This window comes from Jannaschia faecimaris (assembly GCF_900107415.1).
GTDB classification, from domain to species: Bacteria; Pseudomonadota; Alphaproteobacteria; order Rhodobacterales; family Rhodobacteraceae; genus Jannaschia; species Jannaschia faecimaris.
In genome coordinates this window covers 55,889-111,512 of the sequence record NZ_FNPX01000005.1, presented here as the reverse complement: position 1 = coordinate 111,512, position 55,624 = coordinate 55,889, and the positions used below count along the sequence as shown (strand labels likewise).

The following is a 55,624-nucleotide window of genomic DNA, read 5'->3' as shown; positions in this document are numbered from 1 at the left end:
TCAGGGCGGATGTCGAAGTGAAACCGGTAGCCGCCTTCGACCGGCTGGAAGGGGGAAACATGCATCAATTTGCGTGCGGCAAGCTCAGTTCTTGCGGTGATAGGGGACAGATCGTCGCCATGGCACAGGTAGGAGTGGCGATCACCGTAGGTATTCGTCACCTCGGCGATGACGGCGACGAGGTCATCCATGTCATCATGGATCAGCCAGAAACTGACCGGATTGAACACGTGGCCCAACACGCGGGGTTGGGCCAGCAACAGGATGCGACCAGGCGTAAAAGACGGCAGTGCTTCGGCCAGAACGTCGTGAACCCAAGCGACGCCCCGTCCCTGATCAGCCGGGCCGCCGTGGTCGCGATCCCGGACTTGCGCAAACCCACGCCGATTGCGCGCGAACAGGGCGGGAAGGGGGCCATCGTCCGCTGGATCCAGAAGAACGTAATCCACGCCATAGCTGAACCGGTTCGATACGCCTTCGGCTGTTCGCCCGTGGAACGTCGTCCCCGGGATATGATCCAGAACCCGGCTCACTCCGCAGCGACGGCCAAGGCTTGTCGTCGAGCCATGCCGTCCACCACGTCAAGTGCGCTGGCAAAGCCGTCTTCGTGGAAGCCGTTCTTCATCCAGGCCCCGCAGAACCAAGTATTGTCCGTGCCATTGCGTTCCTTGATCCCGTTGACCGCAGCCATCATCGCCAGATCATAGACCGGATGGCGGAAGGTCTTTTGATCGTAGATCAGTTCTTCACGAATGGGCTGCTGGGCGTTGAGGGTCGAGAACAGGGGGTCGTCCTGCGGAATCGGCTGCAGGCGGTTCATCCAGTAGGTCAGGCCGATACGGTCGGGGCGGGCCGCCTGTTCCGCATAGTTCCACGACGCCCAGACCTTCTTCAGCTTGGGCATGACCGAGGCATCCGCATGGAGAACCGCATCATTATCCTGATAGCGGACGTTGGACAAAAGCGCGGTCTCCGCCTCGGTCGCGTCGGACAGAAGCCGCAGGGAAACGTCGGAATGGGTGGCCAGCACCACATCGTCGAAGGCCTCCCATTCGTCGCCGTTGATGCGGATATCGGCTCCGAATTCGGTGCGGCGCACACCTTGCACGGGCGCGCCAAGGCGCAGATCGACGCCCAGCCTCGTCATGTGTCCCTGAAGGCGGCGAACGTATTCGACCGATCCACCCTGCACGGTGAACCAATCGTGTTGGCCAGTATGGCCGAGCAGCGCGTGGTTCTCGAAGAACCGCACCATCGCCTGCGCCGGGAAATCCATCACGTTTTGGCTGGGCGTGGACCAGATCGCGCCCGAGATGGGCCCAAGGTACCAGTCACAGAAGGCCTGACCCAAGCCCATCTGTGAAAGGAAATCACGCAGGGGCAGATCCGGGTCGTGGGCGGCATCGGCGGCGCGGGCGTTAAAGCGGAATATGTCGCGCACCATCCGCAGGAACCGCGGGGAGACAAGATTGCGACGCTGCGCGAACATCGTGTCGGCGGTTTGCAGCGAGTATTCCACGCGCCCCCCGTCCAGCGATGCGGCGAAGGACATGTCGCTGTCGGCGATCGGAACGTCCAGATCGGTGAACATCTGCAACAGATTGGGATAGTTCACCTTGTTGAAGACGATGAACCCGGTATCGACCGGCTGATCTCCCCGTTTGCCCGCAAGCACGGTGCGTGCGTGGCCGCCCAAGCGGGGCTCGGCCTCGATCAGAGTGACCTGGTTGTCGGTGGCCAGCGCCTGAGCGGCGGCCATGCCGCTGATCCCTCCACCGATGACTGCAATACGGCGGGGCGGGGTCGAAGGTATCGAATGAAGCAACCTGTATCCTGTTCGTTTCTTGTCGTTAGGTCGTTTACGCACCCCAAGGGTTTTGGGATCAGTCGCGCATCCAAACATTATGGGTGACATGGCATGAAATGTGATCCGGGCAAATACGATGATCGTAGACAGGACAGAACTTGCATGCACGGGACCAGATCCCGATAACGGGACCACTGCGAAAGGCTCATATGAACCAGCTCGGTTATCATATCGCCCCCAAACCGGAGATTCCCGTGGCGATCACGGCGTCCGATGACGGCCATCACTGGGCCAGATTGCTGGTCGCGGTCGGTGCCGAGCGCGACACCGACGCTTTCGAAGCGCTGTTTCGCTATTATGCGCCGCGCGTGAAGGCCTACTTGATGCGCACGGGGCTCACGGCGGCGATGGCCGAAGATTGCATGCAGGACGTCATGGTCACCCTTTGGCGCAAGGCTCACCTCTACGATCCGACGCGCGCGGCGGTGTCGACATGGCTTTTCACGATCGCGCGCAACCGGAAGATCGACCTGATCCGCCGCGCCCAACGGTCCGAACCCGAAGACCTGCCTTGGGGCCCCGAACCAGAGCCGGATCAGGCAGACGCGCTTGGTATGCTTCAGGAGTCGGATCGCTTGGCGATGGCCGTCGCCGAATTGCCACCCAAGCAGCGGGACTTGGTGGAGAGGGCCTATTTCGGTGACGCGACACATTCTGAAATCGCGGCCGCCACTGGTTTGCCGCTCGGCACGATTAAATCCCGGATCCGGCTGGCGATAGATCGGCTACGCCACAGCCTTCAAGCAGATGTCTCCGGGGCATCGGGCTTTGCCGACGGTCGGAACAAGAAAATGGGAAGGGACTGATATGACGATCCGACATCCGATACCCGACGACCTCTTGATGGGGTACGCGGCGGGCCATCTTCCACCGACGCACGACTTGATGGTGGCGACGACGGTGTCGTTGGACGACGACGCGCGCGCGCGACTCGCCGGATTCGAAGCTCTGGGTGGTGCTCTTTTGGACAAGGGCGATGAAACGACGGTCTCGGATGGGTCGCTCGACGCGGTCATGGCGCGGATTCGTGGGGCCAAGCCCGTCGCGGTGGACGCACCCGTCGGAACGACGGCGACATTTCCGGCCCCACTGCGCGATGCGGTCGGCGGCGATCTGAACGCGGTGCGCTGGAAATCGGCTGGAATGGGCGTGAAGCAGGCCATCCTGGGCAGCGATGAAGGCGGCACGGTACGCCTGTTGTCGATCCCGGCGGGGCAGACGATGCCGGACCACGGGCATCATGGTGCGGAGTTCACGCTGGTCCTGAAGGGGGCCTTCGTCGACGGGGGGCAGCGGTTCGCGCGCGGCGACCTGGAAGTCGCCGATGCTTCGACCGAGCATCAGCCCATCGCGGATGACGGTGAGGATTGCATCTGTCTGGTCGTCACCGATGCGCCGCTGAAATTCTCGGGCCTGCTGCCACGGATCGCACAACGGTTCCTGAAAATCTGACGTGACCTTTTTCGAATGGCTGGTTTTTGCGGGGTTTTGGACGGTGTTCGTCACCTCGCCGGGACCGAACGCTGTGAATTGCATCCTGACGGCGTGGAGCGCGGGGTATTTTCGGGCTCTGTGGTGCGTTGCGGCGATCCTGTGTCAGGCGATGCTATTCTTGGGTTTGGCTGCATCTGGCGTCACGGCGTTGCTGGTCTCGGCACCCGGTGCTTTTGGCGCGCTCAGGGTTGCGGGTGCCCTTGTGCTGATTGCGCTGGGCGCGCGGGCTTGGCTGACTGCGGGTAAACCGGTCAAGACCACGGCCCCGCCCGCCTCGGGGATATTCCTGCGGGCCTTTGCCATCGCCACCCTGAACGCCAAGTCCGTGGCGGGATACCTCGCAGCATTTACGCAGTTCGTTGCCACCGATGTGCCCATCTCGACGCAGATGTGGATCATCGTACCGACGGCGCTGACGCTCACTACCCTCAGCTATTCCGGTTGGTGTGCGCTGGGCGCGTGGCTGGGCGGTCGCGCATTGGGCGTGGTCGCCAGCACGGCTTTGCGACGCGTGCTGGCGGGGTGTTTCGTGATTTACGGGGTGGCGCTTCTGATGCTTTAGTCGGCCATGGTTGCGCCATAGAGCGGTACGGTCGATATCGACATCTTGGCCGATCCTTCAGTCAGTTCCTGCGCGTGGGCCAGATAAATCAGGGTCTGGTTCGCCTCGTCGAAGATGCGCTTGATCCGAAGGCTTTTCAGGATGATCGACCGGCTTTCGCGGAACACCTGCTCCCCGTCCTGTGACCTATCGATATCGCCCACCTTGATCGGCCCGGTCTGGCGACAGGCGATGGACGCGTTCGACGGATCTTCGAACCAGTTGCCCTGCGACAGCCGGTCGATCAGCGATCGGTCGAAATACGCGATATGGCAGGTCACGCCCTCGACCTTCGGGTCGGAGATGGCGTCGATGACGATGTCGTTGCCGACCCAGTCCACACCCACTTCGCCGACTTGTTCGGCGGCGATGGAAAAAGGTGCGGTCAGCAGGAAGGCGAGAAGTGCGATGTGTTTCATGTTTCCAAACGCGATCTTTGATTGCGAAGTTACCTGACGTCGGTCGCAATCGGTCTATTATTCTTCCATGTTACAACAGGGATGAATGACATGACACGCATGACTGCCAAGGACTTCGATCAGGAACTTCTGGATCTTTACGACTACTACGCCCACGGGAAGATCACAAAGCGGGAGTTCCTGGACCGCGCGGGCAAATGGGCCGTCGGCGGGTTGACCGCTGCCGCGATCCTGTCGTCGATGTCGCCGAACTATGCGCTGGCGCAGCAGGTGGCCGAGGACGATGCCGACATCGTGGGCGAGGATATCGCCTACGACAGCCCGAACGGCCACGGGTCGGTCAACGGATATCTTGTGCGTCCCGCTGCGAGTGAAAATCCGCCTGCCGCTGTCTTGGTCGTGCATGAAAACCGCGGCCTGAACCCCTATATCCGCGACGTGGCGCGTCGTGTGGCCAAGGCCGGGTTCATCGCCCTGGCCCCGGACGGGCTCACTTCCGTTGGCGGATATCCCGGGAACGACGACGAGGGGCGCGAATTGCAGCGCAGCGTCGATGGCGAAAAGCTGATGAACGATTTTTTCGCCGGCTATGAGTATCTTGCCGCACTTGAGGGCACGAACGGCAAGGTCGGCGCGACCGGGTTTTGCTATGGCGGGGGCGTGGTGAACGCGCTGGCCGTGGCCTATCCGGAACTTTCGGCCGGAGTCCCGTTCTACGGCCGGCAGGCCGCCGCGGCGGATGTCCTGAAGATCGAGGCCCCCTTGCTGTTCCAGTATGCCGCGCTCGACACCCGTATCAACGCGGGCTGGGCTGATATGCAGAAGGCACTGGAGGCGAACGACAAGATCTATGAGGCATTGATCTGGCCAGACGTGAACCACGGCTTTCACAACGACACGACCCCACGGTACGATGCCGAGACGGCGGAAGCCGCTTGGGAGAAGACAATCGGCTGGTTCCGCGTCTATCTTGCATAATTCGAACCTGCGCCTTGATCCGGGAGCGGGTCCATGCTGACTTGCTCCCCATGATGTTGGTCGTATTTCTTGCCGTGCAGGCGCTGATCTTTGCGGCTTGGGCGATTGTATCACTCAGTATCCTGCTGGGGATATTCGGACGTGCTGTGTCCAGCGATCCGGATCTGCAGGAGGTAGATGCGCAGGCGGGTGCAGTCCGAAATTACCTGTCTGACCCTGTTAACCAGTTCCGGCGGCGGGTCTGGCTTGGCCTGACACCGGCCCTGCTGATCTGCGCCGCCATCTCAGGCATTGTCTTCACCCGGCTGTGACACTGGCGTTGGAGCGCGCAGCGCGCTAGGGCGCGTGCCATGACCGGACCGTCCACTCCTTATAACCCGCCGACCCGGCCGATCCCCGTTATTTATCGCGACGATCACCTGCTGGTGGTGGACAAGCCGGAGGGATTGCTGTCGGTGCCCGGACGCGGGGATCATCTGGCCGATTGCGTCTTGTCGCGGCTGGCTGTGAAATACCCGGAGGTGCTGCTGTGTCACCGGCTGGACCGCGATACGTCGGGTATCATGATCTTTGCATTGACCAAGGAGGGGCAGCGCAAGATCGGGCGCATGTTCGAGGTGAAGCGCATCAAGAAGCGCTATATCGCACGTGTTTGGGGCGAGGTGGTCGAAGAGAAGGGTACCATCGACCTGCCCCTGATTGTGGATTGGCCGAACCGGCCCTTGCAGCATGTGAACCATGAGACGGGAAAGCCCGCCGTCACCGATTGGCAGCGGATGGCGCGCGAGGACGGGACGACTCGCATGAAGCTGATGCCGCGCACGGGGCGCAGCCACCAGTTGCGCGTGCACATGCAACAACTAGGGCATCCAATCTTGGGCGACCCGTTTTACGCCGATGGAGCCGCACAGGATTTTCCACGCATGATGTTGCACGCCGAGGGGCTGAAGTTCGAACACCCGATCACCGGCCAGGTCATGCGTCTGGAGGCACCCTGTCCGTTCTGAAGATTGGGCGGTTCTGACGGTCAGACCTCCGTTTCCGCCGCAATCCGTCGCTCGGCAAGCGCCTTGGCGGCGGGGCGGCGCGTCATGGTGAAACGACCCGTGTTCGCGGGCATGTCCTCGAAGCTCCAGCATCCGGTGATGCGCCGCGCATCGGCGTCGACCCGCCCGACGTATTCGGGATCGGCGACCTGATCAAAGGTATAGGTCTTTGTCAGACGCACTTCCGAACCCACGATCCAGCCGGTTAGAAATCCGCGCAATTCCTTCATGGCACCGGGATGGAACGTATTGGGCTCGACCGTCTGCGCCCGCAGAGTCATGCCGCTCTGGATCATATCGGCCTCGAACGGGACGGAGGCCTCGCCGTCATCGTAATCAAAGCGGCCGATCCATTGGCCCGTCAGCGATTTGTTCACGTCTTCGCCCATCCCGTCTGGTACCGCGCCCTCCGCGACATTAGGTTACGTCAAGCAAAAGCAAGGAGACCCGACATGAGCCTGCGCATCAACCAGGTCGTTCCCGATTTCAAGGCGGAGACGAGCGAGGGACCGATCAGCTTCCATGACTGGATCGGCGACAGCTGGACGATCCTGTTCAGCCACCCCAAGGATTTCACCCCAGTTTGCACCACCGAGTTCGGTGCCGTCGCGCAGCTGGCCGACGAATGGGCCAAGCGTGGCGTGAAGGTCATCGGCATCTCGGTCGACGGCGTCGAGGATCATCGCAAGTGGAAAGGTGATATCGGCAAATTCGCCGGGGCCGAGGCGACCTTTCCGATCATCGCGGACGAAAGCCTGGAGATTTCCAAGGCCTATGACATGCTGCCCGCCGATGCCTACCTGCCCGACGGGCGCACGCCGAACGATACGGCGACCGTACGTTCGGTCTACATTATCGGGCCGGACAAGCAGCTGAAGCTGTCGATGACTTACCCGATGAATGTCGGTCGCAACTTCGCCGAGATTCTGCGCGCGACGGACGCGTTGCAGGCCGCCGCCAAGCACGGCATAGCGATGCCCGCCAATTGGGAAAAGGGCCGCGATGTGGTCATACCGGCGACCGTGTCGAACGAGGATGCCAAGGCCAAGTTCGGGGAGTTCACGACCCATTTCCCCTATCTGCGCACCACGAAGGACCCGTCCTCGGCCTGATTTCAGGAGAGGCGATCAAGGAGGGTTCGGGCGACGCGGGCAAACGCGGCCCTATCTTCCTTGGGAATGTCTGCAAACAAACTGGAGAGACCGTCCGTGCGCGCAGCGCGGGCGGCCTTAACGTTTTCGCGTGCGTGATCGTTCAGACGGATCACCGTCTTGCGCCGGTCGGTCGGGTGTCTCTCGCGCGCCAGAAGTCCCTCGGCCTCCAACTGGTCGACGAGGCCGGTGACGGCCTGTGGCGAGACGTGAAGATGTGACGCCAGATCGCGCATCGTCGCGGGGCCGTTGTCGGATAATTCGGCCATGAGCGCCACGCGGGGGCCCCGATCCGCACCGCTGCCTTGGGTGCGGCGCAGGGCGGGCGCAAGACGGTCGATAAGATCAGCCAGCGCCTTGGGCGAAGAGGGTTTTGCCATGACCGCAGGCTGAAGCTGCGGCGACGAGACGTCAAGTGATTGAGAACCGGTCGCGCAGGGAAATGAACAATGGTGTGCGCTGACCGTTTCGGCTTGCATCCGTTCCGTCCGCGTCAACCACTCCGGCGCGTTTGAAAGGTCAGTCCTTGGTGAACTCCATTCGGTATATGACATTCTCTCCTGTGGCGGGATCGACGCCCGGAGCGCCACTGATGACCAATCGATCACCTTCGAGGGTGAACGGGCGCTGCAGCGCGCCCTGCCAACTCGGGTTCCAGGATCCGTCGACCTCGTGGATGACCCGATTCCCCTCGATACGGTAGGAGGCGACATACGCGAGCATGTCATCGAACAGCCTGGCTTTCTCCTCCATCGTCCAAGCCTGGTCCTTGGGCGGGAAACGATCGCGGCGGAAGACCGATGCCATCATCCGACCGCATCGATGGTAGGCGATAAAGCCAATCGGAGAGGGGCCCAAGGCGTCGGTGGTCTCGCCCGTCGCCACCGATGTGCGGGTCCACGCCTTCATCCGCCACGACCCGATCAATGCCTCGACGTCCGCCATTGGTGCCTCCTGCGGCTGAATGCTTGTCAGGATCCTGTATTGCTTTTCTTTCAATGACGAGTGCGAAGAACTGGAAATGAGGTGTCCTAGACAGTCCTTGATCTCCTCCATGAAAGTCGAACGCGGCTTTCTGGCGTGATAAGCAGGGACCCCGACATGAAAAAAGCCGCCCCCGGAGGAGCGGCCTTTCTATGCTTGACGCGGTGTCGGCCCCCGAAGAGGGTCCGGTGCCTCAGCCCTGACGGGCCTTGAAGCGGCGCTGCGTCTTGTTGATCACGTAGACCCGGCCCTTGCGGCGCACGACGCGGCAGTCGCGATGGCGGTTCTTCAGCGACCGGAGGGAATTGCGAACCTTCATGGTAAGCGCTCCTGATGCCTGCGGGGGTGACGCCCCGGGTTGGTGTATGCCCCCGACGGGGGCGGTGAATGGTGGGCGATACTGGGATCGAACCAGTGACCCCTTCGATGTCAACGAAGTGCTCTACCGCTGAGCTAATCACCCGTCACAACAAGCCTGAACAAGTCCGACCCGCCGATTGGTGCGCGGTGGATAGTGTCTTTCACAATGGCGCGCAAGGGGGCTTTCGGCAGTTTCCGCAAAGCACTATCGTGTTCTTGGAGGAGCACTTGTCGCCCATGTCCAGGCAGCCATTCCAGTTGACGATGCCCAAGCACGTCACCACGCCCGTCGTGGTGGCGTCACCGCACTCGGGCCGCGGTTACGACGCGGCGTTCCTGGATACGACCGTGCTGGACGAGGAGCGTATCCGGTCGTCGGAGGATGCCTATGTTGATCTTCTGATCGAGCGCGTGCCGCAACTGGGGGTGCCGCTCCTGACGGCGGGGATGCCAAGGGCGTTTCTTGACCTCAACCGAGCCGCCGAAGAGCTGGACCCCGCCGTTGTTCAGGACGTACCGCGCGGCGCGATGAATCCGCGGATCAGTTCCGGCCTTGGCGTGATTCCCCGTGTCGTCGCGCAAGGCCGCGCGATCTACCGTGGCAAGATCACGCAAGAAGAGGCACAACACCGGATCGAAACATACTGGCGGCCCTATCACGACCAATTGCACGCGCTTCTGTCGTCGGCCCATCAGCAATTCGGGCAGGCGATCCTGCTGGATTGCCATTCCATGCCGCACGAGGCGATTGCCACGACTGGCGGGAAGGGGCGTCACGCCGAGGTCGTGCTCGGGGACCGATTCGGGTCTTCGGCGGCGACAGATCTCGTCGACACGCTAGAAGCGGTATTCGAGGGGCTCGGCTTGCGCGTGGCACGCAATGCTCCCTTCGCAGGAGCCTATGTCACTCAGGCCTATGGTCAGCCGGATCGCGGGCGTCATGCGATCCAGATCGAGATCGACCGCGCGCTATACCTCAACGAAGACCTGATCGAGCGGACGACGAACTTCGACGCGATCCGCGATCTGATGACCGAGGCCGTGGCGCAGTTCTGTCTGCATATTGGCCAGCCGCGTAGTCTGGCAGCCGAATAGGCGTTACCGCAAGGCGCGGCCCTTTCGAATCGCATCAACACCGAACCTGGCGCGGATTGCATCGGTAGCGCGCTCTGCCTCGCGTCGCTTTTCGGCATTGGGATCAAGCAGGTCATTTCCCCTGTCCGCCTCCTCGGCGCGCACAAGGTCGGCGATGCCGACCCCGATCAGCCGCGCCGGTCCGCGTTCGCCCGTTGCATCAAGCAAGGCGCGCGCCTCCCGATAGATGCGGTCGGCCAGTTGCGTTGGGTCGGACAGCGCGTGTCGCCGCGTGATGGTCGAGAAATCGGCGCGCTTGAACTTCAGCGTGACAACGCGCCCAGCGACGTCCTTGGCCTTGGCCCGCGCCGAGACCTGTTCCGACAGCCGCCACAAATGCCCGTCCAACGCATCGGCGTCGGCGGTGTTTTCGTGGAACGTCGTTTCCTTGGAGATGGATTTGACCGGGCGGCGGGCGTTGACCGCGCGCCGATCTTCGCCCCGCGCAAGATGCCAGAGCCGATCCCCCATCGACCCGAAGCGCCGGGACAGGTCGGCCCGGTCCCATCGCTTGAGGTCGCCAATGGTGTTGATGCCTGCCTTCTTGAGCGATTCTTGTCCCACAACGCCAACGCCCCAGATGATGCTCACCGGTTGTGGGGTGAGGAAGGCTTCGGTCTCGGCCCTTCCGATAACGGCGAACCCGCGCGGTTTGTCCAGGTCGGAGGCGATCTTGGCGAGGAACTTGTTATGGCTCAGACCGATGGAACCGGTGATACCGATTTCTTCGCGCATCCGTTTTGTCAGCCGCGCCAACATGACCGCCGGTGGCGCACCGTGCAGTCGGGCCGTGCCGGTCAGGTCGAGAAACGCTTCGTCCAGCGAGAGCGGCTCGATCGCGGGGGTCAGCTCCTCCATCAGGGCGCGGACCTGCTTCGATACCTCGACGTAGAGATCCATACGGCCCTTGAGCACGACCGCATCGGGGCAAAGTTCCAGAGCCTTGAACATCGGCATGGCCGACCGCACGCCCCGTATGCGTGCCACGTAGCAGCAGGTCGAGACGACGCCCCTTCGGCCGCCGCCGATGATGACCGGTTTGTCGGCCAGCTCCGGTCGGTCGCGCTTTTCGACGCTGGCATAGAAGGCATCGCAGTCCATGTGTGCGATCGACAGGTCAAACAGCTCGGGATGCGCGGTCACGCGCGGACTGCGGCACGACGGGCACCGCGTGCCTTTCTCGAAGGTTGTAAGACAGTGGCGGCACATGGCGGGCATGCTTTGGTGTAAGCCGCCCGGCCCGCCGTGGAAATGCCCCACTCTGCGACCCGGCGGACACAGGTCGTGGTCTTTGGTACGACAGACCATGCCGTAAGGGCCGTCCAGATCCTATAACGGTCTGTAATCACACGGCTGGAGCGACAATGATGAACCTGGAACAAGACCTGCTGAATTTCGCTGGCGAGAACGCGGTGCTGATCGGCATTTCGGTTTTCGTCATCGTCTGCATCCTGCTGGGCGTCCGCATCGTGCCACAGTCCGAAAAATTCGTAGTCGAACGCTTTGGGCGACTGCGCAGCGTTCTGGGGCCGGGCATCAACCTGATCGTCCCATTCTTGGACAAGGTGGCGCACAAAATCTCCATTCTGGAGCGTCAGTTGCCCAACGCGAACCAGGATGCAATCACGCGCGACAACGTGCTGGTGCAGATCGAGACCAGCGTTTTCTATCGCATTCTGCACCCCGAGAAGACGGTCTACCGCATTCGGGATGTGGATGCCGCCATTTCGACCACTGTCGCGGGTATCGTACGGGCCGAGATCGGCATGATGGAGTTGGACGAGGTGCAGTCCAATCGGTCCGAGGTGATTGCCAAGATCAAGTCGCAGGTGGCCGACGCCGTCGATGACTGGGGGATCGAAGTGACGCGCGCCGAAATCCTGGACGTCGATCTGGATGCGCAGACGCGCGAAGCGATGATGCAGCAACTCAACGCAGAACGGGCCCGCCGTGCGCAGGTCACCGAGGCCGAAGGAAGCCGCCGTGCCGTTGAGCTGGCTGCGGATGCAGAGCTGTACGCGGCTGAACAGACCGCCAAGGCGCGCCGTATCGCCGCCGACGCAGAAGCATATGCCACCGGCGTGGTGGCGCAGGCGATCGCCGATAATGGCCTTGAGGCGGCGCAGTACCAAGTCGCCCTCAAGCAAGTTGAGGCGTTGGTCGCATTGGGCGGTAAGGGTGGTTCGCAGACGATCGTCGTTCCGGCGTCCGCGATGGATGCCTTTGGCGAGGCGTTCAAGATGCTGAAAGGGCGTGGCTGATGTTTGCGACTTGGTGGGTCTGGGCGCTGGCAGCAGTGGTTCTCGGAATTCTGGAGGTCGTCGCGCCAACGTACATCCTGCTTGGCTTTGCCATCGGGGCCGGGCTTGTCTCTCTAGGCCTGATTGTCGGCCTTCTGGATGGTTTGGTCGCGACGACCTACGGGATCGCGTGGCTGGGGATCATCTTCGCGCTTCTGTCGCTCGTGGCGTGGCTGGCCCTGCGCGCCTTGTTCGGCAAACAGGGCGGTGGCGTCACGACTTTCGACAAAGATGTTAACGACTGACGGCTTCTCGCCGGACGGGTATCGACGCAGGCACTGCTGTCGCAGTACTGAATTCGGGCCGGGGCGGATCGCGCCCCCGTCGAATGATGTCAGACCATTCCCGCGTGGTTTCAGTCGTACGATCGCGCGCCGGAGACCTCCACCACCAAGGCTCGGGTGCTGATGGGCTATCAGCAGATGTCTCCCGACTGTGCTAGATCAACTCGGACAATATCGCCTGGGCCGCCGCACGCGGGTCGGCGGCGGCATGGATCGGACGGCCAACAACAATGTGATCCGCGCCAGCTGCCACGGCTTCGCGCGGTGTCATGACGCGCTTCTGATCTCCGAGGGCGGCCCCGGCAGGGCGCACGCCCGGCGTAACGATCAGCTTGCCCGCCGCCTCGGGCAGAGCACGTATCAAGGCGGCTTCTTGGGGGGATGCGATGACGCCATCAGCTCCCGCTTCCAGCGCCCGGGCGGCCCGTGTCTGCACCAGGTCCTTGATATCGCCCGGAACCATAAGCCCGGCATCCAGATCTGCCCTGTCCAAGGACGTCAGGATCGTCACGGCCAGGATCTTCATGTCACGCTTTGCCTGCGCGGCGGCGCGGACCACATGAGGGTCGCCGTGCACTGTCAGGAAATCCAGATCAAATTGCGAAAGGCCGCCGACCGCTGCCTCAATGGTCGCGCCGATGTCGAACAGTTTCATGTCGAGAAAGATACGCTTGCCGTGGTCGCTCTTCAATTCGTTGGCAAGAGCAAGGCCGCCACCCGTAAGCATACCCAGTCCGATCTTGTAGAACGATACGGCGTCGCCCAGCCGCTCGGCCATTTGCAGCCCTTCAAGTGCATTCGGCACGTCAAGTGCGACGATCAGGCGGTCATCTGCGGGGGCTGACATGGCGGTCTCCTGGGAACTGACGGTGGCGTCGCCTATGCCGCCGGTGCCTGTTTTGTCCAGCCAGTTGGACATCGGTTTCTGGAAGTGTGTTCGTGCCCGGGCTGTCAGCGCGGGCGGTTCGTCAGGAAAATATTGCTGGCAACCTGTCGCAACGCGGACGACGCCGTCTCATGGCACCAGTAGGGGTCGGCTTGAATGGAAAGTCGTCGGCGGTCTACCTTGCCGTCGGCTCCGCAGCACACTGCGATGCCCTCGACGAAGGATTGAAGATAATCGAACCTGACGTTCTCAATTCGAAGGACTCTCAAGTTGGACATCGCAAACCCCTTTAGACCTTACGTCAACGGGGGGCTTTCGGTTCCAAACTTTTTTAAACTTCGACCCCGCCCAGCTGGCAGATCACCTGCCACTCCGACGCGCTGACCGGTTGGACGGACAGTCGGGGGCTACGCACGAGTGGCATGTCCGCAAGTTCCGGTCGTGCCTTGATCGTGGCCAGCGTGACCGGTGAGGCCAGTGGCTCGACGGCCCGGATGTCGACGCACTCCCAGCGGTCGTCGTCGGTGGTGGAGTCGGGGTGAGCCTTTGCGCAGACCTCCACAATGCCGACGACCGCCTTTTCGGATTGCGAGTGGTAGAAGAAGCCCCGGTCGCCCAAGGCCATTTCGCGCATGAAGTTCCGCGCTTGGTAGTTTCGCACACCGTCCCATTCCTCGCCCGCGTTGCCCTTTGCGACCTGATCGTCCCACGACCAGGTGGAGGGTTCGGATTTGAACAGCCAGTATTTCACCCGCCGATCACCCGGTTCCAGGTTTCGATCCGTACATTCTCGAACAGGCCGGCAACTGCATAGGGGTCGGCGACGGCAAATGCCTCGACGTGGGCGCGGTCATCGGTGCCAAAAATGATGAGCGATCCTGACATTTCGCCCGCGGCGTTCACGAACGGTCCTGCCTGTATGACATGCGGATCGGCCTTCAGGTGAGCCAGGTGGGCATCGCGGTTGGATTTGCGCACCTCAAGGTGGCCGGGCTTGTCGGTGCAAATCAGGGCATGAAGCATTGGAATTCCTTGTGCGTTTGGTTTGTCATTCTTCAGTCAGGTCGCGATCCAGCAGGTGTCTCACCGCATCTTCGACGCTTGCTTGACCGCCGACAAGGGCGGCAACGACCTCGGTGATGGGCATTTCGACCCCGTGGCGTGCCGCCAGACGGAGCGCCGCTTCGGCGGTTGCCGCCCCTTCGGTGGTGGCGGTGGGGCGGGGGGTGTTCCCGCCGATGGCGAGCCCGAGCGCGAAATTGCGCGACTGCGTCGATGCACAGGTCAGCGCCAGATCGCCCAGCCCCGACAGCCCCATCAGCGTTTCAGGACGCGCGCCCAAAGCGGGGGCCAAACGCAACATCTCGGCCATGCCCCGTGTCATCAACGCCGCGCGGGCCGACTCGCCCAAACCCGCTCCGATGGCTGCCCCACAGGCTATGGCAATCACGTTCTTCAATGCGCCGCCCAATTCCACACCGACCACGTCGGTCGTCCGATAAAGCCGCAGCGTCGGCGTCGACAAGGCAGACTGTAAGTGCTGACCCGCCGCATCATCAGCACAACCGAGCGACAGCGCCGTCGGCAGACCCCGCGCGATGTCGGCGGCGAAACTGGGACCGGAGATTATGGCAGGGATACTGTCAGGCAGGGCACCGGCGACCACCTCGGTCGGGCCGCGCAATGTGCTCAGATCGACCCCCTTGCAGGCTGCAACCGCGCAGCGCGGGTGGAGCGGCAGGCTAGAGAGCAGGGTGTTCAGCTGTTGCATCGGAACGGCGAGGATAAGGACGTCGCACCGCGTCAGATCCCCGACATCGGCCGTTGGCATGATCGACGCGGGCAGCATGACATCGGGAAGACGTGGTAGCCGTCGGATATCGTGTGCCCGCGCCATTGTTGCTACATCGCGCCCCCAGAGAACAACCGAGTGCCCGGCCTTTGCGAAGCAAACGGCCAAAGCAGTGCCGAATGCCCCGGCCCCAAGGACGCCGATCATGCCTTGGCCCCGCGCTTACCCGACCCGAGCATCGGCACCGCACGCGCGTCCAGCGGCCAGCGGGGGCGCGCGGCCAGAGTCAGATCGTCTGCCTGACCGGTGGCCAACCGCTCCCCCCCGGCCCAGGCGATCATTGCCGCGTTGTCCGTGCAAAGTGCCAGCGGCGGGGCGACGAAGGGCATCCCGGCCTCCGTTGCCACGGCTTCCAGGGCGGTTCGCAGCGTGCGGTTGGCGGCGACGCCCCCGGCGACGGCAAAGGCGGTCACGGGTGCTGCCGCCAGCGCGCGGCGCGACTTTTCAGCAAGAACATCGCGGGTCGCCGCCTGGAAGCTGGCGCAAAGGTCAGCGCGCAGCGCGACAGGCAGGCCGCCATGTTCGGCGACAATGGCATCGCGTGCCCGCAGAACCGCGGTCTTCAGGCCAGAAAATGACATATCGAAGCCCGGCCGGTCCAGAAGCGGGCGGGGCAGGCTGATGGTCCCGACCACCCTGTTGGCGCAGGCTTCCACCGCCGGACCGCCCGGTTGCGGCAGGCCCAGAAGCCGCGCGACCTTGTCGAAGGCCTCTCCGGGGGCGTCGTCGATGGTGCCTCCGAGCCGGGTGAAGTCCTCCGCACCCTCAACCCGCAGGAAGAGGCAATGGCCACCTGACACCAGCAGCATCAGATAAGGAAAGCGTAGTCCATGGGTAAGGCGCGGGGTCAGGGCGTGACCTGCCAGATGGTTCACGCCGACCAAGGGTTTTCCTGTCGCCGCCGCAAGCCCCTTGGCGCACATCACCCCAGCCAGGACTCCTCCGATCAGGCCGGGGCCGGCAGTCACTGCTATGGCATCGACATCGGTCAATGCGACATCCGCCTGGTCCAGGGCGGCCTCCACCGCCAGGTCAATCTTCTCGGCGTGGGCGCGGGCGGCGATTTCGGGGACCACACCGCCAAAGGCCGAGTGCAACTCGTCCTGACCGATGACCACGTTCGACAGGATTGTACCCCTGTCACCCGATCGGCGGACCACGGCAGCAGCTGTGTCATCGCAGGAGCTTTCCAGCCCCAGTATCGTCAGCTCTTGTGCCATGGTGTCCGCCGGTCCAATCCTTGACTCACATCTACGCACTGCAACCCGGGGGAACAATGCACGCGCTGCCCGTCCTCTTGACCCGCCCCGCCGAGGATTCGCTCCGGCTGGCGACACAACTTCGCCGGTTTGGGGCGCAGGAGGTGGTCATCGCCCCCTTGATGCGCCTGGAGGTGGACGCTGCACTGCCGCCGATAGCCGGTGGCGTATTGCTGACCTCACGAAATGCAGTCGCGGCCTTTGTTGCCGGGCAGGGGGCACCGGGCCTGCCCGCTTGGGTGGTTGGGCCCGGCACCGCCGCAGAGGCGGTCAAAGCCGGGTTTCATGTGCGAGCCGTTGCGCCGAACGTCGAAGCGCTCGTGGATATGGTGCCGGAAGATGCGCCTGCGCTGGTCCATCTGCGTGGGGTCGTAACGCGGGGCGATCTGGCGGCGCGCCTGTCAGCGCGTGGTTTGCGGGTGACGGAAGCGGTGACGTATCGCCAAGCGCCGCAACCCCTGACGCCCGCGGCGATTTCGCTGCTGCGGCGCGGTCCCGTCCTCGTTCCGCTTTACTCCCCGCGCAGCGCAAGCCTTTTTGCGGATGCCTGCCCCACCGAGGCGCTTGATCATCTGCGCCTCCTCGCACTCAGCCCCGCGGTCGCCAAAGCTTGCCCCGTTTGCCCGCTTGCAATCAGTGAAACACCTGACGGTGAAGGGATGTTGGCCCTGATCCGGGACAGCCTGCCCGCGATCGGCGGTTGAGGGAGACGGGTCTACGGTCTAGGTGTAATCAGAATCTGCTGGGAGGGCACGCCTTGGCGCGCACAACTAAGACCAACACGAAGGCTTCCAGGTCACCGAGCGGTGCGAAGACGCCCGCGCCGAAGGCTGCGAAGGCTGTCGCGCCCAAAGACGCACGACCGGCCGATCCGACCGGGGCCAGCATCGTCACGCCCGGCGCGCCGCGCCCGACTGCGCCTGCCGCCAAGGACGCGTCGGCACCAAAAGCCGCCCCTGCGTCCGAAGCGCCTGCAATAAAGAGAGCCGCGCCCACGTCTTCGGCAGCTATGGACGGCGCGCTGTCTTCCGCGGCTCAGTCGCGGGTTGAAGAGGGGAGCGGCAAGGGGCCGGCGTTCCTTCCTTTACTGCTGGGAGGTGTCGCTGCCGGTGGGATCGGGTTTGCGATCGCCTTTTTCGGCGCGTCCACACCGGAAACACCGACCATGGATATGTCGCGGGTGGATGCGCTGGCCGCTGAATTGGATGCGTTGAAGGCGTCGGATGCGCCCGTCGTCGATTTTTCGGGCGTTGAAGCGGTTCAGGCTGACTTGGCCATGCGGATCGACGCTTTGACGACTCGCGTCGATGCGCTTGAAACTGGGCAAGGCGGTGGCACAGCCGCAGTCGCAGAAACGCCCACAGCAGGGGCGACAGATGCGCTGCGCGCCGATATTCAAACTTTGAGCGATGATATCGGAACCCTGCGCGACGATCTGACCCCACGGGTGTCCGCGTTGGAGACTGACCTGGCGCAGGCCAACACCTTGGCCGCATCCGTCGAGTCGGAAGCCGAGGCGCGTGCCCTGGAGGCGGCGCGCAATCAGGTTCGCATGGCGCTTCAATCTGGCGCTCCCTATGCCGAAGCCCTGTCAGTTCTGGGCGATGATGCGCCCGAGGCGCTTGCGTCCCATGCACAGACGGGCGTGGCCCCGCAGGCAAGCCTGATTTCGGCGTTCCCAGACCTGTCGCGCGAGGCTCTCCGCGCAGCGCGTGCCGCGGCTCCGGCGGCGGGTGTCGGTTCGCTGTTCACGAACGCTTTCAACCCCAGAAGTCTTGAGCCGCGCGAGGGTGATGACCCGGACGCCGTGCTCAGCCGGGCGGAAGCCGCCGTGCGCGAAGGGGATCTGGCGATGGCACTGACCGAGATCGACGGCCTGCCGGACGAGGCGAAGGTGGTTCTCGACCCTTGGATCGCGCGGGCAAACGCCCGCGCCGCGGCTTTGTTGGCCGCCGATAACTACCTTCAGGACGGGTGAGGATTTAAATGCTCTGGTCGCTTTTCAAGATCCTCCTTTTCGTCGCGCTTGTCGCGGCACTCGCCTTCGGCGTTCAGTGGTTGATGGACGTATCGGGCCAAGTGCTTGTTACCTTCAATGGTGCCGAGTACGTGCTCCCGCCGCTGGTCGTGGTCCTCGGTGCCCTGGTACTGATGCTTTTGCTTTGGGTGGTGTTCAAATTGACCGGTCTGCTGATCGCGACGCTGAAGTTCATCAACGGCGACGATACCGCACTGGGCGCATATTTTGACCGCAACCGTGAACGCAAAGGCTACGCCGCGCTGTCCGACAGTCTGATTGCGCTTGCCTCCGGGGAGGCACGTGACGCGGCTGCAAAGGCCCAGAAGGCAGAGAAATATCTCCAAAAACCTGAAGTTACGACCCTGATTGTCGCGCAGGCCTCCGAGGCCGCCGGAGAGACGGAGCGCGCCAAGGAGGCATGGAAGACGCTGGTCACCCACGACAAGACCCGATTTGTCGGCATTCGCGGCCTGATGCGCCAAAAGCTGGAGCAGGGCGATACCGCGATGGCAATGAAGCTGGCCGAGAAGGCCTTTGCGCTCAAACCTCGCCACGTCGAAACCCAAGACACCCTGCTGCGCCTTCAAGCGCGGGATGAGAACTGGGACGGGGCCCGCAAGGTCCTGTCGGCCAAACTGAAGTCCGGCGCGCTCCCGAAAGATGTCTACAAGCGCCGGGAAGCGGTGCTGTCGCTGGCCGATGCGCGCAATCAACTGGCCGACGGCAATGAGGAAAAGGCGCGCGCCGAAATCCTCGAGGCCAACCGACTTTCGCCCGAACTGGTTCCCGCCGCGGTCATGGCGGCCCGCCTGCATATCAAGAACGGTGAGAAGCGAAGGGCAGCGAAAGTTCTGAAGGCCGCCCGCCTGAAGACGCCCCACCCGGATCTGGCGGCGATCTTTGCGGAAATCGAGCCAGAAGAGACGCCCGAGGCCCGTATCAAGCGGTTCCAGCCGTTCCTGAAGGTCGCACCGCAGGCCCACGAATCGAAGCTGCTGGAGACGGAGCTTTACCTGGCTGCCGAAGACTTTCCGGGTGCGCGGCGCGCGCTGGGCAAGCTCTATGAGACCGAGCCGACGACACGGTCTCTGACGTTGATGGCGGCGATCGAACGCGGTGAAGGCGGCTCCGAAGCCGTGGTGCGCGGCTGGCTGGCAAAGGCCATCAGTGCGCCGCGCGGCCCACAATGGATATGTGATACGTGCGGGACTGTGCATGCCGATTGGTTGCCTGTCTGTACAAGTTGCGAGGCCTTCGACAGCCTATCGTGGAAATCGGCTCCGGTCGGTTCCGCATCTACGACCCTGCCGTCGGAGATGCTGCCGTTGCTTATGGGGCCCTCGACAGCCGCCGCCGCGCCGGAGGCCGTGGTGCCTGCTGTTCTGGCCGAAGATGTCGCCACAGTGGAGGACGCCGAGACGTCATCCGACTCGCCGTCTGACCCCGACCCGGAAGCGGAAGTAGTCGACAATGCAGGTGCCCCAGAAGCGATGGATCCGACGATCGTAGGGACAACCCGTGACATGGACGGGACCTCGGGCCAGGCGAAGAAATGATTGCATTTCGGGGCTGGAAACGGCCTCGGACCCCTGCTAGGACGCCGCCACGGTCGCCGCTGTAGCTCAGCTGGTGGAGTACGTCATTCGTAATTAGCGGGTCCCCGCCAGAATGGCTTGCAAAACCAAAAGCTTCGCGGCAAACGAGATGAACTTGTAGGGCCTAGGAAGAGAAGAGTGCCGCTGTAGCTCAGCTGGTAGAGCACGTCATTCGTAATGATGGGGTCGTAGGTTCGAGTCCTATCAGCGGCACCATTCTTCTCTGAATATCAAACGGTTATTGAATTTCCGTCGCTGGATCTGGCCAGACAGCCGTCTTTCGCGGTCACGGCTCTTACCGGAGCCTCTCGCCAAGCGCGGGTGAGGTCCGGAGAAGGTTCAAACTCGACATTCGTTCTGTAAGTGCATCGGTCGCGGTATCGTGCAGGAAGGGCAGACAGTGGATCTTCGCTGTGCTTGCTATCAAGGTCTGCTATGCGGACAAAACGGGCCATCGGTGATCAAACGCGAAGGCCCGCTTTGAATTTCAGCGACGGTCCCTAGGAGAGGTGATGAACCTCCTGTAACCCATAGACGGGTGTTGAAATGCTCTCCATCCGCGCCTTGATCTGCAACGACAGAAACTGAGAGTAGTGCCGCGACTGGTGCAGGTTGCCGCCATGCATCCAAAGGTTTGGAACCTGTGTCGGTTTCCACATGTTCCGCTGCTCACCTTCCCATGGTCCGGGGTCCTTGGTTGTATCAGACCCAAGTCCCCAACACTTGCCAAGCTGGTCAGCCTTCTCCTGACCCATCAGATCAGCGACCCAACCATTCATTGAGTTGTAGCCAGTTGCGTAAACCACCAGATCCGCATCCAGATGTGTTCCGTCATCCAGGATCACACCGGTCTCATCCAAGGCTGTGACCTGACCGCGCTTCAGCTTGACCTCTCCGTCGATAATCAACTGGCTTGCACCAACATCAATGTAATACCCCGACCCACGCCGCAGATATTTCATGAACAGCCCACTTTCGTCGTCGCCCCAATCCAGCCAGAAGCCGGCCTTTTCCAGCCCGTCGTAGAACTCTTTGTCTTGCTCTTTCATGGCCGCATAAGCCGGGATCTGGAACTCGTGTAAGATGCGATACGGCAACGACGCGAAGATCAGGTCCGCCTTTTCCGTCGTCACACCCGCCGCAACCGCTCGTTCGGAGTACAGATCGCCAAGCCCCACCTCCATCAAGGTGTCTGAACGCACTATATGAGTTGAAGACCTTTGTACCATCGTGACGTCGGCGTCATGTTCCCAAAGCGCGGCGCAGATATCATGTGCTGAGTTGTTTGACCCCACAACAACAACCTTCTTGCCGGACCAAGCATCAGGCCCATCATGTTCCGACGAATGCTGTTGAACGCCTTGGAACGCCTCCATCCCGGGAAAGTCTGGCATCCGCTTTTTGCCCGACATGCCGGTTGCCATAACAAGCTGCTTGGGCTTTAGAACAACCTCTTCACCGTCGCGGTCCACCACAATGGTCCATTCGCCGGATGCCTCGTCAAACTTGGCAGATTTGGCTGTGGTGCGTGTCCAATAATTCAGCTCCATCACATTGGTGTACATCTCCAGCCAATCGCCAAGCTTGTCCTTGGGCGAAAACACCGGCCAATTCTCGGGAAATTTCAAGTAGGGGAGGTGGTCGTACCAGACCGGGTCATGCAAGCAGAGCGACTTGTAGCGGTTACGCCAGCTGTCGCCGGGCCGCTCGTTACGTTCGACAATAATCGTCGGTACGCCAAGCTGGCGTAACCGCGCGCCCATCGCAATGCCACCCTGCCCACCGCCGATGATGACACAATAGGGCTGCACTTCGTAGCCAAGCTCGGCCGCTTCGCGGGCGCGTTCTTCGGCCCAAGTCGCCTTGTTTTTTCCCGCCCCGTGCTTGGCACCCATCGACCGATTATCGCCGGCTGGCTCCTCATGACCCTTCAGCTCCGTCATAGTCGTAAGAAGGGTCCAGATCTTGTCGCCCTTTAGGCGCATTAGACCGTAACCCCGCGCGACCTCTGTTTCGAATTCAATCCAAGCTGTCGTTACGCCACCTTCTTCTGTTGGAACTTCGCCCTCGGCAATTTTCCATCCGCTGGGCTGCGTTGTAGCAAGCTGATGGGACAGCATATCTGCAACCTGTTCTTTTCCTTCGACAGTCTTGATGTTCCAAGTAAAACTGACAAGATCACGCCAATAACAATCGTCTTCGAACATGTCACTTGCGACGGCAATATCCCCTCTTGATAGCGCCCCGCCAAATTCGTCCAAGAACGCCTGAGTTTGATCAGAAACGGTGGTGTCGAGCATTTCAGTCCTCCCTTTTCGCTGCGATATTGAGCCAGCGTAACACATTATGCGAGTCTGCCTATTATTTGACCCAAGTCGCGAGATTGGACTTTCGTGCAAAGCACAGCTCGAAAACGTTTCATGTTGCCGTGATGAGCGGGCCATCGAAAGCAGCCATTTGTCCATCCTGAAGCATCGGCGAGTTTGGGCTTATTCCGTTGAAGGACTCTTGTTGATTTGGGGCCTGGTCGCTGGTTCACTTTTCGTAGTGATGAGGGGGGATCTGCGATGTTGGGGTCGAGGCAGGAGGCGCAGGGCGCTCTGTTTTACGAGTTCTCGATAGAGGATCACGTCCCTCAGGATCACCTGCTGCGATCCATCGATCGCTTCGTCGAGCTGTCCAGCATCCGTCAGCATCTGGCACCGTTCTACAGCAATACCGGCCGCCCCTCGATCAACCCGGAGCTGCTGATCCGGATGCTGCTGGTCGGCTATTGCCTTGGCATCCGGTCCGAGCGACGGCTCTGCAAGGAGGTGCATCTGAACCTCGCATATCGCTGGTTCTGTCGGCTCGACCTGACCGACCGGGTGCCAGACCACTCGACCTTCTCCAAGAACCGTTATGGGCGCTTCCGCGACAGCGAACTGCTGCGGCATCTGTTCGAGACGGTCGTCGCGCGCTGCATCGCCGAAGGATTGGTCAGCGGGCAACGGATGGCCATCGACGCGCGCCTCATCCACTGCCCGGCAGGGCATTGCACAGCAATGTTCCGAGAGGGGAGGCGGACGCCAACATGCAGTACTCTGCGGCGACGGAAGACTGGGATCCGGCGCGGATCGACGCGGAGACCGCGCCGCGTGCCGTGCGTGAGTATCTGGAGGTTCTCGACGAGGCGGCCTTCGGCGCGGCCTCGGAGGTGGAGCGAAAGTTCACCTCCTTCTCCGATCCGGCTAGCCAGTGCCTCTCGGGACACTGCTGCGCAGTGCCCTGCGGTAATAGACTGCGGCGCGCAAGGGTCCGGCGTTCTTCAGCTATTCCGACAACTATCTCGTCGACACCGACCACGGCGTGATCCTCGACGTCGAGACGACGAGGTCGATCCGCCAGGCGGAGGTCGGGTCCACAAAAACCATGCTCGAGCGGGTGAAGGCGCGCTTCGATCTCCACCCAGGGCGCGCGATCGCCCCCTCTCGTGACATCGCTACGCGATGCACTGCCGGGCAGTGGACACCGCCTACGGCACCGGTCCGATGCTCGGATGGCTAGTGGATCGCAAGATTGCGCCGCATATCCCGGTCGTCGATAAGTCGGGTCGGACCGACGGCACCTGGTCACGTGCTGACTTCGAGTGGGACCCGGAGAACGACCGCTACGTCTGCCCCGAGGGCCAGGACCTCAAGCAGTTCCGCCGCAACTACTCCGACCCGAACCGCGGCCCGAGTGATAAGGGCACCGCCCGCTACCGGGCCCTCAAGGGGGTCTGCCAGGCCTGCCCGTGGAAGCCCAAATGCTGCCCGAACGCCGACACCCGAAAGATCACCCGCGAGGAACATGAGGACGCCCGCCAGGTCGCCCGCGACATCGCAAAAACGGACGCTTACGTGATCTCGATGCGGCTGCGGAAGAAGGTCGAGATGCTCTTCGCACACCTCAAACGTATCCTCGGCCTGGGACGGCTCCGGTTACGCGAACCGAACGGCGCAAACGATGAATTCCTCCTCGCAGCAACCGCCCAGAACCTCCGGAAACCAGCTAATATCTTCCCGGCACCGCCGAAAGCCGCAACACCCTGATGGAGAAGGCCGCTCGGCCTCAATCAGACCAACTTTGCTGCGCTTGCAAAGGTCCCCTTTCCACAGAATCGGCTCCAAGTTGCCCTTCGCGGCGATGATCACCAGTGACCGTTGTGCCGACGACCTGTGACTAACTCTGTGTGCCATTTCTGCGAAAATTGATGTTCGCGTTTTACGTCCCGATAGTTCGCTTGGTGTTTCGCAACAAAGTCGAATAGGCCATTCGTATCGGCACGTCCAAGAAATTCTATACTTGGTCGACCTGACGCTGGCACCGGGCCCCTTAGTGCCCGGAGGCTGAGACCGCCCGTCGAGCCTCTTAGATTATCCAGAACGCGCATTTCGTCGCACGGGCAGGCCACAGCCCCGGCAATGGAACAGCGTTATCCAGATCTGTCCTTTGCTCCCGTGCGTAGGCAAGTTCAGCGGCATCAGTAGACAAAGCAATAACTGTCGCTGATCGCTCTTCGGATTTTTTACCGGCGCTCTTGTCGGGGTCAAAATGGCTCCCAATCGGGCCTGGACCGAGGGAGCTTGTCTGGTCCTGCGGCCCAGTCCCGTCGATGCGGTGGGGTGCACCATGCCTTCTGGACACACCCCCCACACAGTATACTTGTTTCGGAATGGCACAGCTTCTCATGGTATATCACTCAAAGACTGGCGGCAGTCGGCAAATGGCCGAGGCGGCGGCGACGGCGGCACGTGACGAAGTTGAGACTATCCTAAAGCCTGCCCACGAGGCTGAGCCCGAACATCTGCTCCAGGCTGATGGCTATATCTTCTGCGGTCCGGAAAACCTGGCGGCGATCGCGGGGATCATGAAGGACTTCTTCGACCGCTGTTATTATCCGGCCCTAGGACACATTGAAGGCCGTCCCTATGCGCAGATGGTTTGTGCGGGGTCTGACGGCGAAAACGCAGCACGCCAAACAGCTCGAATTGCCCAAGGTTGGCGGCTTCGTGAGGTCCAGCCCCCGCTCATCATTTGCACCCACGCGCAGACGCCCGAGGAGATTTTGGCGGCGAAGACTATTTCAGAAGACGATCTCACTAAGTGTCGCGACCTCGGTACAGGCATGGGTGCCGGGCTGAGCCTTGGGGTCTTTTAAGCCGGCTTTTTTGCTGAATGTTGCTGGAGTCGACGTCCGTGTAACTGATCTGTCAGTAGACACAGCTCAGGATTGGAGGGGTGGGCTGCAACCTGAACACCGCAAGGAGTGGAGATACGCCCCGCCCATGCGCCGCACTAGTGGGGGACAAATGTCGCTCGCAAAGAGAAGGTGGACCGGGAGGACGCTGCAAGCCAGTAGCTCAAGCACCCGTGCTTGGGGTGGGGTATGCCCGGGTTTGCCGAGTTTGGTGCAGCCAGCGCACTATGCAATAAGCGGTTAACATAGCCGAAGTGCGGCAAGGCGTGCTGCACGACCCCTCACGGCCAACCGTTTTTTTGTCCGATCCGCGCAGGGTTACGCCCATGCTGTCTCACTGAAAGAAGCCTCGCCATCGTGCAGCAGGTCCTCGACATCGGCGTCCCGGATACCGACAGCACAGAGACGGCAAACTAGGTTGCGCAGATAGTCGATGCTGGTGCCGGCGACCAAGTAACCGATCTGCCCGTCGCGGCTCATCTCGCTGTCGATCAGGTCCGCATTATGGTTCGCGATGAAAGTGAGCGCTGTGATCTGCTCGTCACCGATCCGGGCGTCGACGATGACGTGCCAGTAGCCCGGTCCGATTCCCTCGCGCTGCCAGAGCACGTCGGTTCCCGTCTCGATCTTCGCGTCTGCAATCCGGAAGGCCAGACTGCGGTATCCGGTTCCGCCCCGATCGATCGCGGCCATTGGGCCCGGCGCTTCGGCAGTGCCGCGAGCCCTGTAGATATTCATTACGATGAACCGTTGGGCGTGGTCCGGCAGCCATGCGCGGCGAACCTCCTCAAAATAGAGGCGCGGATTCCACATCAGCGATACTTAGGCGAAGGCCCAGAGGTCGCCAATGCTATGTTCTGCGAGGGCTTTGGCCTGCATAGCCTCACGTTCCTTGTCCGAATACCACCACTGCGGTGTTCCATTCTCGCGTGCCATCGCCGCAAGCCTGGCCGTTGTAAAAGTGCCGCAGTATCAATCTTCCGGCTCATTGATTAGATCGCGAAGACCCGATTAGAGTTTCAAAAGTGTGGACAGTTTGTGGCGCTGTAGCGGCTTGTACACGATCTTCACATCAATGCTCCTGCGGCTTTTTCGGAATCATTTGGCAGTTTTTTTCAGATGAAACCGGTTCGATGTACTGTCAGACAAATAAGATCTGTCTCAGCCATGACAGGCCTGCTGTCTGATATGCCACGTAAAGTCCGCTGCTCGCAGGCAGAGCGAGGGCGCGGCTGAGGTTGAAGTTGTCCTGACCCGATGAGCGGCCGTCCCGGCTGATGTGGTTGCTGACGGATGCATGAATGGATGCGAACCTCTGCTGGCTTGTTATTGTATTGACTGAGCCAGTGATTGGTAACGGTCTGAGCCTGCTTCGGGTTCGCTTTATCGGACTGCCTTAGGCATGTGCGAGATGAGCGTCTTAACCGGAGCCGCTCAGCCGCACAGATCTTCTGCGCAAGGCTTCAAGAGTGAACAGTAGGGCCGCCGACAGGACGACCAGCAAGGTCGCCACAGCAAGGATCGTGGGATTGATCTGTTCGCGCAGCCCCGAGAACATCTGTCTTGGAATTGTTCGTTGTTCTGGCCCGGCCAGGAACAAGACCAACACCACTTCGTCGAACGATGTCACGAAGGCGAAAAGCCCGCCCGAAATAACGCCGGGCCGGATTAACGGAATTACGACGTCCCAGAAGACTTTGATCGGGCTGGCTCCCAGACTGAGGCCTGCGACGAATAGGGAGCGATCAAATCCGCTCAGCGTGGCGGTAACCGTGATGATCACAAACGGTACGCCGAGGGCCGCGTGGGCGATGATCAGACCCGGAAACGTGCCGACCAGATTGAACCTGGTGTAGAAGAAGAACATGCCCGCGGCGATAATGATTAGCGGCACAATCATCGGCGACAGCAGCAATGCGGTGATCAGCCGTTTGTAGGGCATCCACGGAGACGACAGCCCGACGGCGGCCAGCGTGCCCAGAAGCGTGGCAATGAGGGCGGCGAGTATACCGACAATAAAGCTGTTACGGATTGCCAGGCGCCAATTTGGGTCATCCATAAACTCCTGATACCACCGCAGAGAATAGGCGTCGGGGTCCAGCGACAACATGCCTTTGGTGAAGGTGAAGAAGGGCTCCACGTTGAACGACAAGGGCATGATCACCAAGATCGGCAACATCAGGAAGATCAATACCAGAAGCGCGAAGACCCTTAGGCCATAGTGGCCAGAGATGTGCCAGATCGCGTAATATTCGGGCAAGCGTTTCATCGTCTATCCCAACTTGAGGTTGTCGGTGCCGACAAAGCGGTCGAACAGCCAGTAAAGTAAGAGGATGAGCACCAGCAAAAGCGATCCGAGGGCGGCAGCCAGCTCCCAATTGTTGGACTGCTGCATGTGGAACGCGATGATGTTTGAAATCATCTGCCCTTCCACACCGCCGACCAGAGCCGGTGTGATGTAGTAGCCGACCGAGATGATGAACACGAGCAGCGCCCCGGCGGACAAGCCCGGTAAGCTCATCGGAAGATAGATCTTGTACCAGGCACCAAGCGGCTGACTGCCCATGGAAATCGCGGCCCGCATGAAGCTGCTATCGATGCCGCGCATGACAGCATAGAGCGGCAGGACCATAAACGGCAGCAGGATATGGGTCATGGCAAGGATCGTCGAGAATTCAGTGTAGAGCAACTCAAGCGGCTCATCGGTGATACCCACGCCCATGAGAGTCGAATTCACAACACCGTTCGTTTGCAACAACGCGATCCAAGCGGTTGTCCGCACCAGCAGGGATGTCCAGAATGGAAGCAGAACGAAGACCATCAGGAAGTTGCCCACCGCGTCTGACGAATGCGCCATGAAGAACGCCAGCGGATAGCCCAGAAGGATCGTCAGCACCGTGATGATCAGGGCCATGCGCAGGGTCTTTGTGTAAAGCTGGACGTAGATTTGCGTGTCCCGTTGGACAATGCTGCCATCCTCAGCCCGTTCAAGATCGACAGCGGTGAGATAGTAGCTGGACGAATAAACCTGCCCGGCCGCTTTAAGCGCGTTCCATGTTGCCGGTTCCCCCCAACGGTCGTTTGTCGCCAGCAGAAGAGCAGCGCCGTCCGCGGCAAGTTCGGCGTCGTCAACTCGGCGCAGTGCCCGCGCGGTGGATTTCACTACACTGGACATACCGGGAAGGGTTCTGTTGATTTCGTCCGCAATTTGGCCGGAGGTGCGGTCGTTCGCCGTCCGTTTCATATCTTTGGCAAACTGGATCAGGATTGCGTCTTCGGGCCGACCGTCGCCGGACCAGTCCTCCAAGGCCGCCAATGTCTCCGGCACCAAATTCGCGACGGTCGGGTTGTGGACGCTGCGAAATAGCATCGTCGCTATGGGTGCCACGAAGGCGAAAACGATAAACACCAACAAGGGCACCACGAACAGGAAGGCCTGCAGTTTGCGCATACGGACGTCGCGCGCCGCGTTGCGTGCATCGTTGGTGTTCAGGCCTGTTGTGACGTCGGTCATCGCGTGCTTTCAAAAAACCCCCGCGCCGGGAAACGGCGCGGGGAAATATGCCTTACTGAAGGAGCCACTCGTTGAACTTCTCGCCAAGGGTCTCACCGTAGTCTGCCCAGAAGATGCCGTCAGCTTTCAGGCCGACGTCGAGGTGGGCCGTTGGCAAGTCCTGCTTCACGGCTTCGGGCAGAAGCGCCTGAGCCGAAATGCGGGTCGGGCCGTAGGCTACGTCCTGCATCCCCGAAAGCGGAACCGTCTGCGTCGAGAACTGGATGAATTCCATCGCCTTTTCCTTGTTCGGCGACCCCTTCATGATCGCCCAGACGTCCAGGTCATAGACGTGGCTGTCCCAGATAATGCTGAACGGTGCGCCTTCGTCCTGGATGGCAGAAAAGATGCGACCGTTGGCGGATTGCACCATTTGTGCGCCGCCGTCGTTCAGCAGGACGGGGGCCTGCGACCAGCTGTCGAACCAGACGATGTCGTCTTTGATGGTCGCCAGCTTGGCAAAGGCCTGCGCCTGACCTTCTTCGGTCGACAGCGTCTCATAGACGTCCTCGGGTGCCACACCATCGGCGATCAACGCCCATTCCATATTGACCTGTGGCCGCTTGCGCAGGCCACGCTTGCCGGGGAAGGCTTCGGTGTCGAAGAACTCGGCAATGGTCTGCGGACCAGGCCCGTTTTCGTTGTTGGTCGCAAATACAACGGACCAGACGATGTTGCCGACGCCGCATTCATTAGCCAGCGCGGCGGGAATGAAGTCTTCCGCCGCGGGCGTGCCATCGTCGCCGTCGGGCAATGTGCTTTGGTCGATGACTTCCAGATATCCTTCGGCACAGGCGCGCTCAAGGTCGATGACCTCGATGTCGACCACGTCCCACTGGATGTTGCCGGCCTCCACTTGGGCCTTCATCTCGGCGATGCCGCCGCCGTAGTCTTCGAACAGGATATTCGTGCCGGACGCGGCCACGAAGGGGTCGATCATGTGCTCTTTTTGCGCGGCACCGTAAGCGCCGCCAAACGATGTTACAGTCAGATCTTGTGCCGCAAGGGGACTGGCAGTCAGCGCCAGAGTGGCAATTAACGTCAAATGCTTTTTCATCGGTCTCTCCTTGTCAGGCCGGGTTTTTGCAGGACCCCGGTTTGCCCTTTTCGCCTAACCGGCCGGGAAGGCGACACAATCGGATGCCAGCCAAAGCAGCTGTGCCTCCGCGCCGTCTTCAAAGTCGGGTGCAGACAAGTCGTTCAGAACCTTGACAACAACGGTCGTCCCGTCGGCGAGGTCGAAATAGTAGCGAATGAAATCGCCCACGTAGATTCGCGTGGTGAACCGTACCGTAAGGGCGTTGTCATAGGCATGTGTCGTTGGCGGAATGAAGAGCTTTTCCGGCCGGATCGCAACGCGACAGGCTTGTCCTTCCATCAACCCATCCGCCACTTGCGCGACGATGGTGCCGCCGTCGGTCTGCACTTTTGCAGCGGACCCTTCCAGCGACGTGACCGTGCCGGGGATGAAATTGTTCTCGCCGATAAAATCCGCGACGAAAGAATTCACCGGCCGCTCATAGAGTTCTGCGGGCGGTGCGCACTGCTGCACCACACCATCGTTGAACACGGCGATCCGGTCTGACATCGATAGGGCTTCGGTCTGGTCGTGGGTGACGTAGATGACCGTAAACCCGAACTGCTTATGCAAGCGTGTGATTTCGAACTGCATCTGTTCACGCAAGTTCTTGTCCAGCGCACCAAGGGGCTCGTCCATCAGGATCAACGTTGGCTGGAAAATCATGGCGCGCGCGAGGGCCACACGCTGGCGCTGTCCACCTGACAACTGACCCGGCCGGCGGTTGCCAAAGTCCGACAGTTCAACCAGTTCGAGGTACTCGGCGACCCGCTCCTTGATTTGTGCCTTGGGCATCTTCCGCACCGTTAGCGGATAAGCCAAGTTTTCTGCGACTGTCATATGCGGAAACAGAGCGTAGTTCTGAAAGACCATGCCGATATTGCGCTTATTCGGGGCGGTCCTATTGATAGACTTTCCCGCGATGGCAATGTCGCCTGAAGTGACGCTCTCGAATCCGGCAAGCATCATCAATACCGTGGTTTTGCCCGAACCGGACGGCCCGAGCAGAGTGATAAACTCCCCCTTGCGTACGTCCATGTCGAAGCCTTTGACGACCAGGTTCGTCTGGTCGTAGCTTTTCTTGACGTTGTCGAAACGCAAGAAGGTCTCTGATCCGAAATCGTTCATTGTTTCTCGAACACTCCTCAGTGACATGTCGAGGCTAATCAGGTGTCAGGCGCTTTGACAACAACCAGCTTGAATGATCACACCGGAGAACCTTGGATGGCGGTATTGAACTGGACATGCCAGACGACCGCTGTTCCGTTTTCGCCGAAACTGCTAGCTGGTCGAATATGTTGTTGATCTTGGCGACGATGTGAAGACGGACCAACGAATCGCCTACATTTGGACCGGCGACCGAACTGGCCAGAAACCCAATGTTTGTAGGGCTCTTTGCGACGGTGTTCTGGATGCCCGGCACAGTCCGGGCCTGATCAAAGTAGGGGATCGTGCCGCGCTGGTGGCAGTGATGGTTTGATTTCCATCCCGATGTCCGCAAAATTGTGTTGAGGTTATCGGGACATGGTTCGGCAAACCGCCTCATGGCAGATGCACTCATCCGTTGAAACATGCCTATCCGTTGGGCACCGGGGAAACCCTTGGGTACCGGGGAAAGTGTGCTTCGGGCTTTGGGCCAGGTGCTCCCCCCTGTCCGACAGCGCTCTGGCCAGCGATCCTGCCCTAGTGGATCAACGCTCCGTCAATCGGCTTTCACGACTTCCGGGTCGAAATGGCCTACGTCGGGGCCCGATGACTTCAGGCGAAGATAGCCCAGAACACGATTGTCGCGCCTCGGGTCGATCACCAGGATCTCACCTTCGTAAACACTGAACTCCGTCAATTCCTCGATGTTGGTGTAATGTGTGATGACCAGCATCGGACCCATTCCGTCGCCGCCATCCCAACTTGAAATCAGCTCTCGCAGTGCGGTAACATTTGGCGCGCCCTGCAACGACAACAGCAAGTTAGCCTCCGAGAATGTCTCCACAGGGACGCCGCGCATCATGAAGGGGTCGACCCTGTCCATCCCTGTAAGCATGGCGGCAAGGGTCTGTTGGTTGCGGCACCATTCGCTCGCGACGATCCGTCCCGGCGTCATGTCGTTTGCGACCAAAAGTGTGCCCAATTCTTGCATCTGACGCTGTCCGAGGGCTGTCATCACACGCTGGTTGCCGCAATCGGTCGGGGCCACGTCGGTCGCGTCACGCTTGGACCAGTCGGTCGGGCCGTGACGCATCAGCAGGACGATGTCATCGCGAAACAGGTCGTCAAGCATCTGCCATGGCTCGAAGCGCAGGATCTCGGCAATAGGTTCGTCCGAGGTGTCTGCCGGCATCGTGGCTGTCATTTCGCCGGAGAGGTCCAGCGCTCGGGTAATCTGGCCGTAAACATCGCGGACGAAATCCTCGCTGGTCACTTGGGCCCAGAGCGGCGACGCGATAGCCGTCGCGCAAAAGATAACGAATTTCAGCATGACCATTCCGTACTCAGTCTACGAGCAAATAGGAACCGGACTGGAAAAGTCACCTTCACACTTCCGGCATTGTGTTATCGGGCGGCGGGCCGGATCCTTATCTAGAGACTGCGGGCCAGTTCCTCGGCTAGTTGCTGCCAGGCGATCTCGTGGGCAGCAATGATGGAGGAATAGCTATCAAGGTCAGTGACCGGCGCGATGATCGCGAAACTTCCGACGCGGTCGCGGCCCTGTTCGGATCTCATCGCATAGGTTCCCGTCAGACGAAGCGAGCTGTTGGCCTGCACGATCATGTCATCCACAAAGATCGACAATTCCACTTCGGGAAACCCGGACAGAGGCCAAGGCTCGGCGGCGACCCGTGCGTCGGTGATCGTGTTCAGGTGCCGGGTGAGGGCCCCCTGCATCGAGCGGTCCGGCAGGTCAGCCCAGAGCTTATCGGTGTCCGTCGTCAGGCTTCCGTCCAACTGCTGCACAGGAATTTCCTGATTGATTGCGTACTCTGGGATCGAAATCTCGTTCACCTGCACGGTCTGGGCGCGCACGTTCACCCGAAGATCCGATTCCATCGGAACAGGTGAGAAATACTCCGTCTGGGAACAGGCACCCAGAATCAGGACAAGAGGTGTGAGGCGAGTACAAAACGAGAGCATGATCAGCGTCCTAGCAGCAAGGAATTCGGATTGCGTTCAATTGTCCGCGACAGCGAAGATACGTCTTCGGCGGCCCGCGTGGCAGCGCGAAGCGCCTGATAGAGTTCAGTATTGACGCGGCTGCCCTCGCCATAGGTGCTGAGCAGGCCACTTGCATCGCGGGTCAGCGTCTCAAGGCGGTTCACTAGCGCCGGCAGGTCTTGCGCCGCGGCGCGAATACTGTCGGCCGCGCCTGATGCCGAGCGGAGCGTTGCGTTCAGGTTGTCCAACGTGCCGCCCGTACGCACCGTCTCTATCGTCAGGCGCAACTCTTCCAGAGTTTCGGCCAGAACGACTGGCACGTCGTCGGCCTCGTCGGAGGACAGGAAGGCATCCGCCGTGGTCATCAGGTCGGTCGTGGCGTTGACCAACTCCTCCAGCGCCAGCTCGTTCGCCTTGGCGGACAGCACGTTCAGGTTCGCACCCAGCGTTTCGGCCTGCGCCAGAACGCGCTCGGTCGAGGCCGAGATCTCGGGCAGGTTTTCGGTCCCCTCGGCAATGCTGGTGGCGGCGTCGGCCGCCGCATCCAGTGCCTGCGTCAGACTGGCGACGGCTCCTTGACGGGTGATTTCGGCCGTGATGGTGCGGACCTGGCTGGTCACCTCGTTGAGGTTCGACAGGATTGCTTCCACCTCGGGCGACGTGATCAGTTCGCGACCGTCTTCCAACAGCCCGCGCGCCGCCCCCGGCAAGGCCTGCGTATCCGCAGAGGCCAGCAGGGCTTCGGCGGCACCGACGACCCCGTCGATCTGACGCCGCAGGGTGTCGAGGTCGGCGGTGCCGGCGGCGACGTTTTCCGCCGTCGCCTCAATCGAGGTCAGCGCCCTTGCCACCGTGTCAGCGATGGCCGTCCCTTCGAAGGGGGCGACAAGCGCCCGCACATCTTCGGCCACAGCCGCCAGATCTGTCAGGATCGCGTCCAGTTCCGGCGCGTTGACCAACTCCGACGCGCCCGACAGCGTGTCGCGGGCCAAGGCCGGAATTTCTGTCGTGGCGGGGTCGTTGACCAAGGCTCCGACGCCTTCCAACGTCGTTTGCGCTGCAGCCGTCAGTTCGCCCAGGTTCTCGGTGCCGGTTGCGATATTGTTCGCGGCGGCGGTCGCGGACGCCAACGCCGCATCCAGCGTGGCGACCATCTCGCGTTCGGCGATGCTCTGGGTGATGCCGCGCAGGTCGCCCGTGATCGTTTCGACATCCAGCAGCACCGAGGCCACCTGCGGGGACGCGATGATGTTACGCCCGTCGCGAACAAGACCGCGCCCATCCTCCAGAAGGGCGAGGAGCTCGCTCGGGATTGCGCGCGTGTCCTCGTCGCCGGCGATCAGGTTGACGTTGTTCAACAGGTCGGTAGCTGCGGCCAGAAGCTCTTCGATCGGCAAGTCATTGATCCGGGTCAGCACGGATTCCGCACTCGCCGTCAGGCCCTGAATATCGGCCGGAATGGTCGGGATGAGCGGGTTTGCCGCTATGCCGATTTCCAGCCGCCCGGTGTTGCCCGCTTCCGGGTCGTTCACCAGTTCGATGGACAGGTCGCTGCCGAACAGCGAGTTCGAGACCAACTTGGCGCGCATCCCCGATGCAACAAGGTCATCAATGAAATCGATCGCCGCAAGATCGTCGTCGATCCCCTCAAGTCCCATCTTGCTTGGACGCAATGCCATGACGGCCAGAAGTTCGACACCTTGCTCGGGGCTGTCAGGGCGAATGAAACCGGTGATTTCGGCTACCGTCCCGACGGTAATGCCCCGGTACCGCACATTTGCGCCTTGGCTCAGGCCAGCGGCGGCTGTCGGGAAGAGAGCTGACAAACGGACCGTGCGGTCGGAGGCCACCTCGAATGTAGAGACGCGCGCCGAATCCTCATCGTCGAAAATGTCATAGAGATGGCCCGTGCTGATGGCCCTCCCGCCGGAAATCAACGTATCGAAATGCACGCCGCCTTCCAAGATCGACGCTATTGAGCCGATGCGCAGGTCCACGCCGCCCGCTCCCAGCGTCGCCGAGATGCCGGACGCGTCCCAGAACCGCGTGGCCGTCGACAGCTGCCGGTCGTACGGGGAAAGGATGAAGGCATCCACACGCACTTCGGTTCCATCCGGCGAGAGGCGCGGCGCTGCGACTTCGCCGACCTCGATTCCGCGATAAAGGATCGGCGCGCCCGGACCCAATCGGCTGCTGTCTTTGGCGCGTAATACGATTGCCGTGCCCTCGACCCCTGGCGGTACGATCGGCGCACGCTCATCGCCCACGAAGCTGAGTTGCGCGGGACCAAGTTCGTTGTCCCAGGTTCCCTGAATGTAGGTGCCCGACAGGATCGTGTTCAGTCCTTGCACGCCACGTGCGCTTACTTCGGGCTGCACGACCCAGAAGCTGGCATCGCCGTCCAGATAGGGGGCGATCTCCTTGTTGACGCGGATGTAGACGTTGACCTGCGTCAGGTCGGCGGTGAAACCGACGTCCTCCACGACCCCGACCGTCACCTCGCGGTAGCGAAGGGTCGTCTGTCCGGCGGTAACACCCGACGCGTCGGGGAAGGCCACCGAGATCAGAACGCCGCGTTGCGACCACGATTGATATCCAATCGCCAGCGCGATCACGACGGCCAGGATCGGCACCAGCCATACCGCGCTTATGACGCCGCGGCGGTTCTTGCCCTTGGTGGGCTCTGACAGTGGTTTGGCAGGGACGGTCGGATCGGAATTATCGGTCATGTATACCTTCGTCGGCGAGTGTTTCGATCTCGTCCCATATACGGCGGCTGTCGAAGCTCAGCGCGGATAGCATCGTGAACACGACCGAAAGGGCGAAACAGACGGCAGCAATGCCGGGATTGATCGTCGCCAGCAGATTGAACTGAACCAGGGCAACTAGGATGGCAACGACGAATACGTCGATCATGGACCAGCGACCGATCCATTCGACGACTTCGAAAAGGTGAAGCAGGCGCTTGGGTTTGATCCCATGGGGCTTTCGTACCGCGATGGCGAGATATCCGATAGCGACAAATTTCCCGACCGGAATCATCACGGAGGCAAAGAAAACGATAAACGCCACGCCGTAGGCCCCGTGTTGTGCAAGCTCGATCGAGCCGCCGACGATCGTACTTTCCGAGGCGCGTCCGACCGTACTTGTCAGCAGCATCGGATAGAGATTTGCCGGAATGTAGAACAGCAATCCCACGAGGCCCCAGGCCCAAACCCGTTGAAGCGATGTCCTATCACGGCTTTCTAGGCGCCCCCCACAGCGCGCGCAGACTTCGGTATCCGCGGGCCAGACGCGGGTGCAGTGGCGGCAGCCGACAAGCCCCGCCTCCCGCGCCGTAAGCGCGTTCAGGTTTTCGCGGTGTCCAGTGCCGACCATATCGAATGTTTGCTCATCTGCGTGTCCTGAAGCGCGGTTATGAAGACGATGGAGGCAAAGGACCAGAACGCGGGCCCCATCGACAGGGTGGCCAGATCGGCAAGTTTGATCAGGGCGACGGCGACGCCGACCATGAAGATTTCGGCCATTGCCCAAGGTTTCAGGATCTCCGCCCATCTCAACGCAAACGCGGCACCCGGAAGCGGGCTCCTATTGACGGAAAGCGGACCAAGCGCCCAGATGATCGCCCCCAGCCGGGTGATTGGCAAGACGATCACGAAGAGAGCGACTGCGACGGAAAGGGGGGCCATGACCCCCTCGGAAAAGCTCATCACCGTCTCGAAGACAGAAGCCCGGCTGGTGAAGACGCCGTTTCGAAGTTGCAGGAACGGATAGAATACGACGATCGTCATCAGCACCATCGCCGTGGAGGCGAGCACCACGATCCGCAGGATCGCCTCCGGCCGGCCCACCGCGATCACGGTATGGCAGCGAACGCAGCGCAGGCGGGTGTGCTCCTCCACCTCGCCGACCTCGTGCAGTGCGTCACAAACTGGGCAGCAGACCAGATCTTCGGAGGCTTCCAACTCAGTAGTCCTTCTCAAAGAACAGACCCACCGAGGAGCCGCCGGTGGCCCCGGTGGATCCGCGTACTGTCAGGCTTGGTGTCACGTCCAGGTTCAGGCTGATGGTCGCCTCGCCGGCTTGATTTACCTCGACGTCGGTATAAACGTTGTCGGAAATGTATTTCCCCGCCCGTACGCCGACGTTCCCGTCCGCGTCGGTGGTGACGTCCAGATCGTCCAGTCCCGCACTGCCGCGCAATGACGCCAGCAGGCCCCCGCTGCTGCGTCCCGCCAGCACCGCAACCGAATTGGCGAGTTGCAGGGCCTGAAGTGGTGAGAGTTGATCCAGCCCGCGCCCAAAGAAGATCTGGGCGACGATTTCCTCCTGTGGGACTTCCGGCGTGGACTCAAACGTGACCTCAATGGCATCTGCCGGCCCCTCGACCACTATGGCTGCCTCAATCGTGTCGGTCTGGGTCACGGCCACCAGCCGGATGAAGGGGATAAGGCCGCCCTGAAAACTGATCAGCCCCTCGTCGAGGTCAAAACGCTGTTCCAGAATGTCGAGACGTCCCCGGATCAGCTCAAAGCCGCCAGCGGTGATTGGATTGGCCGTAGTACCTGTAAGCCGCAGTGTTCCGCCCAATTCCGCGTCAAGGCCGCGCCCCCGCACGAAAACGCGGCCCGGCGCGTTGATCGTCAGGTCCAGACCGTAAGCCGGCCCACCACCGCCTCCGTTGGCCGCCGGGTCGCGACCGTCCAGCGTCTGGCCCGCACGCTCCAAAGTGCGCTGCACGGGGCGTGGGCTGCGGATGTGCTCGATCGGGGGCAGGTCCCCGATTGCCGTAAGGCCCGAAGACGGAACGGCAATTTCTGCCCCGTCGATGTTGATCGTGCCGCCGATGTTCGCCCCCCCGGTCAGCGGTCCGCTGATCCGAAGCGCGCCGTCGAGGTCCGCAGTGTAAAGCTTCGGGTCTTCCAGGCGTATGTCGAAGTCGATGCCAAGGTTCGCGTCCAAGGCCCCCGAAAGCGTGACCGGCCCGTCCACCGATATGCGACCACCAGATTCGGGCGTGGCCGTCAGCGCGATTTGGGCGGCACCGCCGCGTAGCTGGATCGTGGCGTCGATCTCCTTCAGCCCGTTCTGGATCGAAGGGATGGTGAGCGCGGCCCCGCTTGTGGTGATTGTACCCGAAACCGCGTCGAGGCCGGACGCGCCGTTCACGGCCAGGTCAAACTGCGCGACACCGGCCAGGCGTTGTGGCGCAAGCGCCCCGTTTGCGAGCCCGAGCGGCGCGGAGCCGTCGACGGAAATGTTCAGAGTTCCGTCGGTTCCAACGTCGCCCACGACAGCCGCGGCGGTCCCTGACGGGCCGTCCACGTCGATATCAATACCCCATGCGTCTCCGCGCTGCTCCGCCGTGCCCTCGACGCGCAGCGGGCCCGAGATGTCCGGCACAAGGGGCCCGATATCCGGTACCGCAAGGGTGAAGCGGGCTTGTGGAGCGGGCCCGGTCACGACACCGTTGGCAACCAAGGTGGCCCCCAGCGGACCACCTGCATCGACATCGACGGCCCAGTTGCCACCCTGCTGAAAGATGCGCCCCGTCGCGCGCAAAGCTCCCGAAATTCCGGGGGCGAAGGGGGCGACGTTGCCGACGTTCACCTGGAAATCGAGATCGGCCTCCGGTCCGGTGGCAAGTCCGGACACGCTGGCCGAGATGGCCTGCGCGCCCTCAACGTCGGCCGTCACCTGAAACTGGCCGTCCACTTGCCGGGCGGTCACGTCGTAGTTGACCGGCCCGCGCAATTGCGGGGCCAACTGTCTGCTGTCGGGGATCTGGCCGCGGGCCACCACGTTCGGAGCCCCATCCACCAGGTCGATCGTCGCGCCCACGGTCGCCGCGTAGGGACCGATCCCATCGATGTCGATGGTGAAACCCCTGTCCGTTTGAACCGCACGACCCGTCACGGATACACCGCCCGGCAACGGTGCCAGCGGGCTGAGGTCTTCGATGTCCGCGGTGAACGCCACGGCCAGCGGGGCTTGCGTCAAGACGGTCTGCGCAGTCACCCGCGCATCGTAAGGGCCGCGTAGTGATACGCTGGCGGCCCAGTCGTCACCCTGTTTGGCGACCGCGCCATCAAGGTCCAGACGACCCTCGATACCAGGAACCAGATCCGCGACCGATGGCACGGTGCCGGCGAACTCCACGCGTGCGTTCTCACCGGTAACTGGGCCTCGCGTGCGCAGCGTGATGTCTGCCGGGGCGTCAACGGCGGCGTCTATCTCCCACTGATCGCCGATCCGCTCCAGCGTGCCCGACAGGGACAGCGGACCGTTCAAGGCCTCGGTCGCCGCCAAGGCGGGCACGGGGGCTGTCAAGTCGGGCAAGTTAGCCGTGAATTCGATCCGGGGGGCTGCGCCGGTGACCGGGCCCGATACAGTCGAGGTCAAATCATAAGGACCGCTGGCATCGACGTCGACGGACCAGATGCCGTTACGCGCTGAGGCCCGTCCGGTGACCGCCGCGCCACCGGGGATGCCGGGAGCGAAGGGTTCGATGCGCGGTACGGTCGCGGCGAATTGGACGTCGGGCATCTCGCCCGTCAGGGTCCCGCTGGCCGACAGAGTCACGCCCTCGGGTGCGATTGCGTCTATCGCACCTTGCCACATGCCGGTTTCGTCTTGCAGCGCATTGACGGCCAGATCGATTGCACCGTCCAGCCGAGGGTCGATCAAGGTGCCATCGTTCAACTTGGCTGTCAGATCGGCGTTGGAGCGTTCTCCCTGCAAATAGGGCGCGGAGTCTTCCGCCAGAAGCCGGACGGATCCGGCAAGCGTCAGGTGGTCGTTGAACAGGCGCAGCGCGTCGACAAAGGTGCCGTCGACCGTGCGGCGGGCGGCGAGGGACAGGATCGTCTCGCCGTTGAGCACTGCGTCGGCCTGTGCGATTCCAAGGCCCAGATCCTGCGTCACCGTTTCAAGGTCCAGATCGAACGTCCCCGCAATTGGGGCAATCGTGCCGGTCAGGCCCGCATTCGCTGCGCCCGACAGGTTCTGCCCGGAAATCGCGGCCAGCCGGGCCAGGTCCTCGAAGGCGGCGGCCAGATCCATCCGCAGGGCAAGCGGGGCTTCAGGGTCGGTGCCATCGATGTCCACGTTCCCGGTCAGCGCATAGCCGGGACCGCGCAGAACAAGGTCGGACAGGCGTACGGGCTGGCCCGAAGTCCAGGCGATATCCGTTTCGAGTGACACGCGTGGCCCGACGGCCTGCGCTAGGGCAGGATCGACGAAATCCAGTTCGTTCAGTGCGGCGGTTATCGCGGCGGTGGCCGTTTCTACCACGCCGTCACCGTTCCGGCTCAGCAAGCCGCTCGCCCGCACCGTGGCGTCCCCGAGGGTGAGTGTCTGCGCGCGATAATCCAGCAGTGACAGGTCCAGCGCCCAAGTGTCGGAAACGCTCGCATCGTGGCGCAAAGTAAGTTCCGCGCGCCGCAATTGGCTGTTGTCGGCCGTGGGCAGCAGGACGGTCGAGCCATCGGTGGCAGCGACCTGACCTTGGATGTCGAGATACTCGGGCCAACCGTTCGGTCCCAGACGCGCAGCCCCGCTCAGCGTCAACGCCCGGGTGCGCAGGTCCAGCGTATCCAGCTCCAGCGTGCCTTCGACGCTTTGCGTGCCGCGCGCAATCAGCGCGACACCGTCGCCGAAGAACTCTTGGTAGCGCGGCGCGAACAGGGAGGTCATGTCGCCGCCCAGCTCGACGGCGAATTGGCGTCCGCCCTCCACGCCGGTCAGTGCGACCTGTCCTGCAAGACGCTCCGCTCCGTCGGACGCGAGCGCGATGTTCGCGGCAAAGGCATCAAGCGGCCCATCGCCCTTGACCGCCAGCTGGATCGCGGGTGCGCCGGGCAGCTGCATCAGTGTTGCGGCAAGCCCGCCTTCCGCTTCATTCACGTCCACATCCACGGAGAGGACTTGTCCCTCCGCCGTGTAGGATGCGGCGATGGAGAAGGTTCCGGTCGTATCGTCAATGCGCTGCGCTTCGATCACGGCCTGGCCGGATCCGTCGGCCAATTGCGCGGATGCTTCGAGGCTGAGCGCGATCTGTTGACCCAGAAGGGGCGCGCCCAGTTCGATCCGTTCCGCACGAAGGGATTCTATGTTTACGTCGACGGGCAGGGTCGGAAGGGAGAAACCGCCTGAAGCCCCGGCGTCCGGCAGGGCCGCGACGCCTTCCGGTGGCAGAGGCGCGCGCTCCACGGCGATCAGCGCGGCCGAGAGTTCCTGAACTTCCAACCGCCCGCGCAGCAAAGCAGAGCGGTTCCAGTCGAGAACGACGTCTTCCAGCCTCAGCCAGACGCCCTGGTCATCGGCCACGGTCAGGCTCTCGATGGAGGCGGTGGAGGACAGCGCGCCCTCGAAACCTTCAAGACGGACCGAGAGGCCGGGTGCCGCCAGGTTGTCTTCGATCAGGCCGACGATGAAGCCGCGGTCCCGGTCCTCTTCGTCCTGCGCGAAGACCGGCGCGGCAAGCGTGGCAACGGCGACCGAAAAGGCGAGGGGAATAACGGTGTGATTCATCAGAATGCCTGCCCGATGCCGATGTAGATTTCCACGCCAGACGGGTCGCCCGGACCCGATAGCGGCACGCCGATGTCGAAGCGGATGGGGCCGATGCCGGTATTGTACCGAACGCCGAGGCCTGCGCCGGAATGGGTATCTCCGCCCGAAAAGGTGCTGTCCGGGCTGACCAGACCAAAATCGACGAAGCCGACGACTCCTATGCTCTGGGTGATCTGCTGCCGGATTTCCGTCGATAGGCCCACGAAGGAACGCCCGCCCACCAGTTCGCCCGAAGGCAGGGCCACGCCGAGGGATTGGAACTCCTGACCCCTGACGCTGCCGCCGCCGCCGGAAAAGAACAGGGTATGAGAGGGCACTTCGTCGATGTCGGGGCCGACGATGCTGCCGAGTTGCAGGCGCGCGGCGAGCACCGTGCGATCATCGTTTCCGAAAGCCCGATAGCCGCGCAGGTCGGCGTCGAAGGCCACGCCGGAGCCAGCATCCTGAAAGCCGACGAAGGGGCGCATGCCAGCTTCGATATAGTACCCGTCCGATGGGTTAAGCGCATCGTTGCGTCGGTCGTACGTCGCCTTCAACGGAACCGAGAGGGTCGAAAAGGTACGCTCGCCGAAAGCGTCGGTGTCCTTCGAATACTCGTAGCCTACGCCGTAAGAGTACTGAAACCGTTCGGAGACGATGCGACGCGCGCCGCCCTCTACATACACGCGGTCAGTCTTAAAATTCGGCTCATCCAGACTTTCGATGCCGCCGTTCACGAAAAGGTCGGTCTCCGGGTTGAACGTGGAGGGCCGGTTGTAGGCAAAGCTGATGCCGTAATCCGCCCCGCCCGAGCTGCCGCCGACGCCGCTGACTTCTCCCTCGATCCGAAGGCTGTCGGCATAACCGGTCAAGTTTCGGTGCAACCAGAACGCACTGGTGGAGAGGCCATCGTCGGTCGAAACTTCGGCCCCGAAGCCGATCCGGCGTGGCAATCGTTCGACCACCTGGACCGTCATCGGCAACGTGTTCGCCGGGCCGATCTGCTCGCTTTCGGTGATGGAGACGCTGCTGAATGCCCCGGTACGTTGCAGCCTGCGGGCAGAGGCGCGGACCTCTTCGGGGTCAAAAACCTCCCCTTGGCGCAGGTTGGCGATGCGCTGGATGTGATTGGCGCGGACGTCCTCGGAGCCGTCCACGAAAGTCGGACCATACTGAAGGCGTGGGCCCGGTTCGACGGTTAGGCGTGCGTCGAGCCGCTGCGCGGGATGATCTGCCGTGATTTGCTGGCTTGCGATATCGGCCTTGGCGTGGCCCACCGCGCGCCAGCCCTCGACACCGGCGGTTGCCGCCTGCCTGATCGGCGCTGTGCCTGCGATGGCCCCGCTGCGAAATGCCTCGGGTATTTCGGTTCCGGGGGCCACGGGTGAGATCTCGGCCCGGCGGAAAAGGAATTGCGGTCCGGATTCGACCGTGATGACGATCTGGTTGACTGGCGCTGCGGCGCTGACGGCGGGCAGTGAGGCCGCTTCCACCCCGTCGACTTGGATGGTGATGACGGGGCTGAAATAGCCCGCCTCGAAAAGTACGGCCAACAATCGTTGGTAATCGGCCTGTGTCGCGGCCACGAGGTTCCTGCGCTCGGTTTCGCCTTCGTCGACGGCGGTTTTGGTCAGGGATGCTGCACGCAGGTTGTCGCGCAAGCCATCATCGCGCGGCAGGATCATGTTCAGTTCGGCGGCCCAGACCGGGCCGACTAGAATGGACAGGGCAAGCCCTGCGGCGGTAATCATTCTCACGTTTACGTCCAATTCGATGGCAGGCTGGCCCGGCGGGGCCGATCGAAGGGCTGTCCCCATTGCGTTAAGGTTTAGCTAGCATCCGTTGTCCCGATGGCAAAGCGAATGGGGCTGGCGACGACGCCTGGATGCCGAATGACGACCTGCCGTCTCGATACCGCAGGCCCATGCCGAAGCCTGACGTTCACCGTTTCGCTTCGGGTTGATGCGCTGGTTCGTCCTCTCACAATGTGTACCGGTTTGGGGCCCGTCATTTTATAAAGTGCCCTAAATTTGCGCGCTGCCGGCTGGTTGAACGGGGCGGCCCGCTTGGTTGGTTGCGTTCTGCTGAAGCAGGCCGCAGGATCGGCGGATGAAAAACGATACTCCGTTCGACGAAATGCTGCGCCCCGATACGTCTGTGCGCGACGCCTACCAGGCATTCGAGACCTGGTTTTCCTCAGAGGACCCGGCCCACCTGCGCGCCAAGGCCCGCGAAGCCGAGGCCGTGTTCCGCCTCACCGGGATCACCTTCAATGTTTACGGCCAGTCCGAAGCGGCGGAGCGATTGATCCCGTTCGACATCGTGCCGCGTATCATCGCAGCCCGCGAATGGGCCAAGGTCACCAAGGGCATCGAGCAGCGCGTGCGCGCGCTCAACGCCTTTCTGCATGACATCTATCATCGGCAGGAGATCGTCCGCGCCGGTGTTCTTCCGGTCGAGATGATCGCCCGCAACGACGCCTTTCTGCAGCAGATGATCGGGGTGGAGCCGCCCGGAGGCATTTATACCCACATCGTCGGTGTCGATCTTGTACGCACCGGACCGGATCAGTTCTACGTTCTCGAAGACAACGCGCGCACACCGTCGGGCGTGAGCTACATGCTCGAAAATCGCGAGACGATGCTACACATGTTCCCGGAGTTGTTCGCGCAAAACAAGGTTCGCCGCGTCAGCAGCTATCCGCAGAACCTCCACGCCTCCCTCGCCGCATGCGCGCCGCGCAAGTGCGAGCAGGACCCGGTTGTCGCGGTTCTTACGCCGGGTATCCACAACTCCGCATATTACGAGCACAGCTTTCTCGCCGACCAGATGGGCGTCGAACTTGTCGAGGGGCACGATCTTCGGGTCGTGGACGGTCGCATCGCGATGCGCACCACCCAAGGCTACAAGACGATCGACGTGTTGTATCGCCGGGTGGACGATGACTACCTCGATCCGCTGAACTTCCGGTCCGACAGCCAACTGGGCGTGCCCGGTATCTTTGATGTCTTCCGGGCCGGTGGAATTACCATCGCCAATGCGCCCGGAACAGGGGTCAGCGATGACAAGGCGATTTATAGCTACATGCCGGAAATCGTGGAGTTCTACACGGGCGAGAAGGCCTTGCTGGAGAACGTGCCGACATGGCGGTGTTCCGATCCGGACAGCCTGGGCTATGTGCTCGACAACCTGGAAGATGTCGTCGTCAAAGAAGTGCACGGATCGGGCGGCTATGGGATGCTGATCGGTCCGACGGCCTCCAAGAAGGACATCGCCGAGTTTCGCAAGAAACTGAAAGCCCGGCCTGGCAACTACATCGCGCAGCCCACGTTGTCGTTGTCGACCTGTCCGATCTTCGCGAAGGCGGGCCTGACGCCGCGGCACGTGGACCTGCGCCCCTTTGTGCTGGTTTCACCTGACGGCATCGAGATTACACCCGGTGGACTGACGCGCGTAGCACTTAAGAAGGGATCCCTTGTGGTGAACTCGTCACAGGGCGGAGGTACCAAGGACACTTGGGTACTGGAGGAAGACTGATGCCGAGATCGATCGGCTCCGAAAGGGAGCATTCATTCGCTTTGCGTCACGTGACTTGCCGAGTTTGTTCATGCGGGCAGATTGCGCGCGCGGATATGGCACCAGTTCCGCCTGTTTCGCGCGCCGAACCCGGCGCACTCGGCCACATTCCCCTGACCGGAGGATATTCCTGATGCTCGGCAAGACCGCAGGTGGCCTGATGTGGATGTTCCGCTATCTGGAGCGTTCCGAAAACCTTGCGCGGCTGATCGAGACGGGGCAGCGTATCGCGTTGACTCGTCCGGACCGGGCCGAAGGCGAATGGGCGAGCGTGCTCAAGACTGCATCAGCCTACGACGCCTACATGGCCGTCCATGATGATATCACGGGCGATCAGGTGGTGAATTGGGTCCTGCGCGACAAGGACAATCCGTCCTGCGTGCTCAATTGCATCGAAAACGCCCGGACAAATGCGCGCCTGGTTCGCACCGGCCTGACCCGCGAGGTCTGGGAAGCCGTGAACGAATGCTGGATGACGCTGAAGGAAGAGCTTGGCCGCAAGGTGGCCTCGCGGGATCTGCCGCGCGTTCTTGGGATCGTGAAGCAACGCTCCGCTTTCGTGCGTGGGGCGCTTCACGGGACCATGCTTCGCCGCGATGTCTATGACTTTGCCCGCCTTGGCACATTCATCGAACGGGCGGACGCCACAGCGCGCCTGTTGGATGTTAAATACTACGTGCTGCTGCCGTCTGCTGCGGGCGTCGGCTCACCGCTGGATAACGCCCAATGGGAAATGATCCTGCGCTCGGTCGCTGCCGAAGGTGCCTTCCGCACGCTTCATGGGCGCACGCGCAGGCCCACCGACATTGCGCGGTTCCTCATGCTCGACAGTCGGCTGCCGCGGAGCCTTGCGTTCTGCTACGCCAAGATCGGTGACAATCTGGGCTACCTGGAGAAGGACTACGGTATCCGCATGCCCAGTCACGATTTGTCTGACGAGATCTGCAACGACCTTCATCATGCGACCATAGAAAGCGTATTCGAGACGGGTCTTCACCAGTTCTTGCGGGATTTCCTGCGCCGCAACTCGCAACTCGCCGCACAGATCGAACGAGATTACAGGTTCAGCCAATGACCGATGCACCGAAGACGACGACGCTCAAGATCAGCCATTCCACGACCTATCGGTGGACTGCGCCGATCAGCTATGCGCTGCAACAGTTGCGTCTGACGCCCAAGAGCCGATCTGGCCAACAGGTGCTGGACTGGACCACCAAGATCGACGGTGGCCAGGTTGAGCTGGAATTTGACGACTGCCACCACAATCGGACCCAACTCGTTTCCGCGAACGCGGGCCAGCAGGAGATCACGATCACCGCGCAGGGCACCGTCAGGGTTACGGATCAGTTGGGCGTCATCGGTCAGCAGCAGGGGTATATGCCGCTCTGGATGTTCTTGCGCGCGACTGACCTGACCCGGCGGGGCAGCGGCACGCTGGGCCTCGTACGCGACCTACGGGATATTGAGTCGCCTTTGGATCAGCTGCACGCACTGGCTACCGCAATTCGCGAGACCGTGCGATATGACACGGGCGAAATGGACGTCACCCAGACCGCCGAGGAAGCCGTCGCGGCGGGTATCGGTGTCTGCCAGGATCACGCCCACATCTTCGTCACCTGCGCCCGCCTTCTGGACGTGCCGGCGCGCTACGTATCGGGCTATCTGCGGGTGAACGAGCAGGACGATCAGGATGCCACCCACGCCTGGGCCGAAGCCCATATCGAAGGGTTGGGCTGGGTCGGGTTCGACGTGTCGAACGGAATCTCGCCCGATGAACGGTACGTGCGTGTTGCGACAGGTCTGGACTATTCCGACGCGGCACCGATTTCCGGCGTGCGCAGCGGTGCCGGGCTTGAAGCAATGGATGTCAGCGTTTCGGTGGCGCAGGCGCAGCAGTAGCTTCGCCGCCTCGGGCATCGGGCCAGACTTCCAGCACGCCCGCAAAAAGAACCAGCGCTCCGCCGATGATTTCAAGCCGGGCCATATGCTCACCCGCCAACAGGGCGGCGGAGGCGGCCCCGACCAGCACCTCGCTCATCAGCAACATGCCAACGCGTGCTGGGTCCAACCGTACCGCCGCCCACATCAGGCCGATCGTCGACAGGCCCCACCATAGCGCGCCCGTCGGTAACGCCACCATCGCCAACGACGAGGCCCCGGCGGTCAGCGCATCAACCGGAACCGGGTCCAGGATCGGGGCCATGATTGCGGCAACGACCGTAGCCCCCAATGCAAAGACGAAAGCCGAAGGCAGGGGTGGCAGGTCGGACCTGACCCGCATGCCCGTCGTCGCGACCGACCACAGTACCCCGGCGGCGAGGGCAATCCATTCCCCGAAGCCGCGTGGAATCGGGGCCTGGCCGTCTGCTCCCAGCATGACCGCGAGGCCAGTCAGCCCGACAGCGATGGCAAGCAGCCGTAGACGTGTCGTCCGCCAGCCCATCACATATCGACCGATCAGCACGCTCCAGACCGGCGTCAGGAAATAGAGCAGGATGACGATTGCAACGCGCCCGTAGACGAAGCTGATCGAATACAGCGCAAAGGCCGCCCCGCCGAGCGCGATATAGCCGAGTGCCACACGATCCGCGTTGCAAAGGGCCGCCCGATGCCGTGCCAACAGGAGCAATAGCACCAGAACCGCGCCGCCGGTGATCGCCAGTGTCCCCCAAGCCCCGGCCAGACCCAGATCCGTGAGCGCACGCACGGGAATCCAGTAAAAGCCCCACAGACCGCCCGAGGCGACAACAACCATCGTTGCCAGTTGATCGGTGCGCAATGGAATCATGAGCATTCTCTCGTGGTGGCGGCGCGGTATTTCGGGGATCGGGTGCTTGTATATGTGTCACCCAAGGGCCACCATATATACAATCTTCCCCGCGATGGGGTGCACGTTGGCGCAAATCGACCAATTGGTAATGTACTACAGGTTTATGTTTGTAAGTTGCCAGCTCCCCTGCGTGATCCAACCTGATATCGGACTTTTCCCATGACCTACTGCGTTGGCCTGCAACTTGACCGCGGCCTCGTCTTCCTGTCCGACACGCGCACGAATGCGGGTGTCGACAACATTTCGACCTATCGAAAAATGCACACTTGGGAAGTCCCCGGCGAACGCACGATGATGCTGATGACCGCAGGCAACCTTGCGACGACACAGGCCGTCGTCAGCCTGCTGGATGAGCGCAACCTGCACCACTCGGATCGCGACCCCACGATCCTGAGTTCGCCAACGATGTTCCAGGCCGCCCGACTGATCGGCAAGACCCTCAAGGACGTCATCGCTGAGCAGCGTGACGGTGGGCCGAACGCCGGCTCGACCTTCAATGCCACGATGATCTTCGGTGGGCAGATCAAGGGCGGGCCGTCCCGGCTTTACATGATCTATCCTGAAGGCAATTTCGTCGAGGCGCAGGCCGATACGCCGTTCTTCCAGATTGGAGAAACCAAGTACGGTCGTCCGATCCTTGTGCGGGCCTATGATCAGGACATGGAGTTCGCCAAGGCGGTGAAGCTGCTGATGGTCAGCTTCGACTCCACCATTCGGGCCAACCTGTCGGTCAGCACGCCGCTGGATCTTCAGATCTACGAGTCGGACAGCCTTAAACTCGGACTTACACGCCGGATCGAGGATACCGACGCAGACTGGCGGGCCGTTTCCGATGGCTGGTCGGATGCATTGCGCAACGCCTTCGACAGCTTGCCGGACGTCACGCTCGACAACTGATCTTGCCGCGGAAGCCGATACGGGTTTGACCCCGTCGGGGTCGGGGCGTTTTGTCTGTTGAAGTCGCCCGGCCGACCGCTACCGTCCACCCATGCTCCTGTCTGTTCGCGCCGTCGAAAAATCTTTTGAGACAACCGATGGCCCGCAGCCAGTTCTGCGTGGCGTGTCATTTGAATTGAACAGGGGACAGACGCTTGCGCTGACTGGTGAAAGCGGGTCGGGCAAATCTACACTGCTGCACCTCGTCGCGGGCCTCGATATACCGGATACCGGCGCGATCGAGGTTGAGGGCCACGACATCGCCAAGATGTCAGATGGAGCGCGCGCGGCGTTGCGGCGGGACGCGGTCGGGCTGATCTTTCAGCAGTTCAACCTGATCCCATCGCTCAGCGTGCGCGACAACCTGACATTCCACGCGCGTCTTGCCGGACGGGAACCGGGGAATATCGCAGAGCTGGCCGAGCGTCTGGGCCTGTTGGGGCACCTCGACCGCTTCCCCGAGCAACTTTCCGGCGGACAGCAGCAGCGCGTCGCAATCGGACGGACATTGATCGCGAAGCCGCGCCTCGTTCTGGCAGACGAGCCGACGGGCAATCTGGACGAGTCGACAGGCGACGCGATGATGGCCTTGATGCGCGATATGGTGACCGAGACCGGCGCGGGCCTTCTTATGGTGACGCATTCGATCCGGCTGGCGGACATGCTGGACGAGCGGCTGCATTTACGCGCCGGACGTGTGGCATGAACCGCGCTGCGCTAGGGGCCTTGCTGGCGCATTGGCGACGACACCCTTTGCAACTGCTGACGCTGGTGATCGGGCTGGCGCTGGCCACGGGGCTTTGGGTCGGTGTGCAGGCCATCAATGCCCAGGCGCGGCTGTCGTACGACCGCGCCGCCGCCACGCTTGCGCAAGATAGCCTTCCAAGGCTGGAAGGGGGGCTGACGCTGGACGACTTCGCGAAGGCACGGCGCGCGGGATGGATCGTGACGCCGGTTCTGGAGGGACGAGTGCCGGGCACATCCCTGCGGCTGCTTGGCATCGACCCGTTCACGGCCCCGCCATCCCCCGCGACGCCGGATCTAACCGCGGAAAACGGTCTGGCTGGGTTCTTGACAGGAGAGGTTGTCTTCACCGCGCCGGGCATCGACCTGCCCGAGGGGCTGCCGTCCGCGCAGGCGGCACCCGACCTGGTGCCGGGCACCGTTCTCGCGGACATCGCCGCAGCTCAGGCTATCCTGCAAACTGACCGTATCACGCGCTTGCTGATCCTGTCCGGCTCGCGCGATGGCCTGACACCCCTACCCGACCTGTTCCCCGGTTCCCGTGTTGTGCAGCCGCAGGCCGGGTCTGACATCGCGCGGCTGACCGACAGTTTTCACCTTAACCTGACGGCCTTCGGGCTGCTGGCCTTTGCGGTCGGGCTGTTCATCGTACATGCCGCGATTGGCCTGGCGTTCGAACAGCGCCGCCCTCTGTTCCGAACTCTGCGGGCGTTGGGCCTGCCCGCCGGGCGTCTGACGATGCTACTGGCGGCGGAACTGGTCGTGTTCACGTTGGTGGCCGGGACGGTGGGCATCTTGCTGGGATATGTCGTGGCGGCACTGCTTTTGCCCGGAGTCGCGGCCACGCTGTCGGGACTTTATGGTGCGAGCGTCGCCGGGGAGTTGAGCCTGTCCCCGGTGTGGTGGCTGTCAAGCTTTGCGATGGCGGGCATCGGCCTGGCGGTCGCGGGCGGACAAAGCCTCTGGCAATTGGCGCACCTTCCGGTTCTGGCCCCGGCCATGCCGCGGGCCTGGGCGCGCGCGCGCGCGGCAACCTTGAAGCGACAGGGACTCGGCGGGGTGGGCTTGCTGGTGATTGCCGGTATTTTGGCCCTGTTTGGCAAGGGTTTGATGATCGGCTTCACTTGTCTCGGGGCGCTTTTGCTGGGGGCGGCGCTTCTGTTGCCGCCGATCCTGACGATGGTGCTGGACGCTGGGGCCCGGACTGCCAAGGGTGCGCTGACCCAATGGCTCTGGGCCGATGCGCGTCAACAGGTGCCCGGGTTGAGCCTGGCATTGATGGCTCTCCTTCTCGCGTTGGCGGCAAACGTCGGTGTCGGCACCATGGTCGGCAGCTTTCGCGCGACGTTCACCGGCTGGCTGGATCAACGGCTGGCCGCGGAACTCTATGTTCGTGCGGTCGACGTCGAGCAGGCGACCGAGATACGCGCCTTCCTTGAAGGGCGCGTCGACGCCGTTCTGCCGGTCGCGGTCGTTCCCGCATTGCTGGAGGGTGCGCCGGGTGAAATCTTCGCCCAGATCGACCACCCGACATTCCGCGATAACTGGCCGTTGCTTGATGGCATGCCACAGGTCTGGGACAGGCTTGCGGCGGGCGAAGGGACACTGGTGAACGAACAACTGGCCCGGCGCGAAGGCTTATGGGCCGGGGATGAGGTTGATCTGGGACAGGGTGGCGCACGGCAGATCCTTGGAGTCTATTCGGATTACGGAAATCCCAAGGGGCAGGCGATCCTGAATGAAGGGACCTTCTTGTCCGTCTTCCCGGATGCCGCATTCCGAACCTTCGGATTGCGGCTGGACCCGGAAAAGGCTGCCCCACTGGCCGCCGAGTTGGCGGAGCGGTTCGACCTGCCGCCCGACCGGATCGAGCAGCAGGCGGCGGTGAAAGCTGCGGCGATCGCCATCTTTGAGCAGACCTTTGCCGTGACAGCTGCGCTGAACGTTCTGACACTGGGTGTGGCCGCTTTCGCGTTTTGGGCCTCGCTTACGACGCTGGGTGCGATGCGCATGCCGCAGGTGGCACCGGTCTGGGCGCTTGGCATTACGCGGGCGCGGCTGGCGCAGGCTGACGTGGTGCGCGCGCTACTGCTGGCGGCGTTGACGGCGTTGCTGGCGGTCCCGACGGGCGTGGCGCTGGCCTGGGTTCTTCTGGCGGTGGTGAACGTGCAGGCCTTCGGATGGCGGCTGCCGCTGCTCGCCGACCCCGCCGGTTGGATTATTCTCGCCTTTGCGGCGATGGCGGCGGCCTGCCTGGCGGCGCTGCTGCCGGCATGGCGGCTCTGGCGAATGGCCCCTGCCGACCTGGTGAAGGTGTTTGCCCATGAACGTTAAATTGATCCTGCTTGCCGCGATCCTGGCATTGCCGGTCCATGCCCAGGGCTTTGCCGGGTTGGGGGAGGGGGCCGAAGGGTTTGCCCTTCCTGCGCCGGACCCCGTGTTTGATTTTCCCGCCGATCATGGAGCGCACCCAGATTTCCGCATCGAATGGTGGTATCTGACGGCTGTGTTGCAGGATGCGGATGGCAACGACTATGGCGTGCAATACACACTTTTCCGATCCGCCCTCACGCCCACAGGGCCGCAGGTGTGGATGGGGCATTTCGGTGTGACTTCTCCCGAAGATCACTACGGGGGGGAACGGTTCGCGCGCGGGGGCGTCGGGCAGGCGGGCGTGAGGGCGGACCCGTTTGAGGCATGGATCGACGACTGGTCATTGCGGGGTCCAACGCTGGACACGCTGACCCTAAAGGCCGCGACGGTTGAAGCCGGGTACGACCTGGAACTGTCCGCAGAAGGCCCTTTGGTCTTTCATGGCCGCAACGGGTTTTCCACCAAGTCGGCCTCAGGGCAGGCAAGTTACTATTATTCGCAACCGTTCTACAGCGTGGCCGGTACGCTGGACTTGCCGTCGGGGCCGGTCGCGGTGACGGGGAAGGGGTGGCTTGACCGGGAATGGTCTTCACAGCCCCTTGAGGACGATCAGCAGGGTTGGGATTGGTTCTCGCTCCATCTGGAGGACGGTGCCCGCCTTATGGCTTTCAATCTGCGCGGTGGGGTTGGCTTCCACTATGCGTCCTACATTGCGCCCGATGGGACGCTCACGCCCTACTCCGGCGATGCGCTTAGACTGGAGCCGCTGCGCACCGCGCAGGTCGCCGGTCGTCAGGTCCCTGTCGACTGGCATCTGGCCCTGCCCGCGCAGCAGATCGATCTGACAGTTCAAGCCGTGAACGATGACAGCTGGCAGGCGACCCTGTTTCCCTATTGGGAAGGCCCGGTGACCGCGACGGGCAGTCACGGTGCAACGGGATATCTGGAGATGACTGGCTATGAGTGACCCCTTTCTCTCGCTAGAAACGCTGTTGACCCACGTCTGGGATAGGTTGGATCGCGGTGTCGCGGAGTCGAGTGACCCATTCCGCTTCGTCACGTTGGCCACCATGGGCGAGGGGGGGCCGCAAGCGCGGACGGTTGGCCTGCGCGGGGCCGATCGAACGGCTGGCACGATTGAGGTCCATTCCGACCTGCGAACCGACAAGGTGCGCGCGCTCGGGGCAGAGCCGCGGGCCGAGGTACTCTTGTGGGATGCCGCTTCTCAAATTCAGGTCCGGTTGGCAGTGACGATGACTCTCCTCCGCGCCGAGGGCTGCCGATGGGCGGGCATACCGCAGATTGCCCGACTCAATTACGGCACGAACCCCGCGCCGGGCACGCCGATCGAAGCCCCCGAGGTGGTCACCCGCACGCCGGAGCAGGCGCGCTTCGTTGCGTTGTCTGGCGAGGTGCGTCGCATGGATGTCGTGTCGCTGTCGCATGATCCCCATCGGCGGGCCATCTTTAAAGGTTCGCGCGGGGAATGGGTCGCGCCCTGACACTAACGGCTTCTTCATGTTTTCGACCTAGGCTGGAAGGCCGGAGGGCCGCACATGACAGGCAAGGACGACAATACAAAACGGGTCATCATCAAGCGGAAGAAGGTCTTCGTTCGGACGGCGGATCATGGCGGAACTTGGAAGGTCGCCTACGCTGACTTCGTAACTGCGATGATGGCGTTTTTCATGCTGATGTGGCTGCTGAACGCGACAACGGACAAGCAGCGCAGGGGCCTGGCCGATTATTTCAGCCCATCCATCGCGCTCAGTGCAACGTCGGGCGGCGGCGAGGGGGCCTTGGGTGGCCGCGCCATGTCGGCAGACGCCAGCCGAATCCAGATGGGTCGCGGGGGCATCACCAACTCTGAAGCCAATGGATCGACCGAAGAAGACGGCACGCTCAAGGTTTTGGAGGCCGCTATAATGGGCAAGGGCGGTGACAGCCTCGTTGATGAAGAACTCTTGCGCCACGTCACGGTGCGGCTCACCGATCAGGGCCTTGTGATCGAGTTCTTTGCCTTGGCGGGATCCCCTCTTTTCGCGGATGGAGTGCCGACGGACCTGATGATTCAACTGTTGGCATCGGTTGCGCCGGAAATAACCTCTGTGCCGAACGCGCTCGCCATCGAGGCTTTTGCCGCGTCCGAACCTGTCGTAGCGCGGGACCCAAGGGTTTGGCCGGTTTCGCAGAACCGCGCGGATGCGGTCCGTCGCGCCCTGCCGCAAGCCGGCATCTCCCTGGACCGGGTCGTGCGCATCACGGGTCACGCTGACCGGCGTCCGGTTGCGTCGAATCCTCTCTCGGCGCGAAACAACCGGATCGAGTTGGTCGTGCTGCGCGACACGGTGCCGCCCCGCGTGGATGGAAGATGAGAAATTGAATCATCCTATCGGCGCGGTGCCGCGAAAATTCCACAGGCGTTAGCGGCCCCTTAACCTCGGGGTGGGAAGGATGCCTGCAAGGTGGTGCGGCCATTCTGTTGCAGACGCCGCAAGCCCATAGTTTTCCAGAAAGGATCGAAGATGTCGATTTCCTCCTCCCTTAATGCCAGTGTGACGGGCCTGAACGCGAATGCCAGCCGCCTCGCGACGATTTCCGACAACATAGCGAATTCCGGCACCTTCGGTTACAAGCGGGCGGTGACCGATTTCCACTCTCTGGTTCTGGATCAAAGCCGCGGTGGCTATTCTGCGGGCGGGGTCCGCGTCACTACCGGCCAGGTGATCGAAGAGCGTCGTCCGACGATTACGACGAACAACCCCACCGACCTTGCGATCACCGGTCGCGGCATGCTTCCGGTCACGCCAATCTCGGCGGCGCTGGGTGGAAACGGGGACTATCCGTTGCGTATGACTACGACCGGGTCCTTCAAGGCAGATGAAAACGGTATTCTACGCAGCACCGGCGGCCAGGTCTTGCTGGGATGGCCTGCGGATAAGAATGGTGAAATTCCCGGGTATCCGCGGGACTCTGCCGGCGGGCTTCAACCCGTCCGGATTTATGAAAGCCAATTCGAGGGCAACGCGACCACGCGCATCACGCTGGGCGTCAATTTGCCGTCCACCGACACCAATGCCGACGGTTCGGGCGACCCCCGCACGATGGCTCTCGAATACTTCGGGAACCTCGGGCAGGCAGAGAACCTAGATGTTACATTCCAGCCCACCTTGCCCACGCCACCGGCGACCGCCGCCACGAACGAGTGGACCGTTAGCATCAATGATGGGGCTCAGGCAGGCGCGCTTGTAGGCGAATTCACGATCACCTTCGATGACACGCGTGACTTTGGTGGCACAATCGCCACCGTCGTGACCGGAGAGGTCGGCGACTATGATGCCGCCACCGGGATGATCGCTGTCGCTGTGGCAGGCGGCCCG

52 protein-coding genes, 2 tRNA genes and 1 pseudogene (2 of these 55 cut by a window edge) are annotated in these 55,624 nt (G+C 62.1%); 26 read left to right on the top strand and 29 right to left on the bottom strand.

Annotation, left to right across the window (positions count from 1 at the left end; all coding sequences use genetic code 11):
- A protein-coding gene (locus BLV27_RS07755; RefSeq protein WP_092644594.1) for a DUF1365 domain-containing protein crosses the window boundary here: on the bottom strand, positions 1 to 533 show its 5' portion. The gene continues 247 nt to the left of window position 1, outside the view; the window shows 533 of its 780 coding nt (coding positions 1-533); it begins with the start codon at positions 531 to 533; its stop codon lies beyond the left edge, outside the window.
- Positions 530 to 1,759, bottom strand: a complete 1,230-nt coding sequence (locus tag BLV27_RS07750; protein WP_244504583.1) for an NAD(P)/FAD-dependent oxidoreductase — start codon at positions 1,757 to 1,759, stop codon at positions 530 to 532. Before BLV27_RS07750 ends, BLV27_RS07755 begins: the two co-directional genes overlap by 4 nt.
- 257 nt (positions 1,760 to 2,016) lie before the next feature.
- On the opposite strand from BLV27_RS07750, the gene BLV27_RS07745 reads away from it, so the two are divergent.
- The 3 genes from BLV27_RS07745 to BLV27_RS07735 are packed head-to-tail and all read left to right on the top strand — an operon-like array spanning position 2,017 to position 3,923.
- Positions 2,017 to 2,673 carry a sigma-70 family RNA polymerase sigma factor gene (locus BLV27_RS07745; RefSeq protein WP_092644590.1) on the top strand — a complete coding sequence of 219 codons (657 nt, stop codon included), beginning with the start codon at positions 2,017 to 2,019 and terminating at the stop codon, positions 2,671 to 2,673.
- Between the two features lies 1 nt (position 2,674).
- Positions 2,675 to 3,319: a ChrR family anti-sigma-E factor gene (locus tag BLV27_RS07740; protein ID WP_092644588.1), complete on the top strand. Its 645-nt coding sequence runs from the start codon at positions 2,675 to 2,677 to the stop codon at positions 3,317 to 3,319.
- A 1-nt stretch (position 3,320) separates the two neighbouring features.
- A complete protein-coding gene (locus BLV27_RS07735; protein WP_092644586.1) occupies positions 3,321 to 3,923 on the top strand; it encodes a LysE family translocator in 603 nt (200 codons plus the stop codon).
- Here the strand turns inward: BLV27_RS07735 and BLV27_RS07730 are convergent.
- On the bottom strand, positions 3,920 to 4,381 hold the full coding sequence (locus BLV27_RS07730; RefSeq protein WP_092644584.1) for a CreA family protein: 462 nt from the start codon (positions 4,379 to 4,381) through the stop codon (positions 3,920 to 3,922). The genes BLV27_RS07735 and BLV27_RS07730 overlap by 4 nt on opposite strands.
- A gap of 81 nt (positions 4,382 to 4,462) precedes the next feature.
- Here BLV27_RS07730 and yghX point away from each other — a divergent pair, with 81 nt between their 5' ends.
- Genes yghX through BLV27_RS07715 form a run of 3 tightly spaced genes read left to right on the top strand, consistent with a single transcriptional unit; the run spans position 4,463 to position 6,366 of the window.
- Positions 4,463 to 5,359, top strand: a complete 897-nt coding sequence (gene yghX / locus BLV27_RS07725; RefSeq protein ID WP_425283649.1) for a YghX family hydrolase — start codon at positions 4,463 to 4,465, stop codon at positions 5,357 to 5,359.
- Between the two features lie 50 nt (positions 5,360 to 5,409).
- Positions 5,410 to 5,670: a hypothetical protein gene (locus BLV27_RS07720; protein WP_092644580.1), complete on the top strand. Its 261-nt coding sequence runs from the start codon at positions 5,410 to 5,412 to the stop codon at positions 5,668 to 5,670.
- Between the two features lie 39 nt (positions 5,671 to 5,709).
- Positions 5,710 to 6,366: an RluA family pseudouridine synthase gene (locus BLV27_RS07715; protein WP_092644578.1), complete on the top strand. Its 657-nt coding sequence runs from the start codon at positions 5,710 to 5,712 to the stop codon at positions 6,364 to 6,366.
- Positions 6,367 to 6,386: 20 nt separating this feature from the next.
- Here the strand turns inward: BLV27_RS07715 and BLV27_RS07710 are convergent, their stop codons facing one another.
- Positions 6,387 to 6,782: a hypothetical protein gene (locus tag BLV27_RS07710; RefSeq protein ID WP_139176571.1), complete on the bottom strand. Its 396-nt coding sequence runs from the start codon at positions 6,780 to 6,782 to the stop codon at positions 6,387 to 6,389.
- 75 nt (positions 6,783 to 6,857) lie between these two features.
- Here BLV27_RS07710 and BLV27_RS07705 point away from each other — a divergent pair, with 75 nt between their 5' ends.
- Entirely contained in the window at positions 6,858 to 7,517 is a 660-nt protein-coding gene (locus tag BLV27_RS07705) for a peroxiredoxin (RefSeq protein ID WP_092644573.1), read from the top strand.
- Between the two features lie 2 nt (positions 7,518 to 7,519).
- On the opposite strand, the gene BLV27_RS07700 is transcribed toward BLV27_RS07705, so the two are convergent.
- The 4 genes from BLV27_RS07700 to BLV27_RS07685 all read right to left on the bottom strand — a co-directional run bounded on the left by BLV27_RS07700 (position 7,520) and on the right by BLV27_RS07685 (position 9,003).
- Positions 7,520 to 7,936 (bottom strand): MarR family winged helix-turn-helix transcriptional regulator, encoded by a 417-nt coding sequence (locus BLV27_RS07700; RefSeq protein WP_170831387.1) that lies wholly within the window; start codon positions 7,934 to 7,936, stop codon positions 7,520 to 7,522.
- A gap of 139 nt (positions 7,937 to 8,075) precedes the next feature.
- Positions 8,076 to 8,612 (bottom strand): lipocalin-like domain-containing protein, encoded by a 537-nt coding sequence (locus BLV27_RS07695; RefSeq protein WP_244504582.1) that lies wholly within the window; start codon positions 8,610 to 8,612, stop codon positions 8,076 to 8,078.
- Between the two features lie 121 nt (positions 8,613 to 8,733).
- On the bottom strand, positions 8,734 to 8,859 hold the full coding sequence (gene ykgO / locus BLV27_RS07690) for a type B 50S ribosomal protein L36 (RefSeq protein ID WP_005850168.1): 126 nt from the start codon (positions 8,857 to 8,859) through the stop codon (positions 8,734 to 8,736).
- 69 nt (positions 8,860 to 8,928) lie between these two features.
- A tRNA-Val gene (locus BLV27_RS07685) sits at positions 8,929 to 9,003 on the bottom strand.
- 134 nt (positions 9,004 to 9,137) lie between these two features.
- On the opposite strand from BLV27_RS07685, the gene BLV27_RS07680 reads away from it, so the two are divergent.
- Positions 9,138 to 9,995, top strand: coding sequence for an N-formylglutamate amidohydrolase (locus tag BLV27_RS07680; protein WP_092644566.1), 858 nt, complete (start codon positions 9,138 to 9,140; stop codon positions 9,993 to 9,995).
- A 3-nt stretch (positions 9,996 to 9,998) separates the two neighbouring features.
- Here BLV27_RS07680 and BLV27_RS07675 read toward each other — a convergent pair whose 3' ends face one another.
- The gene (locus BLV27_RS07675) at positions 9,999 to 11,252 is read right to left on the bottom strand and encodes a DNA polymerase IV (protein WP_092644564.1); all 1,254 of its coding nucleotides are present in this window, start codon (positions 11,250 to 11,252) and stop codon (positions 9,999 to 10,001) included.
- Positions 11,253 to 11,401: 149 nt separating this feature from the next.
- Between BLV27_RS07675 and BLV27_RS07670 the strand changes: the two genes are divergently transcribed.
- Positions 11,402 to 12,295, top strand: coding sequence for an SPFH domain-containing protein (locus tag BLV27_RS07670; RefSeq protein ID WP_092644883.1), 894 nt, complete (start codon positions 11,402 to 11,404; stop codon positions 12,293 to 12,295).
- A complete protein-coding gene (locus tag BLV27_RS07665; protein ID WP_092644562.1) occupies positions 12,295 to 12,579 on the top strand; it encodes an NfeD family protein in 285 nt (94 codons plus the stop codon). Before BLV27_RS07670 ends, BLV27_RS07665 begins: the two co-directional genes overlap by 1 nt.
- A 193-nt stretch (positions 12,580 to 12,772) precedes the next feature.
- Here the strand turns inward: BLV27_RS07665 and pyrF are convergent, their stop codons facing one another.
- From pyrF to tsaD, 5 genes are all read right to left on the bottom strand, one after another.
- Complete coding sequence (gene pyrF / locus BLV27_RS07660) at positions 12,773 to 13,465, bottom strand: orotidine-5'-phosphate decarboxylase (protein ID WP_092644880.1); 693 nt, start codon at positions 13,463 to 13,465, stop codon at positions 12,773 to 12,775.
- Between the two features lie 370 nt (positions 13,466 to 13,835).
- Positions 13,836 to 14,255 carry an EVE domain-containing protein gene (locus BLV27_RS07650; RefSeq protein WP_092644558.1) on the bottom strand — a complete coding sequence of 140 codons (420 nt, stop codon included), beginning with the start codon at positions 14,253 to 14,255 and terminating at the stop codon, positions 13,836 to 13,838.
- Positions 14,252 to 14,527 (bottom strand): YciI family protein, encoded by a 276-nt coding sequence (locus BLV27_RS07645; RefSeq protein ID WP_092644556.1) that lies wholly within the window; start codon positions 14,525 to 14,527, stop codon positions 14,252 to 14,254. The genes BLV27_RS07650 and BLV27_RS07645 overlap by 4 nt, the downstream gene beginning before the upstream one ends.
- A 25-nt stretch (positions 14,528 to 14,552) precedes the next feature.
- Positions 14,553 to 15,503 carry an NAD(P)H-dependent glycerol-3-phosphate dehydrogenase gene (locus BLV27_RS07640; protein WP_092644554.1) on the bottom strand — a complete coding sequence of 317 codons (951 nt, stop codon included), beginning with the start codon at positions 15,501 to 15,503 and terminating at the stop codon, positions 14,553 to 14,555.
- Positions 15,500 to 16,576: a tRNA (adenosine(37)-N6)-threonylcarbamoyltransferase complex transferase subunit TsaD gene (tsaD, locus tag BLV27_RS07635; RefSeq protein WP_092644551.1), complete on the bottom strand. Its 1,077-nt coding sequence runs from the start codon at positions 16,574 to 16,576 to the stop codon at positions 15,500 to 15,502. The genes BLV27_RS07640 and tsaD overlap by 4 nt, the downstream gene beginning before the upstream one ends.
- Positions 16,577 to 16,632: 56 nt before the next feature.
- Here tsaD and BLV27_RS07630 point away from each other — a divergent pair, with 56 nt between their 5' ends.
- Complete coding sequence (locus BLV27_RS07630) at positions 16,633 to 17,319, top strand: uroporphyrinogen-III synthase (protein WP_092644549.1); 687 nt, start codon at positions 16,633 to 16,635, stop codon at positions 17,317 to 17,319.
- Between the two features lie 28 nt (positions 17,320 to 17,347).
- Here BLV27_RS07630 and BLV27_RS07625 read toward each other — a convergent pair whose 3' ends face one another.
- A complete protein-coding gene (locus BLV27_RS07625) occupies positions 17,348 to 17,611 on the bottom strand; it encodes a hypothetical protein (RefSeq protein ID WP_092644545.1) in 264 nt (87 codons plus the stop codon).
- 169 nt (positions 17,612 to 17,780) lie between these two features.
- On the opposite strand from BLV27_RS07625, the gene BLV27_RS07620 reads away from it, so the two are divergent.
- From BLV27_RS07620 to BLV27_RS07610, 3 genes are all read left to right on the top strand, one after another.
- A complete protein-coding gene (locus tag BLV27_RS07620; protein ID WP_139176570.1) occupies positions 17,781 to 18,593 on the top strand; it encodes a COG4223 family protein in 813 nt (270 codons plus the stop codon).
- Between the two features lie 8 nt (positions 18,594 to 18,601).
- Positions 18,602 to 20,191 (top strand): heme biosynthesis protein HemY, encoded by a 1,590-nt coding sequence (locus BLV27_RS07615; protein WP_092644541.1) that lies wholly within the window; start codon positions 18,602 to 18,604, stop codon positions 20,189 to 20,191.
- Positions 20,192 to 20,370: 179 nt separating this feature from the next.
- Positions 20,371 to 20,446: transfer RNA gene (locus tag BLV27_RS07610), tRNA-Thr, on the top strand.
- A 284-nt stretch (positions 20,447 to 20,730) separates the two neighbouring features.
- On the opposite strand, the gene BLV27_RS07605 is transcribed toward BLV27_RS07610, so the two are convergent.
- Positions 20,731 to 22,530 (bottom strand): NAD(P)/FAD-dependent oxidoreductase, encoded by a 1,800-nt coding sequence (locus BLV27_RS07605; RefSeq protein ID WP_092644539.1) that lies wholly within the window; start codon positions 22,528 to 22,530, stop codon positions 20,731 to 20,733.
- Between the two features lie 267 nt (positions 22,531 to 22,797).
- Between BLV27_RS07605 and BLV27_RS07600 the strand changes: the two are divergent.
- Together BLV27_RS07600 and BLV27_RS07595 are read left to right on the top strand one after the other, a co-directional pair.
- Positions 22,798 to 24,303: pseudogene (locus BLV27_RS07600) on the top strand (IS1182 family transposase).
- A gap of 623 nt (positions 24,304 to 24,926) precedes the next feature.
- On the top strand, positions 24,927 to 25,412 hold the full coding sequence (locus BLV27_RS07595) for a flavodoxin family protein (protein WP_092644537.1): 486 nt from the start codon (positions 24,927 to 24,929) through the stop codon (positions 25,410 to 25,412).
- Between the two features lie 357 nt (positions 25,413 to 25,769).
- Here BLV27_RS07595 and BLV27_RS07590 read toward each other — a convergent pair whose 3' ends face one another.
- The 12 genes from BLV27_RS07590 to BLV27_RS07535 all read right to left on the bottom strand — a co-directional run bounded on the left by BLV27_RS07590 (position 25,770) and on the right by BLV27_RS07535 (position 43,536).
- The gene (locus BLV27_RS07590) at positions 25,770 to 26,264 is read right to left on the bottom strand and encodes a gamma-glutamylcyclotransferase (RefSeq protein ID WP_092644535.1); all 495 of its coding nucleotides are present in this window, start codon (positions 26,262 to 26,264) and stop codon (positions 25,770 to 25,772) included.
- 607 nt (positions 26,265 to 26,871) lie between these two features.
- Complete coding sequence (locus BLV27_RS07585; RefSeq protein WP_092644533.1) at positions 26,872 to 27,720, bottom strand: ABC transporter permease; 849 nt, start codon at positions 27,718 to 27,720, stop codon at positions 26,872 to 26,874.
- Positions 27,721 to 27,723: 3 nt separating this feature from the next.
- Complete coding sequence (locus tag BLV27_RS07580; protein WP_092644531.1) at positions 27,724 to 28,965, bottom strand: ABC transporter permease; 1,242 nt, start codon at positions 28,963 to 28,965, stop codon at positions 27,724 to 27,726.
- Between the two features lie 52 nt (positions 28,966 to 29,017).
- Positions 29,018 to 30,061: an ABC transporter substrate-binding protein gene (locus BLV27_RS07575; protein WP_092644529.1), complete on the bottom strand. Its 1,044-nt coding sequence runs from the start codon at positions 30,059 to 30,061 to the stop codon at positions 29,018 to 29,020.
- Between the two features lie 54 nt (positions 30,062 to 30,115).
- The gene (locus tag BLV27_RS07570) at positions 30,116 to 31,210 is read right to left on the bottom strand and encodes an ABC transporter ATP-binding protein (RefSeq protein WP_092644527.1); all 1,095 of its coding nucleotides are present in this window, start codon (positions 31,208 to 31,210) and stop codon (positions 30,116 to 30,118) included.
- Between the two features lie 574 nt (positions 31,211 to 31,784).
- The gene (locus tag BLV27_RS07565) at positions 31,785 to 32,558 is read right to left on the bottom strand and encodes a histidine phosphatase family protein (protein ID WP_170831386.1); all 774 of its coding nucleotides are present in this window, start codon (positions 32,556 to 32,558) and stop codon (positions 31,785 to 31,787) included.
- 101 nt (positions 32,559 to 32,659) lie between these two features.
- A complete protein-coding gene (locus tag BLV27_RS07560; RefSeq protein WP_092644523.1) occupies positions 32,660 to 33,211 on the bottom strand; it encodes a PqiC family protein in 552 nt (183 codons plus the stop codon).
- A 2-nt stretch (positions 33,212 to 33,213) separates the two neighbouring features.
- Positions 33,214 to 35,961, bottom strand: coding sequence for a PqiB family protein (locus tag BLV27_RS07555; RefSeq protein ID WP_092644521.1), 2,748 nt, complete (start codon positions 35,959 to 35,961; stop codon positions 33,214 to 33,216).
- The gene (locus tag BLV27_RS07550; RefSeq protein ID WP_092644519.1) at positions 35,951 to 36,610 is read right to left on the bottom strand and encodes a paraquat-inducible protein A; all 660 of its coding nucleotides are present in this window, start codon (positions 36,608 to 36,610) and stop codon (positions 35,951 to 35,953) included. The genes BLV27_RS07555 and BLV27_RS07550 overlap by 11 nt, the downstream gene beginning before the upstream one ends.
- Entirely contained in the window at positions 36,580 to 37,197 is a 618-nt protein-coding gene (locus tag BLV27_RS07545; protein WP_244504581.1) for a paraquat-inducible protein A, read from the bottom strand. The genes BLV27_RS07550 and BLV27_RS07545 overlap by 31 nt, the downstream gene beginning before the upstream one ends.
- A gap of 1 nt (position 37,198) precedes the next feature.
- Entirely contained in the window at positions 37,199 to 41,764 is a 4,566-nt protein-coding gene (locus BLV27_RS07540; RefSeq protein ID WP_092644515.1) for a translocation/assembly module TamB domain-containing protein, read from the bottom strand.
- Entirely contained in the window at positions 41,764 to 43,536 is a 1,773-nt protein-coding gene (locus BLV27_RS07535; protein ID WP_211605493.1) for an autotransporter assembly complex protein TamA, read from the bottom strand. Before BLV27_RS07535 ends, BLV27_RS07540 begins: the two co-directional genes overlap by 1 nt.
- Positions 43,537 to 43,894: 358 nt before the next feature.
- On the opposite strand from BLV27_RS07535, the gene BLV27_RS07530 reads away from it, so the two are divergent.
- The 3 genes from BLV27_RS07530 to BLV27_RS07520 all read left to right on the top strand — a co-directional run bounded on the left by BLV27_RS07530 (position 43,895) and on the right by BLV27_RS07520 (position 47,260).
- Positions 43,895 to 45,322, top strand: a complete 1,428-nt coding sequence (locus tag BLV27_RS07530) for a circularly permuted type 2 ATP-grasp protein (RefSeq protein WP_092644511.1) — start codon at positions 43,895 to 43,897, stop codon at positions 45,320 to 45,322.
- Positions 45,323 to 45,494: 172 nt separating this feature from the next.
- Positions 45,495 to 46,436: an alpha-E domain-containing protein gene (locus tag BLV27_RS07525; RefSeq protein WP_092644509.1), complete on the top strand. Its 942-nt coding sequence runs from the start codon at positions 45,495 to 45,497 to the stop codon at positions 46,434 to 46,436.
- Entirely contained in the window at positions 46,433 to 47,260 is an 828-nt protein-coding gene (locus tag BLV27_RS07520) for a transglutaminase family protein (RefSeq protein WP_092644507.1), read from the top strand. The genes BLV27_RS07525 and BLV27_RS07520 overlap by 4 nt, the downstream gene beginning before the upstream one ends.
- Here BLV27_RS07520 and BLV27_RS07515 read toward each other — a convergent pair.
- A complete protein-coding gene (locus BLV27_RS07515; RefSeq protein ID WP_170831384.1) occupies positions 47,229 to 48,149 on the bottom strand; it encodes a DMT family transporter in 921 nt (306 codons plus the stop codon). The genes BLV27_RS07520 and BLV27_RS07515 overlap by 32 nt on opposite strands.
- A 201-nt stretch (positions 48,150 to 48,350) precedes the next feature.
- On the opposite strand from BLV27_RS07515, the gene BLV27_RS07505 reads away from it, so the two are divergent.
- From BLV27_RS07505 to BLV27_RS07475, 7 genes are all read left to right on the top strand, one after another.
- Positions 48,351 to 49,088, top strand: coding sequence for a proteasome-type protease (locus BLV27_RS07505; protein WP_092644503.1), 738 nt, complete (start codon positions 48,351 to 48,353; stop codon positions 49,086 to 49,088).
- A 91-nt stretch (positions 49,089 to 49,179) separates the two neighbouring features.
- Positions 49,180 to 49,833, top strand: a complete 654-nt coding sequence (locus tag BLV27_RS07500; protein ID WP_092644501.1) for an ABC transporter ATP-binding protein — start codon at positions 49,180 to 49,182, stop codon at positions 49,831 to 49,833.
- A complete protein-coding gene (locus tag BLV27_RS07495; RefSeq protein ID WP_092644499.1) occupies positions 49,830 to 52,205 on the top strand; it encodes an FtsX-like permease family protein in 2,376 nt (791 codons plus the stop codon). Before BLV27_RS07500 ends, BLV27_RS07495 begins: the two co-directional genes overlap by 4 nt.
- Positions 52,195 to 53,211 (top strand): lipocalin-like domain-containing protein, encoded by a 1,017-nt coding sequence (locus BLV27_RS07490; RefSeq protein WP_092644496.1) that lies wholly within the window; start codon positions 52,195 to 52,197, stop codon positions 53,209 to 53,211. The genes BLV27_RS07495 and BLV27_RS07490 overlap by 11 nt, the downstream gene beginning before the upstream one ends.
- Positions 53,204 to 53,746 (top strand): pyridoxamine 5'-phosphate oxidase family protein, encoded by a 543-nt coding sequence (locus tag BLV27_RS07485; protein ID WP_092644494.1) that lies wholly within the window; start codon positions 53,204 to 53,206, stop codon positions 53,744 to 53,746. The genes BLV27_RS07490 and BLV27_RS07485 overlap by 8 nt, the downstream gene beginning before the upstream one ends.
- A 54-nt stretch (positions 53,747 to 53,800) precedes the next feature.
- Positions 53,801 to 54,619: an OmpA/MotB family protein gene (locus BLV27_RS07480; protein WP_092644492.1), complete on the top strand. Its 819-nt coding sequence runs from the start codon at positions 53,801 to 53,803 to the stop codon at positions 54,617 to 54,619.
- Between the two features lie 150 nt (positions 54,620 to 54,769).
- On the top strand, positions 54,770 to 55,624 hold the 5' portion of the coding sequence (locus BLV27_RS07475) for a flagellar hook protein FlgE (RefSeq protein ID WP_092644491.1). It continues 456 nt past the right edge of the window; only the first 855 of its 1,311 coding nucleotides appear in the window; it begins with the start codon at positions 54,770 to 54,772; the stop codon falls past the right edge of the window.

What these genes read in the sequence shown, in the direction of transcription:
- BLV27_RS07730 (WP_092644584.1), bottom strand. Translation starts at nt 4,381, where the DNA reads ATGAAACACATCGCACTTCTCGCCTTCCTGCTGACCGCACCTTTTTCC.
- BLV27_RS07565 (WP_170831386.1), bottom strand. Translation starts at nt 32,558, where the DNA reads ATGCTGAAATTCGTTATCTTTTGCGCGACGGCTATCGCGTCGCCGCTC.
- BLV27_RS07585 (WP_092644533.1), bottom strand. Translation starts at nt 27,720, where the DNA reads ATGAAACGCTTGCCCGAATATTACGCGATCTGGCACATCTCTGGCCAC.
- BLV27_RS07550 (WP_092644519.1), bottom strand. Translation starts at nt 36,610, where the DNA reads ATGGTCGGCACTGGACACCGCGAAAACCTGAACGCGCTTACGGCGCGG.
- BLV27_RS07670 (WP_092644883.1), top strand. Translation starts at nt 11,402, where the DNA reads ATGAACCTGGAACAAGACCTGCTGAATTTCGCTGGCGAGAACGCGGTG.
- BLV27_RS07745 (WP_092644590.1), top strand. Translation starts at nt 2,017, where the DNA reads ATGAACCAGCTCGGTTATCATATCGCCCCCAAACCGGAGATTCCCGTG.
- tsaD (WP_092644551.1), bottom strand. Translation starts at nt 16,576, where the DNA reads ATGGCACAAGAGCTGACGATACTGGGGCTGGAAAGCTCCTGCGATGAC.
- BLV27_RS07590 (WP_092644535.1), bottom strand. Translation starts at nt 26,264, where the DNA reads ATGTGGAATCCGCGCCTCTATTTTGAGGAGGTTCGCCGCGCATGGCTG.
- BLV27_RS07705 (WP_092644573.1), top strand. Translation starts at nt 6,858, where the DNA reads ATGAGCCTGCGCATCAACCAGGTCGTTCCCGATTTCAAGGCGGAGACG.
- BLV27_RS07750 (WP_244504583.1), bottom strand. Translation starts at nt 1,759, where the DNA reads ATGGCCGCCGCTCAGGCGCTGGCCACCGACAACCAGGTCACTCTGATC.
- BLV27_RS07715 (WP_092644578.1), top strand. Translation starts at nt 5,710, where the DNA reads ATGACCGGACCGTCCACTCCTTATAACCCGCCGACCCGGCCGATCCCC.
- BLV27_RS07500 (WP_092644501.1), top strand. Translation starts at nt 49,180, where the DNA reads ATGCTCCTGTCTGTTCGCGCCGTCGAAAAATCTTTTGAGACAACCGAT.
- ykgO (WP_005850168.1), bottom strand. Translation starts at nt 8,859, where the DNA reads ATGAAGGTTCGCAATTCCCTCCGGTCGCTGAAGAACCGCCATCGCGAC.
- BLV27_RS07620 (WP_139176570.1), top strand. Translation starts at nt 17,781, where the DNA reads ATGGATATGTCGCGGGTGGATGCGCTGGCCGCTGAATTGGATGCGTTG.
- BLV27_RS07560 (WP_092644523.1), bottom strand. Translation starts at nt 33,211, where the DNA reads ATGCTCTCGTTTTGTACTCGCCTCACACCTCTTGTCCTGATTCTGGGT.
- BLV27_RS07595 (WP_092644537.1), top strand. Translation starts at nt 24,927, where the DNA reads ATGGCACAGCTTCTCATGGTATATCACTCAAAGACTGGCGGCAGTCGG.
- BLV27_RS07575 (WP_092644529.1), bottom strand. Translation starts at nt 30,061, where the DNA reads ATGAAAAAGCATTTGACGTTAATTGCCACTCTGGCGCTGACTGCCAGT.
- BLV27_RS07740 (WP_092644588.1), top strand. Translation starts at nt 2,675, where the DNA reads ATGACGATCCGACATCCGATACCCGACGACCTCTTGATGGGGTACGCG.
- BLV27_RS07680 (WP_092644566.1), top strand. Translation starts at nt 9,138, where the DNA reads ATGTCCAGGCAGCCATTCCAGTTGACGATGCCCAAGCACGTCACCACG.
- BLV27_RS07515 (WP_170831384.1), bottom strand. Translation starts at nt 48,149, where the DNA reads ATGATTCCATTGCGCACCGATCAACTGGCAACGATGGTTGTTGTCGCC.
- BLV27_RS07490 (WP_092644496.1), top strand. Translation starts at nt 52,195, where the DNA reads ATGAACGTTAAATTGATCCTGCTTGCCGCGATCCTGGCATTGCCGGTC.
- BLV27_RS07615 (WP_092644541.1), top strand. Translation starts at nt 18,602, where the DNA reads ATGCTCTGGTCGCTTTTCAAGATCCTCCTTTTCGTCGCGCTTGTCGCG.
- BLV27_RS07520 (WP_092644507.1), top strand. Translation starts at nt 46,433, where the DNA reads ATGACCGATGCACCGAAGACGACGACGCTCAAGATCAGCCATTCCACG.
- BLV27_RS07540 (WP_092644515.1), bottom strand. Translation starts at nt 41,764, where the DNA reads ATGAATCACACCGTTATTCCCCTCGCCTTTTCGGTCGCCGTTGCCACG.
- BLV27_RS07570 (WP_092644527.1), bottom strand. Translation starts at nt 31,210, where the DNA reads ATGAACGATTTCGGATCAGAGACCTTCTTGCGTTTCGACAACGTCAAG.
- BLV27_RS07630 (WP_092644549.1), top strand. Translation starts at nt 16,633, where the DNA reads ATGCACGCGCTGCCCGTCCTCTTGACCCGCCCCGCCGAGGATTCGCTC.
- BLV27_RS07485 (WP_092644494.1), top strand. Translation starts at nt 53,204, where the DNA reads ATGAGTGACCCCTTTCTCTCGCTAGAAACGCTGTTGACCCACGTCTGG.
- BLV27_RS07605 (WP_092644539.1), bottom strand. Translation starts at nt 22,530, where the DNA reads ATGCTCGACACCACCGTTTCTGATCAAACTCAGGCGTTCTTGGACGAA.
- BLV27_RS07695 (WP_244504582.1), bottom strand. Translation starts at nt 8,612, where the DNA reads ATGGAGGAGATCAAGGACTGTCTAGGACACCTCATTTCCAGTTCTTCG.
- BLV27_RS07580 (WP_092644531.1), bottom strand. Translation starts at nt 28,965, where the DNA reads ATGACCGACGTCACAACAGGCCTGAACACCAACGATGCACGCAACGCG.
- BLV27_RS07530 (WP_092644511.1), top strand. Translation starts at nt 43,895, where the DNA reads ATGAAAAACGATACTCCGTTCGACGAAATGCTGCGCCCCGATACGTCT.
- BLV27_RS07555 (WP_092644521.1), bottom strand. Translation starts at nt 35,961, where the DNA reads ATGACCGATAATTCCGATCCGACCGTCCCTGCCAAACCACTGTCAGAG.
- BLV27_RS07505 (WP_092644503.1), top strand. Translation starts at nt 48,351, where the DNA reads ATGACCTACTGCGTTGGCCTGCAACTTGACCGCGGCCTCGTCTTCCTG.
- BLV27_RS07525 (WP_092644509.1), top strand. Translation starts at nt 45,495, where the DNA reads ATGCTCGGCAAGACCGCAGGTGGCCTGATGTGGATGTTCCGCTATCTG.
- BLV27_RS07675 (WP_092644564.1), bottom strand. Translation starts at nt 11,252, where the DNA reads ATGCCCGCCATGTGCCGCCACTGTCTTACAACCTTCGAGAAAGGCACG.
- yghX (WP_425283649.1), top strand. Translation starts at nt 4,463, where the DNA reads ATGAATGACATGACACGCATGACTGCCAAGGACTTCGATCAGGAACTT.
- pyrF (WP_092644880.1), bottom strand. Translation starts at nt 13,465, where the DNA reads ATGTCAGCCCCCGCAGATGACCGCCTGATCGTCGCACTTGACGTGCCG.
- BLV27_RS07645 (WP_092644556.1), bottom strand. Translation starts at nt 14,527, where the DNA reads ATGCTTCATGCCCTGATTTGCACCGACAAGCCCGGCCACCTTGAGGTG.
- BLV27_RS07640 (WP_092644554.1), bottom strand. Translation starts at nt 15,503, where the DNA reads ATGATCGGCGTCCTTGGGGCCGGGGCATTCGGCACTGCTTTGGCCGTT.
- BLV27_RS07720 (WP_092644580.1), top strand. Translation starts at nt 5,410, where the DNA reads ATGATGTTGGTCGTATTTCTTGCCGTGCAGGCGCTGATCTTTGCGGCT.
- BLV27_RS07480 (WP_092644492.1), top strand. Translation starts at nt 53,801, where the DNA reads ATGACAGGCAAGGACGACAATACAAAACGGGTCATCATCAAGCGGAAG.
- BLV27_RS07665 (WP_092644562.1), top strand. Translation starts at nt 12,295, where the DNA reads ATGTTTGCGACTTGGTGGGTCTGGGCGCTGGCAGCAGTGGTTCTCGGA.
- BLV27_RS07700 (WP_170831387.1), bottom strand. Translation starts at nt 7,936, where the DNA reads ATGGCAAAACCCTCTTCGCCCAAGGCGCTGGCTGATCTTATCGACCGT.
- BLV27_RS07495 (WP_092644499.1), top strand. Translation starts at nt 49,830, where the DNA reads ATGAACCGCGCTGCGCTAGGGGCCTTGCTGGCGCATTGGCGACGACAC.
- BLV27_RS07535 (WP_211605493.1), bottom strand. Translation starts at nt 43,536, where the DNA reads ATGATTACCGCCGCAGGGCTTGCCCTGTCCATTCTAGTCGGCCCGGTC.